The sequence below is a fragment of the Rhodoplanes sp. genome, from assembly GCF_013377085.1.
Taxonomy (GTDB): domain Bacteria; phylum Pseudomonadota; class Alphaproteobacteria; order Rhizobiales; family Xanthobacteraceae; genus Rhodoplanes.
Genome location: NZ_JACAAX010000011.1, coordinates 1 through 56563 on the forward strand (window position 1 = coordinate 1; position 56563 = coordinate 56563).

The window sequence follows — 56563 nt, forward strand, 5'->3', positions numbered from 1 at the left end:
CGGCAGGACCACCGGGCTGCGGCACCACGCCCGGCGCAGGCGGCGCGATGCCGGCACCGCCGGTCTGCGGCACGAAGCCGCCGCCCGGTCGCCCGACCGGCGTGGTGACGCTGACCGTCTGGGCCGCCTGGTTGATCACCACGGTGTTGTGGATGTTCTGATAGATGACGTTGTTGGGCGGCGGCGGCGCCACATAGACGGGCGGCCGGGCCCAGAACGGGATCGGCCGGTAGATCGGCGCCGGCAGCACGAACAGCCCGACCGGCGGCGGCGGCGGCGGCAGCATCACGTAGTCGGGCGGCGGCGGCGGCAGCAGGAAGATGGGCGGCGGCGGCGGCGGCGCGAAGGCCAGCACCGGGTCGTCGAAGGCCAGCACGGGCCGGTCGACAAACATGACCTCCTCGGGTGGCGGCGGCGGCTCGTCATAGGCGAAGGCCGCAAAGCTGGGCGGCGGCTCCAGGACGGCGGAGAGCCGCGACAGCCGGCGGCGCGCATCATAGGCGTGCGGGCCGTGCGGATAGCGCCGCAGATACGACCAGTAGGCGGGCGGCGTGTCGGCCTCGAAGGTGCGGCGCCAAACGATCGCCTCGCGCCGCGCCGCGACGATGGCGCGCACCCGCCGGGCCATGGGATCGCCCGGATAGGCGGCGAGGAACTCCTCGTAAGCCGAGATGGTGTCGCGGTCGAGCGCGGCCGCATAGGCGTCCTCGGCCGGCAGCGCGCGGATCGGCCGGGCGCGGGACACGGCCGGATCGACCGCGGCGACCGGCGGCGGCGCGTCGGGCCCGCGCTCGAAGAACACGAAGGAGGTCTGGATCTGCGCGACGCTCCAGGGCACCTCGGCGCCCTTGGTCAGCTCGTTGACCCGCAGCCGGACGCGATCGAACATCTCGCCGACCGGCAGCCCGGGCTCGCGGAGCATCTCGGCGAGCGCCTGCGCATAGGCCCCGTAGGCGCCCTGCCCTTCCGGCGCGATGGTGCCGGGGGCGGCGTTGAAGGCGATCAGCATGCCGGGCGCCGGGTCCATCAAGGCGAGGCCGCCGGCGAGCGGCTGGCCGGAGCGCACGAACGGGTTGGCGCGGGCCGCGTCGAGCACGATCATGCGCGCCTTGAGCGGCAGCGCCGCCAGCGGCCGGACCAGGAAGTCATAAAGCCGCAGGCCGCGGATCGGCACATCGGTGTCGCGCTCGATCCGCGCGTCGACCGGGATCAGGTAGTTCTCGCCTTCGAGCTGCAGCCCGTAGCCGGCGAAATAGACGAAGGCCACCGCATCGGGCCCGGCCGCCGTCACCTTGTCGACGAAGTCGCGCACCGTGTGGCGCAGCGAATCCTCGTCGAGGTCGCGGGCGCCGACCACGTCGAAGCCGGCCGCCTCGAGCGTCTGGGCGATCAGGCCGGCATCGTTCGCCGGCGTCGCCAGCGCCCCGGCCTGATAGGCGCCGTTGCCGATCACCAGCCCGATCCGCCGCTCGACGCTTTGCGCGCTCGCCACCGAGATTAGCACCGACAGGCAGAGCCAGGTCGCGATCGCCCCGAGCAGTCTCGACGCACTCATTGCAGAACTCCTGGTTGGGCTGGAGCCCGGGCCTCGACGACGATCGCGGCACCGGCTCGAGCCCGACATGAACGAATCCTGGCGACCATCGGTCCTGGAGACGGCGCGGCCACGCCGACCGGCAGGACGGCCGTAACGTTGCTGCGACATTTCAGCCCTTTTGCGGCTTTTGCGCCGTGGGGCGATCCTGCGCAACGAAATTTTAACGATGACGACGGCCGACCCATCCGTTTGCCTGCGCCGAGGCCGAGCCCGGCACCTTCGACGTCAAATCGTCGCTAATCTGCCATCACGACTAACGAGCGCCTAAGCCTGAATTTAAGGATTTTGTCGGACTCTCGGGGCGAACGCCGAGCCGCAGCAGCCCGCATGCCCTTTGCCGCCACCGATCCGCCCCTCCCGCCCTCGGTCGACAGGACCGAGGCCGCGCGCCGTCGTCTGGCCGCCCAGCGGGTGCGCGAGGCCCGCGACCGGCTGACCTCGACGACCGGCACGCGGCCCGCCTTCGATGCCGAGCTGCTGCGCCAATACGCCCAGAACCGCCTCTCGGGCTCGCTCGTGATCCTGATGCTGATCGTCTCGATCGGCTTCCTGGCGGGGGTGTGGGGCGACCCGCTCGCGGCCGGCGCCTGGACGGCCGCCATGCTGGTGATCCACCTGGTCATCGTGGTGAAGTGCCGGAAATTTTTGGCCGAGCCCGCCAATGCCGTGAACGGCCGGGCGTGGCGGCTGCGCTTCGTCCTGCTCGACCTGTTCTTCGGCCTGGCCTGGATGTTCCAGCTCACCCAGCCGGTCGGCGTCCACGAGAGCGCCGCGACCTTCAACCTGTTCGTGATGCTGCTGGTGGTCGCCATCTCCAGCATGCTGGCCTCGAGCCTGCCGGTCGCGGTCTTGGCCGGCACCACGCCCGTGACGATCGCGGTCGCCCTCAACTTCGTCCTGGCCGGCACCGTGCAGGGCTGGATTCTCGCCGCCATGGCGCTGACGGCGCAAATCTACTTCGTGCTGCTGTCGTTCCGCATCTACAGCTCGAACCTCGCCACCCTGGAGGCCCGCGCCGAGAAGGACGCGCTGATCGGCGAGCTCGAGCAGGCCAAGGCCAAGTCCGACGAGGCGCGCCGCCGCGCCGAGGGCGCCAACATCGCCAAGTCCCGCTTCCTGGCGCAGATGAGCCACGAGCTGCGCACGCCGCTCAACGCCATCCTGGGCTTCTCCGAGGTGATGAAGAACGAGATCTTCGGCACCCACAATGTCGCGGTCTACAAGGACTACTCCAACGACATCCACAATTCCGGCGTCCACCTGCTCGGCCTGATCAACGAGATCCTCGACCTCTCGCGCATCGAGGCGGGACGCTACGAGCTCAACGAGGAGCTGGTCGGCCTCGCCCAGACGGCCGAGGAGTGCCACCACCTGCTCAAGCTGCGGGCCAAGAACCGCGGCATCACCATCTACGAGAGCTTCGAGCCGGACATGCCGAAGCTGTGGGCGGACGAGCGCGCGGTCCGGCAAATCTGTCTCAACCTCCTCTCCAACGCCATCAAGTTCACCCCGCAGGGCGGCGAGGTGTGGCTGAAGGTCGGCTGGACGCAAGCCGGCGGCCAGTATCTCAGCGTGCGCGACAACGGCTCCGGCATCTCGGAGGACGAGATCCCGATCGTGCTCGACTCCTTCGGCCAGGGCTCCAACGCCATCAAGTCCGCCGAGCAGGGGGCGGGCCTCGGGCTCCCCATCGTCAAGAGCATCATCGACCTGCACGGCGGCACCTTCACGCTGCGCTCGAAGCTGCGCGAGGGCACCGAGGTGGTGGTGACGTTCCCGCCCGAGCGGGTGATGACGGCGCTGGAGCCGATCGCCGAGCAGGGTCCGATGGTGCCGTCCGACACGCCGCCGCCGCCGGCCGGCGGCCAGGACGGCGGGATGTCGCTGCGCCGCCGGCTCCGCCTGTTCAAGCTGGAGAATTGAGCCGGTGCCGTCACGGATTCTTCACGCGACGCCGATGGCTGCCGCAGAGGTTGTTTTCCCGGAGCGGGGCCGTATGGTCGCCCCGTCCTGCCCGGGACGAATCGAGGTGCTTTGGACGTGCTGACGATGCGCCGCTCCGCCGTGTGGGTTCTTCTGCTGGGCGCCATCGCGGGCCTCGCTTTGCTCGTGGCGCGGCGGCCGGGCGAGAGCGGCCTGTCGGACGGCGACATCGCCTCGCTGCTGGTCAAGCTCGGCTTCATCGCGCTGCTCAGCGGCTTCGTGCTGACCCTGTTCCGCGACCGCTTCGCCCAGGCCGTGCAATGGGCCCTGATCTGGGCCGCGATCGCCCTCGCGCTCGTCGCCGGCTACACTTATCGGTTCGAGCTCAAGGACGCCGGCGAGCGCGTGATGGCCGAGCTGGTGCCCGGCCGCGCCGCCAGCCGCGGCAAGACCGTCGAGGTGGCGCGCGGCAAGGCCGGCGATTTTCAGATCAGCGCCAAGGTGAACGGCGCAACCGTCGCCATGGTCTTGGACACCGGCGCCAGTGCCGTGGTGCTGACCCACGAGGCCGCCAAGGCGGCCGGCCTGCCGCTCGACTTCATCAAGTACAACGTCAACGTCGACACCGCCAACGGCCGCGCCCAGGCCGCCGCCGTGACGCTCGACCGCATCACGGTCGGCGGCATCGTCGAGCGCGCGGTGCCGGCCCTGATCGCCCCGCCCGGCCAGCTCAAGGTCAGCCTGCTCGGCATGAGCTTCCTGAACCGCCTGGAAAGCTGGGAAGTCCGCGGCGCCAAGCTGTCGATGCGGACGTTTTAGAGGGCGGTTTTGGGCGGGCTCGTCGCCCGTAGGGCGCAATGAGCGCAGCGAATTGCGCCGGCGCAAGCACGATGTCCTGAGCGAGGGGACCGCATTCTCTTGGCGCAATTCGCTGCGCTCATTGCACCCTACGGCGCTGAGCCCCCTCACCCCTTCGCGATCGCCTGCAGTGCCTGGATCACGGTCGGCCCGAACGTGCCGTCGATGGGGCCGCGGTAGCTGCCGCGGCCGGCGAGCAGGCGCTGGATGGCGCGGCGCGTCTCCAGCGTGATCACCTTGCCGCGCTCGTCGATCAGCCGGTTGTGGCAGACGATCTGGCCGAGCCGCAGGCATTCGAGCAGCAGGCTCGCCGCCTCCGCCGGGTCGTAGGAGGCGCCGTGCCCCCGGTCGATCATCAGGGCGACGTTCATGATGCCGTTGGCGTTGTTGGCGCGGCGGAACCAGGCGATCGCCTGCGCGTCGTCGCGCGGCGCGCCCCGCCCGCCGGCCAGCATGGCGCCGACATTGGTCATGGCGTCGGGATGGCCGAGTTCGGCGCCACGCCGATAGAGCGCCAGGGCCCGCGCATCGTCCTTCGGCACGCCCATGCCGGTCGCGTACATGTTCCCGAGATTGTTTGCCGCGTGCGAGCTGCCGAGCTTTTGGCCGCGCTCGAACATCTCGGCGGCCAGGCGCAGATTGCGGGGCGTGCCGGTGCCGTTGAAGTAGAGCGAGCCGAGATTGTTGGCGGCCTCGCCCGCGTAGGGACCGTCCGGATAGTCGCGCAGGAAGCTGGCGAGATGCTCCGGATTGGTGCTGTTGGCGAATCGCACCCAGCGCTCGCGCTCGGCCGCCGCCGGATCGGGCCGCCCTGGGGCCTGCGGCTCGCTCGGCGCCCGCGCCTGCACGTCCGGCACCGGCGTGCGCCGCAGCGCCTCGATCCGCTGGCGTGCCTGGCGGGCATAGAGGCCGTCCGGGAAGCCTTTCAGGTAGGTCTCGAAATCCTGCGGATCGGTCGACCCTTGCGCCGCGATCCACGCCATCATGTCGGGCAGGCGCGGATCGGCCGGCGGTTGCGCGCCGACGGACGGGGCTCCGCCCTGCGGCGTCACCGTGATGGTGCCCTCGATCTTGAACGAGAACCGCCCGGTCAGCGACGAGGAGTCCCACGGCACCTGCTTGCCGCGGGTCTCGCCGATCACCTCGTTGCGCACCTCGATGATCATGTCGGAGATCGACAGCGGCTGATCGATATGGCGCAGCAGCGATCCGGTGAACGGGCTGTTCCGCCCTTCGCCGTCCTGCGCCACGTTGTCGGGCTGGGTGGCGTAGACGATGAACGTGCCCGAGACGGTCTGGACGCGGCCGAGGCCGCGGCCGAGCGCGTCGATGGAGCGCGTCCCCATGGTGCGCGACAGATCCTTGGCGAACGGGTTGTCGCGGCAGGCGTCCAGGATGGCGATCTTGACCCGGGCGCTGCGGTTGAGCTGCCGCATCACCTCGTCGAACGGCACCAGCACCAGGCTCAGCTCCGGCTCGTACTCGACCTTGGCGTCGGTCGGGACGAGGTAGTTCTGGCCGTTCACCTGGATGCCGTGCCCGGCATAGAAGACCAGCGCCACATCGGCGTTCTCGGAGGCACGGCCGAACGCCTGCATGGCCGAAACGAAGGCGGCGCGGTCGAAATCGTCGCCGCCGAACACCTCGAAGCCGAGCGAGACGAGCTTGGCGCGCATGTCGGTCGCGTCGTTGCGCGGGTTCTTCAGGGTCGGCGCATGCTGATAGGCACTGTTGCCGACGATGAAGGCGACCCGCTTCTCGGCGCTGTCGGCGGGACCTGCGGCCATGAGCAGGACGAGGGCGGCGACGACGGCGAGCATGAGCTGGCGCATTTTGCGGCTCCTGAGAAAAGTCAGCACACCGCGATACCGCGACCGGAGCCTTGACCGGGGTCAAAGGCCGGCTCGCGCGGCCACGTATTCACACCGCCAATCACGTAACTTATCGGTTGCATGACTGCACGCAGAGGGCTACGGTGGAACGATGGATCTCGACCTGCTGTTCCGGGCGTTGTCCGATCCGACGCGGCGGCGACTGGTCGACGAGCTGGCCGAACGCGACGGGCAGACCCTGTTCGAGCTGCATGTCCGCCTGATCACCTGGCACGGCGCCAGCCTGTCGCGGCAGGCTCTCTCAAAACACCTACAGATGCTGGAAGAGGCCGGGCTGGTGCGTACCGAATGGCAGTGGCGCAGCAAGCACCACTTCCTCGACCGCGCGCCGATCCGGCAGGCCTGGACGCTCTGGCTCGGCCGCCATGCCGGACACGATCGAGCCGAACCAATCGAAGAGTCGGCCGTCACCCTTCGAGGGCCGCGCACCGCGCGGCCACCTCGGCGTGACGGGGTGAAAGACAGAGACAACAAAAGGAGAGACCTCCGATGAGGATCGTTCTGACCAGCGTGCTGGTGGATGACCAGGAGAAGGCGCAGCGCTTCTACACCGACGTGTTGGGCTTCGTGCCGCGGGCCGACGTGCCGATGGGCGAGCATCGCTGGCTGACGCTGGTGTCGGACGACGATCCGGACGGCGTGCAGCTCCTGCTCGAGCCCGACGCGCATCCGGCCGCCAAGCCCTACAAGGCGGCCCTGGTGCGGGACGGCATCCCGTGCACCTCGTTCGCCGTCGACGACGTGCAGGCGGAATACAAGCGTCTGCGCGGCCATGGCGTGCGCTTCACCCAGCCGCCCGTCACCATGGGGCCCGTCACCATCGCGGTGTTCGACGACACCTGCGGCAACCTCGTGCAGATCGCCCAGCAGCACTGACGTTCGCCGCTCCCCGCAGCGACGAACGGCAGCGGTGCCGCACCGTGGTACTTCGTCGTTGCAAAGTACCATGTCGCCGGCTACGCTTTCCCAACAACGACAAGACGATCCGGGGGGATCATGATCGGCCGCCCTGCCGAGAGCATCGTCACGCGCCACGGCGCCGCGGGCGCCGTCGACGGCCACGTCCATGTCTTCGACCCGCGCTTCCCCTTCGCCGAGGCCCGCAGCTACACGCCTCCTGCCGCGACGGTCGACGACCTGCGGGCGCATCTGGCCAGCCTCGGGGTCGACCGCGCCGTTCTGGTGCAGCCGAGCGTCTACGGCGACGACAACCGCGCCCTGCTCGATACCCTCGAACAGCTCGGGCCGACGACGGCGCGCGGCATCGCCGTGATCGACCCGGCCACCGTCACGGATGATCAGCTCCGAACGCTGCGCGACGCCGGGGTGGTCGGCGTACGGGTCAATCTGCACACCAAGGGCGAGGACCGCGCGCAGGCCGTGGTCGCCGCAGTGGCGCAGACGGCCCAGCGCGTCGCGCCGTTCGACATGGTGGTGCAGATCTATGCCGACCTCGCTCTGGTGGCGGCCCTGGAAGACACCATCGCGGCCTCGCCCGTGCCCGTCGTGCTCGATCATTTCGCCGGCGCCCGGGTCGAGCCCGGTCGCTCGGAATCGAACCGCGCGCCGCCCGGCCACGCCGCCCTCATCCGCCTGCTCGGCGACGGCCGCGTCTGGATCAAGCTGTCGGCGCCCTATCGGGCGGCCCGGCAGGCGCCCGATTATCCCGAGCTGGCGCCGCTCGCCCGCACCCTGATCACGACCAATCCGGACCGGCTGGTCTGGGCGTCCGACTGGCCCCACACCGGCGGCGGGGACGAGCGGCAAGGCCGCAAGCCGACCGACATCGAGCCGTTCCGGCAGGTCGACGATGCGCGTACGCTGGCGCTGCTCGCCGCCTGGGCCGGTGACGACGCCACCCGCACGAAAATCCTGGTCGACAACCCGGCCCGCCTGTTCCGCTTCTGACGACGAACCAACCCGCGCGCGACCTCGCCGATCGGCACGCCACGCGCACCCCGCCTCGAGGCCAACGGAGATTTCGCGAAATGCGCCGACAGCTCCTGCGTTCCGGATCAGCCGCTCTCGGACTGGCCGCTCTCGGCCTCGCCGCACTGGCAGGCCCGGCATCGGCCCAGACCTTCCCGTCCCACACCGTCACGCTGGTGGTCGCCTACGCGCCCGGCGGCACCGGCGACGTGGTCGCCCGGCTGATCGCCACGAGGCTCGGGCCGGCGCTCGGCCAGAACGTCGTGGTCGAGAACCGGCCGGGCGCGAGCGGTGGCATCGGCGCCCAGAGCGTCGCCCGCGCGACGCCGGACGGCCACACCATCCTGGTCGGGCAGAGCGCCGAGATCTCCATCAACCAGCATCTGCTCAAGAACATCGGCTACGATCCGGAGAACGACCTGTTGCCGGTGGCGCTCGGTACCGACGTGCCGCTGGCGCTTGCGATCCCGCCAAAGGCGCCCTACCAGACCATCGACGAGCTGTTGGCCACCGCGCGGTCGCGGCCGAACGGACTGTCCTTCGCATCGTCCGGCACCGGCACGCCCGGCCACTTCGCCGGCGAGCTTTTGAAGGCGCGCAGCAAGACCAACCTGGTCCACGTTCCCTACAAGGGCGCCGGTCCGGCCCTCAACGACCTGCTCGGCGCCCATGTCGACCTCTACTTCTCCGGCTTCCCGGCCGTGATGCCGCATGTGAAGTCGGGCAGCCTGAAGGTGCTCGCGGTGTCGTCGAAGAAACGCGCCACCGGCGCCCCCGACGTGCCGACCGTGGCCGAGGTCACCGGCATCAAGGAGTTCGACCTGACGCTGTGGCAGGGGTTCTTCGTGCCGCGCGGCACGCCCAAGGCGGTGGTCACCCGCCTCAACACCGAGATCAACGCGATCCTGGCGCAGCCCGACATCAAGACCACCCTGATCGAGGCCGGCGCCGAGGTGAACCCGATGTCGGTCGACGAGTTCACCGCCTTCGTGAAGGAGCAGACCCAGCGTTACCAGGCGCTCATCAAGGAAATGGGCATCGCCCTGGAATAGCCTGCCCAATGCCACGACCGGCGGCGGAACGTCACGAAACGTGACTCGCCGTTCTTGTTCCAGGTCAATGAGGGCCGCCGTCGCCCGGCCTCTATGAGTCGACATGTCCCTGCGTGCCGCACGAGGCGCGGCCGGCGCTGCGCCCGGTCACTGAAAGGGCGTACCGACCATGGACCGCGACGACACACTCCAGGCAGGGTCGACCCCGTCATCGGCAATCGAGGACGGCGCCGGTATCGAGGCCTTCCGGGCGCTCGACCGCACCCGTCTCGCCCTGATGGCGCAGGCGACCGGCGGCCTCTCCCCGGCGGCGCTGACGCTCGCCTTCCTCGACTGGTGGATCCACCTCTCCACGGCGCCGGGCAAGTGCATGGAGCTCGCCTGGGTGGCCGGCCGGCGCGCCTCTCGCTTCGGCGCGCAGCTCGCCGCCTCCAGCATCGGGCGGGACCCGCCGCCCCATATCCCCGCGCCGCCCGGCGACACCCGCTTCTCGGCCGAAGCCTGGCGCAGCGAGCCCTACAGCCTGTGGGCCCAGATGTTCCTGCTCCAGCAGCAGTGGTGGCACGATCTCACCCACGACGTGCCCGGCGTCGCCCCGCACCACGAGGACGTGGTGGCGTTCACGATGCACCAGCTCCTCGACATGGTCTCGCCCTCGAATTCCCCCTTCACCAATCCCGAGGTCATCGACAAGACCCGCGAATCGCTCGGGACCAATCTGATTCACGGCTTCCAGAACTGGACCGAGGACGTCAGCCGCACGGCGACCGGCCGTCCGCCGGTCGGAACCGAGAGCTACGTGGTCGGACGCGACGTCGCGATCACGCCCGGCAAGGTGGTTTTCCGCAACGCTCTGATCGAACTGATCCAGTACGCACCGGCGACCGACACCGTGGCGGCCGAGCCGATCCTGATCGTGCCGGCCTGGATCATGAAGTACTACATCCTCGATCTGTCGCCGAAGAACTCGATGGTGCGCTGGCTGGTCGGCCAGGGCCACACGGTGTTCTGCATCTCCTGGCGCAATCCCGGCCCGGAGGATCGCGACCTCGCCTTCGACGACTACCGACGGCTCGGCGTCATGGACGCGCTCGACGCCATCAGCGCGATCCTGCCTGGGCGGAAGATCCACGCCACCGGCTACTGCATCGGCGGCACCCTGCTGGCGATCGCCGCCGCCGCCATGGCCCGCATCGGCGACGCACGGCTCGCCTCGGTGACGCTGCTCGCCGCGCAGATGGATTTTTCCGAGCCCGGCGAGCTCGCACTGTTCATCGATCACAGCCAGCTCCACGTGCTCGACAGCATGATGTGGAACCGCGGCTATCTGTCCGCCGACCAGATGGCGGGCGCCTTCCAGCTCCTGCGTACCGCCGACCTCGTCTGGTCGCGCCACATCCACGACTATCTGATGGGCGAGCGCAGCCGGATCAACGACCTGATGGCGTGGAACGCCGACTCGACCCGCATGCCCTACCGCATGCATGGCGAGTATCTGAAGCGGCTCTATCTGGACAACGAGCTCGCCGCCGGCCGCTTCCTGGTCGACGGCCGGCCGGCCGTGATCCGGAACATCCACGCACCGATCTTCGTCGTCTCGACCGAACGCGATCACGTCGCGCCATGGCACTCGGTCTACAAGATCCATTATCTCAGCGACGCCGACGTGACCTTCGTGCTGACCAGCGGCGGCCACAATGCCGGGATCGTCAGCGAGCCGGACCGCCCGCACCGGCGCTATCGCATCGCGCTCAAGCGCCCCGACGACTGCTGCATCAGCCCGGAGGAGTGGGTCGCCGCGACGGCCCCGAAGGCCGGATCATGGTGGGTGGACTGGGCCGCGTGGCTCGACGCCCACTCGGCGCCGGAGCGCGTCGCGTGTCCGGCCATGGGCGCGCCGAGCAAAGGCTACGCGCCGCTCGCCGACGCGCCGGGGACGTACGTGCATCAGCGTTAGCGCGATCTCCGACGACGCGAGAAACGGTTCGCCGTCGACGACGCGACGACGTCGATGTCGCGCGCGTTCTCCGACCCCGCCGAAGCGAACCACACATCGAGACGACACGTCTCGTACCGCGTCCCGGCAGCCCCTTTTGGAGCAGCGCGACGGCGCCTGCAAAACTGCGCCGGCGTCCGCGACCGCGTCGCCCGATCCGTCTAGTCCGCCATCTTCGATGGCCCGCGTCACCCGTGCTCTCGGACCGACACGCATCGCAGCATCGTATCGCGCAGCGCAACAGATATCGGGAGAAGCCCTGACGACAGAATTACAGCTTGCAAAGCCCGAGGCGGCTTCGACATACTTAGAAGCGTTCCGATGTAACTGATCCGTGCACCACACGCCGCCAACGACACCCGTCGTCGGTGCTTGTTGAATCACGTCGCGATCGAGCACTCCCGCAGGCCCGATCGGCGCGCTCACGAATCAGCTCGACCCGGTGACCGCCATCGGCTGTTCCGTGCCCATCCTCGTCTCGATCGCGCTCGCCCGAAAGGCTCGTTCACCGATCATGCAGAAGCGTCGCCGCTGGCTCGCCATCGCATTCGGCCTGATCGTCGCGTCGATGCTGTCGGCCAGCGCCGCGGACGCTCAGAGCACCGCCGCGCTCGATCCCGCCAAGCTCGCCGAGATCCGCGACCAGAACGCCAAGTGCTTCGCCTGCCATTCGCCCGAGGGGCTGAAGTCGCCGCCGCGGCAGGACATGGATCTCGACAAGCTCAAGACCATGCTGCACGACCCGGCACTGTACGAGACGTCCAGCCACGGCCGCGTCGAGTGCCGCACCTGCCACGGCGTCGGCGCCACCACGTTCCCGCACGGCGCCAATCTCAAGGCGCAGGTCAGCCCCTGTTCGGAATGCCACGCCGCCAAGGTCTTCCGCATCGAGACGCAGTTCGACGCGAGCGTCCACGCCAAGACCCAGAAGGACAAGTTCACCTGCTGGTCGTGCCACGACGGGCACGTCTACAACATCGCGGCCAAGATCGGAGCTCCGCACAAGATCATCGCGCAGGACAACGCGATGTGCCTCGACTGCCACAACTCCGATCTGCAGTTCTCGAAATTCGCGCCGGTCGACAAACGCCGTCCCCTCATCGGGCGCATCCACGAATGGCTGCCTAACACCCAACTTCACTGGGCGGCGGTGCGCTGCGTCGAGTGCCACACGCCGGCGGGGCGCGGCTTCTCCCACGAAATCCTCGACAAGAGCAAGGCCGAGAAGAACTGCGTGTCCTGTCATTCGCGCGACTCGTCGCTGCGCACCCGTCTTTACCGGCATCTGCTCGCCGAGGAGGAGGAGACGCTCGGCTTCGTCAACAGCGTGATTCTGCCGCACGCCTACATCATCGGCGCCACCCGCAATCCATGGATCGACGGTGCCGTGGGAGCGGTCGCCGCACTCCTGATCGTCGGGATGCTGGTGCATACGGTGCTCCGCCTCGGCGCGGCGCTATGGCGACGGCGAGGGAGGAGGCCGGCATGAAGACGCGCATCTACCTGCTGCCGCTGTGGCTGCGCCTGTGGCACTGGAGCAATGCGGTGCTGATCGTCATCCTGACCGTGACCGGCGCAAGCCTGCACTTCTCGGATACCCATCTCACGATGGTGTCGTTCGCGCGCGCCGCGCAGATTCACGACATCGCCGGGATGACCATCGTGGCGCTGTACGTCTTCTTCTTGACCGCCAATGCGGTGACCGGGAACTGGTGGCAGTACATTCCCAAGCCCCCGGGCATCATGGCGCGCTCCCTGCGGGTGATGCGCTATTACGCGTTCGGAATCATGCGCGGCGAGCGGGATCCGCACGAGCCGACCCCGGACAGCAATTTCAACGACATGCAGGCGTCCGCCTATTTCGCCATCATGTATCTGGTAATGCCGGTCGTGATGATCACCGGGCTGATATTCCTGTTCCCGCTGACTGCGCCCGATCGGCTGTTCGGCCTGGACGGGCTGTTCCCGGTCGCGGTGGTGCACTACATGGCCGGCGCAGCCGTGGTGCTGTTCGCCATTCTCCACGTCTATCTGGGGACGCTCGGACACACGGCGACGAGCCAGTACAAGACCATGATCACCGGCTGGCACGAGGGCGATCTGCCCTCGGGCCGGACTTCATCACGACGCGCTCGATAACGACAGGAGGGAAAGCCATGAGACGTTCGACCGTGCTGACGTCTTTAGCCATCGTATCCGCGTTCGCGCTGGGCGCGCCGCTGGTGCTCGCCCAGGAGAAGCCGGTGGCGATGCGGCCGGTCCCGATCAAGGCCGCGAAGGCGACGGCGGCACCGACGCTCGACGCGGATGCGAGCGACCCGGTGTGGAAGCAGGCGCAGCCCGTCGCCGTCGAGGCCGTCAAGGGCGTTCACTTCAAGGACAACGCCGGCAACACCAACGCCACCGTGCAGGCGGCCTATTTCGGCGACACGCTCTACATGCTGGTGACCTGGGAGGATCCGACCCTCTCGGTGCGGCGCTTCCCGTACCAGAAGCAGGCCGACGGCTCGTGGAAGAAGCTGGTCGATCCCGAGGACAAGGGTGGCGACGACAACGTCTACTACGAGGACAAGTTCGCAATGATCTGGAACATCGGCAAGTCGATGTTCGGCTTCGACGAGCGTTTCGGCTGCCAAGTGAGCTGCCATGCCGGCGAGCCCGGAAAGCCGTACGGCAACAAGTACACCAGCGAGGAGGGTGAGACCGGCGACATCTGGCACATGAAGTACGTGCGCGGCGGCTTCCTCGGCCAGATCGACGACCAGTGGCTCGACCACACCCGCTTCGACCCGCAGAAATCGCCCGAGGCCGGCCGCAAGTCCGACGCCAACACGGGCGGCGGCTACCAGGACGTCAAGCTGGTCGGCGGCAAGCCGGAGTTCATGAGCAAGGACGCCAAGCCCGCCAACAAGGGCGGCACCTACTGGATCAAGGCCGAGGACAAGGTGCCGTTCGACGACTCGAAGTTCGTGGCCGGCGACGAGGTCGCCTCGATCGTGGTGGCGCCGTTCACGGGCGACCGCGGCGACATCAAGGCGGCGCTCGCCTGGAAGGACGGCAAGTGGACGGCCGAGCTGTCGCGCAAGCTCGTCACCGGCTCGAAGACCGACGTGCAGTTCGACGACCTGTCGAAGAGCTACGGCTTCGGCATCGCCTTCTTCGACAACGCCCAGGTGCGCCACGCCTACGGCCAGGCGCCGCTGATCCTGAGCTTCGACAAGTAAGGACACGCCGCGAGGCGGGAGAACCGGCGGCCTCGGCCGCCGGTATCTTTGTCGACCCCACGCCGGTTTGCCGGGGTGGCTACCCGACCATGCTGAGCAGGATGCGGCTCGCGGTCAGGATCAGGAACAGGCCGAAGGCGATCTCGAGATGCCGGCGCGGCATGCGGTGCGCCAGCACGGCGCCGAAGCGCGCCGTATAGGTCGAGATCGGTGCCATCAGGGCGAAGCCGACCAGCGACACGAAGCCGATCGACAACGGCGGCAGCTCGCCCATATGCGGGATGCCGGCCAGCATGTAGCCGATCGTGCCGGTGACGGCGATCGGCACGCCGATCCCGGCCGAGGTGGCGACCGCCTTGTGGATCGACTGACCGTAGAAGGTCAGCACCATGCTGGCCATGGCGCCGCCGCCGACCCCCATCAGCGACGACAGAAGGCCGATGACGGCCCCATAGACCCGCAAGACCCAAGGCCCCGGCAGCTTCGGGGCGATGACGAAGCGATCGCCGAGGAACAGGAGCTTGCACGCCGTGAGCAGCACCGTGCAGCCGAACACGATCTTGAACACCACCGCGGGCGCCACCACGGCGACGGCGGAGCCGAGGATCACGCCGATCACCACCGGCACGGTCCACAGCTTCACCACGTCCTGCAGGGCGGCGCCCCTGGCCTTGTGGCTGCGGTAGGAGCGGAAGGCGGTCGGCGCGATGACGGCGAGCGAGGTGCCGATGCAGAGCTGCATGCGGACGTCGTCGGGCACGCCGATGAGACGGAAGACCTCGAACAGGACCGGCATCAGCACGGCGCCGCCGCCGATGCCGAACAGCCCGGCGAGGATCCCCGTCACCACGCCACCGCCCATGATGCCCACGGCGAGAATCACGAGTTCGCCGGTGGGCACGTTCATCATCGCGGGCAACTCCGTTCCGCAGCCTTGCGCGAAGCTTCGATCCGGTGCTGCGCCGCGCAGCGCCGTCCCGTGGCCGTCGCGAGCGGGCTGGCCGCCGCCCTACATCACCAGGCTGGACAGGATGCGGGCCGCGGTGGCGACCAGGAACAGGCCGAAGGCGATCTCGAGGTGCCGACGCGCCATGCGGTGCGCGAGTATGGCGCCGAAGCGCGCCGTCCAGGTCGAGATCGGCGCCATCAGCGCGAAGCCGACCAGCGACACGAAGCCGACCGACAGCGGCGGCAGCTCGCCCATATGCGGAATGCCGGCCAGCATGTAGCCGATCGTGCCGGTGACGGCGATCGGCACGCCGAGGCCGGCCGAGGTGGCGACGGCGTTGTGGATCGGCCGCTTGTAGAGGGTGAGGAGCATGGTGGAGAGCGAGCCGCCGCCGACCCCCATCAGGGCGGAGAGCAGGCCGATGACGGTGCCGTAGATCCGCATGGTCACGGGTCCGGGCAGCTCCGGCGCGATCGAGAAGCGGTCGCCGACGACCAGCATCTTGGCCGCGATGGTCATCTGGATGAAGGCGAAGACCAGCTTGAACACCGCCGCCGGCGCAACCACGGCGAGCGCGGAGCCGATGACGACGCCGATCACCACCGGCACGGTCCACAGCTTCACCACGTCCTGCAGGGCCATGCCCTTCGCCTTGTGGGTACGGTAGGAGCGGAACGCGGTCGGCACGATGATGGCGAGCGAGGTGCCGATGCAGAGCTGCATGCGCACGTCGTCGGGAACGCCGATCAGGCGGAAGATCTCGAACAGCACCGGCACCAGCACGGCGCCTCCGCCGATGCCGAACAGGCCGGCCAGAATGCCCGTGACCACGCCGCCCCCGGCGATCGCCACGGCGAGGACAACGAGCTCGCCGACCGGCACGTCCATCATGGTGTAAATCTCCGTTCAGGCACTGTTTCGCATCGTTTGCGACATCCGCCAAGGCGCGCATTTGCGCGGCGGGACGTGCAATTCCGCATGCATCGACAGGGGTTGGCGGTCAGGCGGGAGCGGCCGTCATGCCGCGTCGGCGCGCGACGGGGCCGTGCGGACCAGGTCGAGCGCCGTCGTGAGCACATCGATCCCGGCGCCCGGCCTGACGGCTTCGGTGGCGAGATGACGCCGATAGGCGCGCGCCCCCGGCACGCCCTGGAACAGGCCGAGCATATGGCGCACCATGGCATAGAGCCGCTCACCGGCGGCGAGCTCGCACGCCATGTAAGGAATGAATCGCTCTACCGCCTCGCGGGCCGAGCCGGCGGGCGCCGCCTCGCCGAACAGCAGCGGATCGACTGCGAGCAGGCGCCACGGCTCCTGATAGGCGGCACGCCCCATCATCACGCCGTCGACATGGGCGAGCTGGTCGGCCGCCGCCTCGATCGAGGCGAAGCCGCCATTGATCGCCACCGGCACGTGCGGCAGCCGCGCCTTGAGCCGGTGGACGCGGCCGTAGTCGAGCGGCGGCACGTCGCGGTTTTCCCGCGGCGACAGACCCTGCAGCCACGCCTTGCGGGCGTGCACGATCAGGGCGTCGGCGCCGGCCGCGACCACGGTGTCGGCGAGGATGTCGAGCGCCTGTTCCGGGTCCTGGTCGTCGATGCCGATGCGGCACTTGACCGTGACGGGCACGGCGACGGCCGCCTTCATGGCGGCGACGCAGTCGCCTACCAGCGCCGGCTCCGCCATCAGGCAGGCGCCGAAGCGGCCCTCCTGCACTCGGTCGGACGGGCAGCCGACATTGAGGTTGATCTCGTCGTAGCCCATCTCGGCGCAGATGCGGGCCGCCTGCGCGAGCGCCGCCGGATCGCTGCCGCCGAGTTGCACGGCGACCGGATGCTCGCAGGGATCGAAGCGCAGCAGGCGCACGCGGTCGCCGCGCAGCACCGCGCCGGTCGTCACCATCTCTGTATAAAGCCGCGCTTTTCGCGTGAGACAGCGATGGAACGCCCGGCAATGCCGGTCGGTCCAATCCATCATGGGTGCAACGGAGAAGCGCACGGCGTCCGTCGCCAAAGTGTGCTGCATGCTGTTCATCGCGGCGCACGATAGCACGCCGCACAGGCTTTGCCCGCCCTCGGCCCCGGACCGCCGGCGACGGGCCCGCACGCGGCCGGTCGCCCGGCAGACCAGCGGATCAATAGCCCTCGAAGAGCTTCCTCTCCTTGATCACGTCGCCGAACAGCTCCTCGTCGGTCGGCACCTTGTAGTTCTTGATCTCGCGCGCCACCCAGGTGGTGTTGAGATGGTGCTTCCAGGTGATGTTCTCGGACGTGATGTTCTTGCCCCAGGTGCCGCAACCGAGCGTGATGGTGAACGGCATGCCGTTGTTCCAGTTGCCGGCGTTGGACTTGTTCTGCGGCATGCGGACCGCGACCCGGCTGGTCTTGGTCTCCATCGCAAACTTGAGGATGTGGTCCTCGTCGAAGGAGTGGATGCCGCACGAATGGCCGGCGCCCGAATAGGCCTGGATGCCGTTGACCAGCGCGATCGCGTCCTCGAAGCGATCATACTTGTAGAGCGTGACGACGACCGAGAGCTTCTCGCCGGAGAACGGGAAGTCGGACCCGAAGCCGGTCTCCTCGACCAGGATCCAGGTGCGGTCCGCCGGCATGTCGATGCCGGCCTTCCGGGCGATGAAGGCCGCCGGCCGCACGATCACGTCGCCGTTGAGATGGCCGTCCTTCCACAGCGTCGCCTGCAGCTTGGCCTTGTCGGCCGGCGTGCACAGATACGCTCCCTCGGCGATCATCGCCTTCACGGTGGCGTCGTAGATGCTCGCCTGGATGACGGCCGCGTTCTCGGTCGAGCAGCCGCTCGCCTGATCGTTGATCTGGCTCTCCATGATCTTGTGGGCGACATCCTTGATGTCCGCCGTCTCGTCTATCACCGTCACCACGTTGCCGGCCCCGACCCCGTAGGCCGGCGTGCCCGACGAATAGGCGGCCTTGACCAGGCCGGCGCCGCCGGTGGCGATGATGAGGTCGCACTGGCGCATCAGCTCGTCGGTCTTGTCGAGAGTCGGCTTCTCGATGCAGATCACCAGATCCTCGGGCAGTCCCATGGTCCGGAGCAGCCGGCGGATGTCGCCGGCGACCAGATTGGTGATCTTGTCGGCGCGCGGATGCGGCGCCAGCACGATGGCGTTGCGGCAGATCAGCGCGTTCATCGCCTTGATGAAGACGACGCCCTCCGGCACCGTGGTCGGCACGATGCCGCCGATGACGCCGACCGGCTTGGCGATCTTCATGAGCTGCTTGGCCTCGTCGACATCGACGATGCCGACCGTCTTGGCCTCGTTGAGGTCGCGCATCAGGCCCTTGGCGCGGGCGATCGTGCGGGCGACCTTGCTCGGCACGTCGCCCATCTTGATCTCGTCGAAGCTCGCCTGCCCCCACGCCTCGGCACGCTGGACCGCGAGCCAGCCGATCGCGGCCGCGACGCGGCGGGCCTCGTCCTGGGTCCAGCGCTCGGCGACGGCCTGGGCCTTGCGGGCCCGCGCGATCAATCCGGCGATGTAGTCTCTTGCCTGTTCCATCGTGGTACCTTCTTCTGTCGAGCTTAGTTTGTCGCGGGCGCGCGACCGCCGGCGATCCGGTCGGCCTTGTCCAGGAGCTTGCGGGCCCGTTCCGCGACGGGTGGATCGATCATCTTGCCGTCGAGCGAGCAGGCGCCCTTGCCGGCCGCCGTCGCCTCGGCGAAGGCCGCGACGACGCGGCGCGCCTGCGCCACCTCGTCGTCGGTCGGCGTGAACACCGCATTCACGGCGGCGACCTGGTTCGGGTGGATGCAGGTCTTGCCGGTCATGCCGAGCCCCTTGACGCGCTCGGTCTCGGCCACCAGCGCGGCCGGGTCGGCGTGATGCACGAACGGCGTGTCGATGATCGAGATGCCCCGCGCCCGCCCGGCGAAGACCAACGTGCTGCGGGCATGATGCAGCTCGTCGCCGACCGTCGTGCGGGCGATGCCGAGCTCCTTGGTCAGGTCCTCGGCGCCGAACTGCAGGCCGGTGACGCGCGACGCCGCCGCGACGATGGCGGCGGCGTCGACGATCGAGGCCGCCGTCTCCATCAGCGGCACGAGGCCGATGGTGCCCGGCGGAAGGCCGAGCTCCTGCTCGAGCGCGCCGATCACCACGTCGGCGGCCAGGATCGACACCGCGTCGGCCTTGGGCACCACGATGGTGTCGGGCCGCTTCGGCACGACGGCCAGGAGGTCGCGCAGCCCGAGCGGCGACGTCACGGCATTCACCCGAACCAGGATTTCCTTGCGGCCGTCGCGCGGTGCGTCCAGGGCAGTCGCCACGGCCGCTCGCGCGCACTCCTTCTCGGGCGGCGCGACCGCGTCCTCGAGATCGAAGATGATGCCGTCGGCCGGCACGTCGAACGCCCTGGCGATCATCTTGGGCGAGCTGCCGGGGACGTACAGCAGCGATCGTCTGAGCAACACGCGGTCCATGGCTCCGCCTCCTCCGCTCCCGGCGCCGCAGGCCGGTCGGTCATGTGGTCTGTTATTGACGTCGAGGATCGGTCGCAGGCGCTCCGGAGGCCGCGACCGCCGGTGCAGTCGTCAGCTCATCACGATCAGCGGCTTGATCTCCTCGAGCCGCTGCATGCGCGCGAGCGCGGTGTTGACCTCGTCGAGGGTGTAGCGCCCCGAGATCATCCTGCCGAACGGGATGTGATCCCCGTGGGTCGAGGCGAACTGCAGCGCTTTCCAGTACGACTTCACGTCACCCGAGAAGGAGCCGAGCACGCGAATGTTCTTCTTGACGATGGTCGACGGGCTGAACGTGGTCGTGCCGGTGCCGAGCTGGCCCACCGTGAGGTAGCGGCCGCCCTTGCGCACCAGATCGATGCCCTCGTTGAAGGCGCCCGGAAAGCCGGTGAACTCCATCACGATGTCGGGGCCGCGCCCGCTGGTGAGGACGCGCAGCGCCGCGGCGCGCTCGTCGTGGGTCGTGCCCTCGATCGTGAACGTGTGGGTCGCGCCGAACTCTTTGGCGAGCTCGAGCCTCGCATGGGGCGCGCCGATCACGCTGACGGTCCGGGCGCCCTCGACCCGCGCCACCGCGGACGCCAGGATCCCGAGCGGGCCGGCGCCCTGGATGGCGACATGCTCGGAGGGGTCGATCGGACCGAGATTATCGAAGGCGTTCATCACCGAGCGGAACGCGCAACTGCACAGGCTGGCGACGGCGTCCTCGACATTGTCGGGCACCCGCACGCGCCCCGACTGCGGCAGGACATAGCCGTATTCCGAGAAGCCGCCGAGCAGATAAGGCGGCTTCTCGATGTTCTCGTACATGTAGGCGCGGCGGTTCTCGCACAGCGTCGGCTGGCGCGCGACCGTGCACCAGTAGCAAGACCCGCACGCCGTGTGGGTCCACAGGATGCGGTCGCCGATCGACAGCGGCTGGCCGACGCTGTCGCGCTCGGCGCCCGCTCCGATGGCGACGATCTTGCCGACCATCTCGTGGCCGAGGATCACCGGCAGGTCGACCTTGAGGGCGAGATTGCCGCGCGCCAGATGCACGTCGGTGCCGCAGATCGAGCAGGCGGTGGTGCGCACGATCAGCGCCCCCGGCTCCGGACCCGACGGCACCGGAACGCATTCGATCTTCAACGGCTCGCCGAACCGCCGCACCACGGCGGCGCGCGAGAATTCAGGCAGGACCCGGAGATCCACGGTCTGCTTCTTGTTCGTCTTGGTCATCTCGAAACCTAGCGGTACCAGAGCGTGAGGAAGGGGACGTAGGTGATCAGCGCCTGCCCGACCAGGGCGGCCGTGAAGAAGAAGGCGAGGTAGTACATCATCTGCGGCAGCCGGACCTCGGCGGCGCGCGCGGCGACGTAGAGGTTGGCGGCCATCGGCGGGGTCAGCAGGCCGATCTCGAGATTGACGGCCGTGATGATGCCGAAATGCACCGGATCGATGCCGAACTTCGCCGCGGCCGGCGCGAGCAGCGGCCCCATCAGCAGAATGGAGGCGTTGGTCTCCATGAAGGTGCCGACGAGCAGCAGGACGACGTTGACGACCAGCAGGAACATGATCGGGTTGTCGATGTAGGTGGCGACCCAGATCGCGATGTCCTGCGGCACCTGGTTGAGCACCATGGCGCGGTTGAACACGCCTGTCATGGCGATGATGACCAGGATGCCGGAGCCGGTGACGACGGCGTGGCGCACCGACTGCAGCAGCTTCGTGCGGTCGAGCATGCGGCGCACCAGTGCCGCGCTGACCGCATAGATGCAGCCGATCGCCGCCGCCTCGGTCGGCGTCATGATGCCCCCGTAGATGCCGCCGAGGATCAGCACCGGCAGCAGCAGCGCGGAGGTCGCCTTGAGAACGATGCGGGTCGGCTTCTCCGTCACGAGGTTCAACGACTCGCCCTTGATCTCCCGCCCGCCTTCGAGGAACCGCCGCGACAGGACGATATGGACGGCGAGGAACAGGGCCGCCATCAACAGCGCCGGCAGCAGGGTCGCGGTGAACAGTTGGGAGATCGACACGCCGACGGTCGCGCCATAGAGGATCAGCGGGATCGACGGCGGCACCAGCACGCCGAGCAGTCCGACCGAGGCCACCATCGCGGCGATGTAGCCGCGTGGATAGCCGCGGCGCGCCATCTCCGGACTGACGATGCCGCCGACGGTCGCCACCGTCGCCACCGACGAGCCCGTGATCGCACCCATCATGGCGGACGAGACGATGGCGATGTAGCCGAACGCACCTTTCACGCGGTGGAGCATCAGGTCGGAGAGCTTGATCAGCTCGGCCGCCATGCCGCTGCGGTTCATCAGATCGCCCGTGAACATGAACAGCGGGATGGCGATCAGCGGATAGCTGGAGATCTCCTCGTAGGGGATGTTGCTCAGACCCACGATGGACAGGCCGTAGGTGCTCATCTGGAGGAAGATCACGAGGCCGAAGGCGACGGCCAGGGGCGCGCCGACCAGCAGGAACAGGGCCATCAGGCCGAACGTGAGGGTCAGTGCCATGGGTCGATACCGCCCGGCGCATGACCCGTGCAGGCCCGGATCACGTCGAGAACCGCGTGGATGGTCATCAGCACCGCCCCGGCCAGCATGAAGCCGACCGGAATGGCGATGGGCGTGCCGAGGTCGATCAGGCGCTCGCCCGAGTTCACTGCGTAGCTGAACAGGTCGGCGGCGAGGGCGACGAAATACAGCCCGAACACCACGAACAGCGCGGCCGCGATGCCTTCGAGGAAGCGCAGCAGCCGGCCCGGCGGCAGCGCCTCGACGATGTCGGCGGTGAGGTGGCGGTGCAGATGGCTGCACAGCGCCGCCCCGACGAAGGTCAGCGGCGACATCGCGACGATCGCCCACTCGCCGGTGTCGGGCAGCGGCAACGCGAACGCCCGGACGACCACCGAGGTGCCGATCGCCAATACCGCCACCCCCAACGCGGTTGACGCGACCAGGCTCTCCGCACGGCCGAGCAGCAGCTCGATCCGCATGAGGACACCGAGCACCGTCCGCCGCCCGGGGTCGTGGGTCTCCGGATCCGACATGATCAAGCCCGCCGCACTCGGTTGGTCCGAGCTCATGACCATGTCAGTGTCCGATCGACGCGGCGATTTCCCGTTTGAGCGCCTCGATGCGCTCCGCCCCGTAGATCGGCGCGAGCCGTTCCCAGCCGACCTGACCGACCTTGACGAACTCGGCCATCTCGGCCGGCGACAGGGTGGTGACGGCGACGCCCCCGGCCGCGATCTTGGCGAGGAAGTCCTTGTTGGCGGCGCGGCTCTTCTGCACCTCCTCGGCCGCCGCCTCGATGGCCGCCTGGGCGATGATGGCGCGGTGCTTGTCCGAGAGGGTCTTCCAGAACCGCGCGCTGACCGTGACGGCGCCCATCGCATAGACGTGGTTGGTCAGCGTCATGAAGCGCTGCGCTTCGAACAGGCGGGAGTTGTAGGTGATGCTCGCGCCGTTGTCCTGGCCGTCCACGGTGCGCTGCTGGAGGGCGACGAACAGGTTCGGCATCGGCATCGTCACGGTCTGGGCGCCGGCGATCTCGAAGAAGCTGCGGATCGACGCCGAGCCGGGAACCCGGATCTTGAGGCCCTTGAGATCGTCCGGCGTGCGGACCGCCTGCTTCGAGTTGGTGACCGAACGGAACTCGAGCTCGAAGAAGGCGAGAGCCACCATCCCGTATTTCTCCATCGTCGCCTTGAGGGTGCGCTGGAGGATTCCTTCGGGATTGTAGAAGATGCGGTCGACCCGATCGAAGCTGCTCGCGATATAAGGCAGGTAGTGGATGTCGAGCAGCGGATCGAGGCCGGTCAGCGAGCCGGGATTGAGGAAGCCGAACTCCAGCGAGCCGCGGCTGAGGTCGCGACCGAGCGCCTCGTCGCCGCCGAGCTGATTGTTCGGAAACACCGTGATGACGACCTCGCCATTGGTCCGCTCCTTGACCAACGCGGCGAAACGCTGGCTCGCGTCGTCGGCCGGCATCCCCATGGCGAAGACGTGGCCGAGACGCGCCTTGGTCTCAGCCTTCACGCCGTGCGGTGCGAGCACGAGCGCCAGCGCGCCGACGGCGGCGAGAAGAATGGATTTCATGATGTTCTCCCTACGCTTATATCTCGCCGTCGACGCCTTCGGGCTCTGTCGATCGGCTTTTGAATCGGATGATGGTCCGGGGGCGGGAGGCTGACAAACGTACTCTTTACATGAACTTGTGAACCTGATTCACAATTGCCATGATCCAGCATGTCCCGATCACGCTGCTTCGCGCCTTCGAGGCCGCCGGCCGGACCGGATCGTTCACGGCGGCGGCCGCGGAGCTGCTGCTGACGCCGAGCGCCGTCAGCCACGCCATCCGCAAGCTCGAGCAGTCGCTGGGGGCGACCCTGTTCGAACGGGCCGGACGCGCCGTCCGGCTCACCCCGGAAGGCGATGCGCTGATGCTGCATATCGGCCGCGGCTTCGAGGAGCTGCGCCGCGGCATGGAGGCGGTGTCGACCCATGCGCCCGGGCTTCTGCGCCTGCATTGCGCGCCGAGCTTCGCGGCGCAGTGGCTGGCGCCGCGCCTGTCCCGCTTTCTGGCGGACTGTCCCGGCATCGAGATCCAGCTCGCCGCCGGCACGGACTACCTGCAGTTCCAGAGCGACGAGTTCGACGCCGACATCGTCTACGGGGCTCCCCGCCAGGAGGGCCTGATCGTCCTGCCGCTCGGCGAGGAGATCATCACGCCACTCTGCACGCCGGCGCTCGCCGCGGCCATCCACGCGCCGGCCGACCTCCTCGGTCACCTGCTGATCGACGGCTACAACCGGACCGTTCGCTGGTCACGGTGGTTCGCGGGCAACGGACTGACGCCGCCGCCCTTCCGCGGCACCCGCTTCGATCGCAGCTTCCTGGCGATCGGCGCCGCCGTGGACGGGATCGGGGTGGCGCTCGATTCGACCCGGCTCGCCGAGCGCGAGCTCGCCGACGGGCGCCTGGTCGCACCACTGCTGGAGCGCGCGACCGACATCCGGCTGGTCGACCACCATCTGGTGTTCCCGCGCATCGCCCGGACGCGCCGGCCGCTGCGGCGCTTCATCGACTGGATCGGACACGAGCTCGCGCTGGACTTCGGGACCTATTGAGCCGGCCCGACGTCCGTCTCGGCGGCGACGCAGCACGGACACCGCCCTCGCGTCAGGCGCGCCGAAGGAGGCCGCCTCAACGGTTGTACACCGGCACCGGCCCACGGAACTCCTCCCACACGGCGTCGCAAGCCGCAACCGTCTCGGCCGAAAGCGGGCCCTCGCGGCAGTTGGCGAGATTCTGCTCGAGCTGCTCCAGCCGGGACGCGCCCAGCACCAAGCCGTCGGCCGCGGTGTGGTGTAAAACCCAGTTGAAGGCCAGGCCGATCAGCGAGCGGCCCGCCGCCGCGGCGATCGCCTTCAGGCTCTCGACGGCCGCAAAGCCGTCCGGAGAATCGCCCTACATCGAGCGACGGCCGCCGACCGGTGGGACACAGCGCCTTCACCGACGAGGCCGCACCACTCCCGCCCCGAGGAGGGAAGCCGACGTCTCGTCGAGCCCTCCGATACCTCATGTCGTTCGGCGCCATTCGCTCCGGTGCTGCATGAAGCGCCGGTAGGACATGCGCAGGTGGAGCTGCATGACCTGCCGGGCGAGCTCGCCGTCGCGCGCCTCGACCGCGATCGTGAGGTCCTGGTGATGGTGCAGGCTCTGCTCCAGCTCGTCACGCGTGAACAGGTAGAAGGCGCGGATGATCACCGGCATGTCGATCATCGTGTCGAGAATCGCGCGCAGGCGCGGCGAGCGCGCATGGTCGAGCAGAACGTGATGGAAGGTGCGGTTCGCCTCCTGGATTTTCACGATCGCGTCGGCCCCGCCCTTGGCGAGCGCGGATGCGATCTGCCGGTTGCTGGCGCGTAGGCTCTCGAGCAAAGCGTCGCCGCCGCGCTCGGCGGCGAGCCTCGCCGCATGGGGCTCGAGCAGCATGCGAAGCTGGAACGTCTCCTCGATGTCGTGCTCGCTCCACTCGGCGACATGGATGCCCTGGCCGGCATCGGCGGTGGCGAGCCCGTCCTCGACCAGCCGCTTGAGGGCGGCGCGCACCGGCGTGCGGCTGAGCCCGAACTCGCGCGCCAGCGGCTCCTCGCGCAGTTGCGTACCGGGCTGGTAGTGCCCGCCGACGAGACGCTGCCGCAATGTCTCGTAGGCCCTGTCCTGTCCGCGTCCCATCTCGCCCCGTTCCTGCCGCGCCGCTGCTGCGCAGCCGTGCGCCCCCGAACTTATGTCGAACCCACTCCGGCACCAAGGGGCGGCGGCGCTGGCGCGAGGCTCGAACTGTACTGTTTTTGTACTTTTATTCCGTCCACATACGTGGAATCACCACACCAATTGCGTGAAATGTATTTTTATTGTATTTTTCAAAAAAATTGGAGAGCCCCAAATGCACATCGCCATCATCGGACTCGGGGAAGTCGGGCGCTGTTACGCCGCGCCGCTGCACGCGGCCGGGCACGAGCTGAGCCTGTGCGAGGCGCGGCCGTCGGCGGCGGCCGAGGAACTGGCCGCGGCCTGCGGGCGGCCGATCCACACCCAGCCGGGCGTCTGGCTCGCCTCGGCCGAATGGATCCTGTCCTGCGTCACCGGTGCCCAGGCTCTGCCGGTGGTCGAGACCCTGCTGCCGAACCTGCCGTCCGGCGCCACCATCGCCGACTTGACCACCGCCGCGCCGGACACCAAGCGGCGCGCCGCCAGGGAGGCCGCCGCGCGCCACGTGCGCTACGTCGACACCGCCATCATGGGGGCCATCTCGCTCAACCGCGTGCGCACGCCGCTGCTCGCCTCCGGCGACGGCGCCGCCGAGCTGCAGGCGCTGCTCGGCAAGGCCGGCGGCCGCGTCCAGGTGATCGAGGGGGGCGTCGCGGGCGACGCCATTTCGCTGAAGATTCTGCGCAGCGTGTTCACCAAGGGCATGGAGGCGCTCGCGGTCGAGCTTCTGACCAGCGCCGAGCAGCAGGGCGTGCGGACGCAGCTCTACGAGCAACTCCGCGACATCGACGAGACGCCGCTGCGGAACTTCCTCGACATGCTGGTGCGCACCCATGTGGTGCACGCCAGGCGCCGACTGCACGAGGTGCGGGACGCCGCGGCCGAGCTCGCCGCGCAGGGCCTGCCCTCGCTCGTGCTGACCGGCGTCGCCGAGCGCTTCCAGAGCACGGTCGACCGCCTCGACCGCCACCCGCTGCAGACCGTCGAGCCGACCGTCGAGGCCGCGCTCGGCTGGCTTCTGTCCGGTCCCGACCACACCTGATCCCGCTTCAACCCGAGCCCGAGGACGACCCGATGGCATCTCCCGAGCAGATCGTTCAGCTGCGCGATCTCGGCGCCGCGACCGTGTACGAGGCACAGGGCGCCAAGGGGGCGCTCGACAACAGCCTGAAGCCGATCGACCCGGCTTCGCGCCTGGCCGGACCGGCCCTCACGGTCGACACCCGCCCGGCCGACAACCTGATGCTCCACTATGCGCTGCTCAAGGCGAAGCCGGGCGACGTGCTGGTGGTCGACGCCAAGGGCTTCATGGAGGCCGGCCCGTGGGGCGACGTGCTGACCGTGCAGGCCATGAAAGCAGGCGTCGCCGGCCTCGTGATCAACGGCTGCGTGCGGGACGCCGGAACCATCATCGGGCTGGGATTCCCGGTGTTCTGCCGCGGTCTCTCGATCAAGAGCACGACCAAGGTTCAGGCCGGCAAGCTCGACGTTCCGGTCGACATCGGCGGCGTCGTGATCAATCCGGGCGACATCGTCGTCGGCGACCGCGACGGGCTGGTGGTCGTGCCGCAAGCCGAGGTCGCATCCGCGATCGCGAGCAGCCTCGCCCGCGAGCACAAGGAAGACCAAATGCGCCAGGCGATCGCCCAAGGCGCGTCAACAGCCGAGTTGCTCGGCCTCACCGACACGCTGACGCGCCTCGGTCTGGTCTGATCCGTCGAACAGCACAACGGAGGAAACAGAAGCGATGTTCACTCCCATCCGATTCTTCGCCGCCTTGTGCGCCGGTCTGCTGCTGGCGGCGCCGTCCGCGTTCGCCGCCGATCCCTATCCATCGCGGCCGATCCGGATGATCGTCGCCTTCGCGGCCGGCGGCTCCGCCGACATCAATGCCCGCGTCGTCGCCCAGCAGCTCGCCAAGGAGCTGGGCGGCACCATCATCATCGAGAACAAGGGCGGCGCCGGCGGAAACCTCGGTGCCGTCGAGGTGAAGCGCTCGGCGCCCGACGGCTACACGATCTTCTACGCCACCTCGGCCGCGGTCCTGGCCCCCGCGCTCTACAGCAAGCCGGGATTCGACCCCTACACGGATTTCGTCCCGATCTCGCTGACCGCGACGATCCCGCTGGTGCTGGTCGTCAATCCGGCCGTCCCGGCCAAGACGGTCGCCGATCTCGCCGCCTGGAGCAAGGAGAAGCGGGGCGAAGTGAACTATGGGTCGTCCGGGGCCGGCGCGATCCTGCATCTCGGTGGCGCCTTGTTCCTCAAGGAGACCGGCGTACAGGCCGCGCACGTGCCTTACAAAGGCAGCGCAGGCGCAGTCTCCGATCTGCTCGGCGGATCCGTGCAGTTCATGTTCCTGCCGATCAACGAGGCGTTTCCGCACATCGACAGCGGCGGATTCCGTCCGCTCGCGGTCGCACACGACCAACGCCTCCCATTGGTGCCGAACGTACCGACGCTGCGCGAGGCGACCGGCCTCTCCACCATGGACATGGGCGCCTGGCAGGGCCTGATGGTGCCGAAGGGCACGCCGAGCGAGATCACCGACAAGCTGACGGCCGCGATCGGCCGCGTGCTGAACGACCGGGACGTGCGCAAGCGCCTCGAGGGCCAGGGCTCGATCGTGCTCGGCGGCACCGCGAAAGACTTTGCCGACTACATGAAGGTCGAGGGCGAGCGCTGGACCCGGATCGTCCGCGAGACCGGCGCGAAGGCCGACTAGGGACTAGGGGCAGGTTCCGCTGGGCCATGGCGCATCATCGAGCCATCGCGGTTCGCAATGCGCCGTGGCGCCCCGGTCGTCACGACCTGCAAGGAGATGTGAGCTCGCGCTGCGGTCGAGCCGATTGGGCAAATCGAGCCGATCGGAACGAAGCCGAGGAGCTCGCCCGATTGCGGGCCGCCTCACCGGTTGTACACCGGCACCGGCCCACGGAACTCCTCCCACACGGCGTCGCAAGCCGCGACCGTCTCGGCCGACAGCGGGCCCTCGCGGCAGGTGGCGAGATTCTGCTCGAGCTGCTCCAGCCGGGACGCGCCCAGCACCAGGCCGTCGGCCGCGGTGTGGTGCAACACCCAGTTGAAGGCCAGGCTGATCAGCGAGCGGCCCGCCGCCGCGGCAATCGCCTTCAGGCTCTCGACGGCCTCGAACGTGCGCGGATGCCAGTAGCGGTCCGCATAGAGCGACTTGCCCCAGAAGGCGGGATCGAAGCGGCCGCCCGCCGTGACGGACTTGGCGTCGTGCTTGCCGGTCAACAGTCCGCCGGCGAGCGGATTGTAGACGAAGGTCGAGACCCCGAGCCGCTTCGCCATCGGCAGGTACTCCGACTCGATGCCGCGCGCTACCAGGCTGTACATCGGCTGCGAGACGGCGGGCGGACGCCAACCGTTCCTTTCCGAGATCCAGAACATCTCGCAGACCTGCCAGGCGGCGTAGTTCGAGGTGGCGACGAAGCGCACCTTGCCGGTGCGCACCAGCGTGTCCATCGCCTCGAGGCTCTCCTCGATCGGCACGGAGGGATCCGGCTGGTGCAGGTAGTAGAGGTCGATCCAGTCGGTCTGCAGCCGCTTCAGGCTCTCCTCGACCTGGCGCAGGATCGCGCGCTTCGACAGGCCGGACTCGTCCGCCCCCTCGCCCATCTTGTGCTGGACCTTGGTCGCCAGCACCACGTCCTTCCGCCTGTCGCGCAACGCATTGCCGAGCATCGTCTCGGCGCCGCCGAGCTGATAGGCGTTGGCGGTGTCGAAGAAGTCGATCCCCTCCTCCAGGCAGCGCGCCACCATCCGGTCGGCGGTCGCCTGGTCGACCGGCTTGCCGAACGTCATGGTGCCGAAGCACAGCCGCGAGACGGTGAGATCGGTGTGAGCAAGTTTTCGGCGGTCCATGGCGCTGCCTTTCCGGGTCGCCCTGTCTTGCCGCCGACGGCGGGCGAACACAACCGCCGCGACGGCATCCGAGGCCCGCGCCGATCGCCCGGTCTGGAACGGGCGCCGCGACCGCGCTAAGGAATCGGCCCGTTCCTGAACACCCGAGTCTCGCCGTGCCCTCCTCCGCCACCTCCTCCCCGGTCCCCACCACGCCCCTTCCCTCCGGCGAACCCGTCCCGGTGCTCGGGCTCGGCACCTGGGGGATGGGCGAGAACCTGCGTCCCGCCGCCCAGGAGGTCGCAGCGCTGCGGCTCGGCCTCGATCTCGGCATGACGCTGATCGACACCGCCGAGATGTATGCCGACGGCGGCGCCGAGGAGATCGTCGGCGAGGCGATCGCGGGACGGCGCGACGAGGTGTTCCTGGTCGACAAGGTGCTGCCCTCTCACGCGACGCGCGCCGGCACCATCGCGGCCTGCGAGGCGAGCCTGAAGCGCCTCGCCACCGATCGCATCGATCTCTATCTGCTGCACTGGCGCGGCCGCGTGCCGTTCGCCGCGACGCTGGAGGGATTCGCGGCCCTGCAGGCGGCCGGAAAGATCCGCCGGTGGGGCGTCAGCAATCTCGACACCGACGACATGAAGGAGCTGGTCGCGCTCACCGGCGGCGACGCGGTCGCGACGAATCAGGTGCTCTACAATCCGACTCGCCGCGGCATCGAATTCGACCTCCTGCCCTGGTGCGCAGCCCGCCGGCTGCCCGTGATGGCCTACTCGCCGATCGAGCAGGGCCGCATCCTGAAGAACCGCACGCTCCTCGCCATCGCGCAGCGCCACGCCGCGACGCCGGCCCAGGTCGCGCTCGCCTTCTCGCTCCGCCGCGACGGCACCATCGCCATCCCGCGGGCCGGCCACCTCGCGCATGTGCGGGAGAATCGCGGCGCCCTCGCGGTCCGGCTCGACGCCGACGACCTCGCCGCGATCGACCGCGCCTTTGCGCCGCCGCACCGCAAGGTTCCCCTCGAGATGCTGTAGAAATTGGTGGCATGCGCGCGTTGCGGCACGTTCGTGCCGCATTTGGCGGCGACAGATCCGCGGGGCGGCCGCCCCACCCGGCCGCGGCAGCGTCGTCTCATACCGAGGTCCCAAACGACGCCCTCGCGACCGGGTGGCGGCGGCCGCCGTGAAATCCCGCAGGCGATCGGCTATCCTGGCGAGCGCAATCGGACCGTGAGCCGACGGACCATCACCCGTCGCAGGCGGCGACCGTTCGGGCCGGGTCTCGTCCACCGGGGCGATGGGCGAGGGTGCGCGCACGTGCCGACAGGGAACGACAGACGATGCTGAGCAAGAAAGAGCGGGTGGCCGCCGTGTCGGTGGTCGCGAGCGGTTCGCTCGCCTGCGCCAAGTTCGTGATCGGCGTGTCGATCGGCAGCCTGGCGCTGATTTCCGACGCCCTGCACAGCCTGATCGATCTCGGCGCCACCCTGGTGACCTGGTACGCCGTGCGGGTCTCCGACCGGCCGCCCGACGCCGAGCACCACTACGGACACGGCAAGGTGGAAAGCCTCGCGGCGCTCGCCGAGACGGCCCTGCTGTTCCTGATCGCCGGCGGCGTCGGCGTGGAGGGCGTGCAGCGCCTGCTCGCCGGCGGAACGACGCCGACCTTCTCGCTCCTGCCGTTCGCCGTGCTGGCGATCGAGATGGTGATCAACGGCTGGCGCGCCCATGTGCTGCGCAAGACCGCGCGCGAGACCGGCAGCCAGGCGCTCGAAGCCGATTCGCTTCACTTCGCCTCCGACATGTACGGCTCGGTCGCCGTCATCATCGGCCTCATCCTGGCCGCCTATGGGCAGGCCTGGGGGGACCCGGCCGCCGCCCTGGTGGTCGCCGTCATCATCGCCGGCCTCGGCGTGCGCATGAGCCGCCGCACCATCGAGGCCCTGATGGACACGGCGCCGCCCGGCGTGCGCGACCGCGTCGCCCGCCTGATCATGGCCGTGCCCGGCGTGGTGCGCATCGAGCGGCTGCGGGTGCGCACCGTCGGCCCGCGCCAGTTCGTCGACGCCGCCATCGCGGTGCCGCGCACCCTGCCGCTCGACCGCGTCGCCTCGCTCAAGGCGACGCTGCAGGCTGCCGTGGAGAAGACGCTCGGCGACACCGATCTCACGGTCAGCACCACACCGGTCGCGCTCGACGACGAGTCCGTGCAGGAGCGCATCATGGTGATCGCCCGCAACCGCGCCCTCGCGGTGCATCACCTCACGGTTCAGACCATCGGCGATCGGCTGGCGGTGGCACTCGACATCGAGGTCGACGGCGACATGCCGATGGGCACGGCGCACGAGATCGCCAGCGGCCTCGAGGATGCGGTCGCGGCCGAGCTCGGACCGTCAGTCGAGGTGGAAACCCACATCGAGCCCCTGCAGGCGCCGAAGCTGCCTGGTCGCGAGGCGGCACCCGTGCGGGTCGCCGCTCTGGTGGAGTCGCTCACCGAGCTCGCGAAGAATCACCCGGCGCTGCGCAACGTGCACGACGTGCGGGTGCGCGAGACGCCGGCCGGCGAGCTGGTGTTCTTCCATTGCCACATCGATCCGGCCCGCAGCGTCATCGACGTGCACGAGGCGGTCGACGAGCTCGAGCGCGACCTGCGCCGGCGTTATCCCGAGATCAAGCGCGCCATCGGCCATGCCGAGCCGCGCCAGGCCGACGCCTCCGTGACGGTGCCGACGCCGAGCGAGGTGCCGACCGCCTAGGCGTCCCACACGGGTGGTGGACATTTAGGCGCCGGCGCGCTCTCTTCGGCCGGCCCGAACGAAGCGGAGTCGATCCCGAGAATGAGCGAGAAGAAGCAAGCCGACGTCGCCATGCTGACGTTCGAGCGCGCGCTCGAGGAGCTGGAGAGCATCGTCGACCGCCTGGAAAGCGGCAACGTGCCGCTTGAGGAATCGGTCGCCATCTACGAGCGCGGCGAGGCGCTGAAGCGCCGCTGCGAGGAGCTTTTGAGCCAGGCCGAGGCGCGCGTGCAGAAGATCACGCTCGATGCGGCCGGCAAGCCGAAGGGCACGGAGCCGCTCGACGTCGGCTGAGCCGGCCGGACCTCACCCCCGAAAATCCCCCGGAGGCCCGCATGAGCTTTTTCCCTGCGAAAGATCCGGCGCCCGGCGACGCCTTCGCGTGCGACGCCATCGCCCAACTGATCGTGCCGCGCACCAGCGATATCGGCGGGCTCGAGGTGCGCCGCGCCCTGCCCTCGGCGCGCCGTCGCATGGTCGGCCCCTTCGTGTTCCTCGACGAGATGGGCCCGGCCGAGTTCCACGCCGGGCAGGGCCTCGACGTGCGGCCGCATCCGCATATCGGGCTCGCCACCGTGACGTATCTGTTCGACGGCGAGATTTTTCACCGCGACAGCCTCGGCACCGCGCAGGCGATCCGCCCCGGCGCCGTCAACTGGATGAGCGCGGGGCGCGGCATCGCCCATTCGGAGCGCACCGCGCCGGACCATCGCCGCGCCGGCGAGCCGCTGCACGGCCTGCAGTGCTGGGTGGCGCTGCCGGCCGCGATCGAGGAGAGCGCGCCCGCCTTCATGCATCACGACGCCGACGCACTGCCGATCGAGACCGCCGAGGGCAAGACCGTGCGGATCGTCGCCGGCTCGCTGTTCGGCCGAACCTCGCCGCTGAAAACCGCGTCCGAGACGCTGTTCGCCGACGTGGCGCTCGTGCCCGGCGCGCGGCTGCCGCTCGACGCCGTCGCCGAGGAGCGCGCCCTCTATCTGGTGTCGGGCGAGATCGAGATCGCCGGCGACCGCTTCGCGAGCGGTCAGCTTCTGGTGTTCCGCCCCGGCGACCGCATCACCGTGACGGCGCTGACGCCGACACGGCTGGCGATCCTGGGCGGCACCGCCATGGACGGTCCGCGCTACATCTGGTGGAACTTCGTCTCCTCGCGAAAAGACCGCATCGAGGCGGCGAAGGCCGACTGGACGGCTGGCCGCTTCGATCCGGTGCCGGGCGAGAGCGAGCCGATGCCGCTGCCGGCGTGAAGACCGGGCGCGGATCGCCACGAGGACACGACATGAGCTTTCGCGACGACGGGGCGATCGCGATCGAGGCGCTGGACGCGTTCGCCGCGAATGCGCGCGGCCGTGGCGGGCCGGTCATCCGCCAGCCGGCGCTGGGCGACCTCGATCGGCGACTCGGGCTCGAGCGGCTGATCGCCGAGGGCGGCCTCACTGGCGATGCGCTTCGAAATTTCCTGACAGATTATCTTGCCGCGTCGACCCGACTGCACCATCCAGGCTACATGGCCCATCAGGTGGCCGTGCCGTTGCCGCACAGCGCCATCGCGGCGCTGGTGGACGCCTTCTGCAACAATGCCATGGCCATCTACGAGATGGGGCCGGCGGCCGCGACGGTCGAGTTCGCCGTGGTGAACTGGATGCTGGACAAGGTGGGTTGGCGCCCGTCACCGCCGCCTGATGCCGCGCGTACGGGCGAACGTCATGGTGGCGGCGTGCTGACCCATGGCGGCTCGCTCGCCAATCTCACGGCGCTTCTGGCCGCCCGCGGCAGGGTCACGCCGCGAGCTTGGGAGGACGGAACGCCCAAAAACCTCGTGATCGTCGCCTCGCCGGCCAGCCACTACTCGATCGCCCGCGCGGCGGGAATCATCGGCCTCGGCCAGAAGGCGATCCGGCATGCGCCGACCGATGCGATGGGCCGGCTCGATCCGGCGTGTCTGGGCGGCTTTCTGGCGGATCTGCGGAAGGACGGTGCGGAGCCGCTCGCCGTCATCGCCAATGCGTGCGGAACGGCGCTGGGGCTCTACGATCCGCTGCGCGACATCGCCGAAAGATGCCGCGAGCACGGCGCGTGGCTGCATGTCGACGGCGCGCACGGGGCGTCGGCGCTGCTGTCTGGTCGTCTGCGCTCACTGCTGGACGGCATCGAACTCGCCGATTCGGTCGTCTGGGACGCCCACAAGATGCTCGGATGCTCCACCTTGTGCGCGGCCGTGCTGGTGCGGGATCACGCGGATCTCGATCACGCGTTCCGCGAGGAGGCGAGCTATCTGTTTCACGAGAAGGATCAGCCCGGCTTCGACTTCATCCATCGGACCGTCGAATGTACCAAGGCAGCGCTCGGCCTGAAGATGTTCTTCGCCCTCGCGGTCCAGGGCGAGCAGGCGATCGCCGCCACGATCGAGCGGCAGACCGACCTTGCCAGGACCGCAGCAGCCATCCTGCGCGCCGAGCGGGGCATCGAGTTGGCGGTCGAGCCCGAGAGCAACATCGTCTGCTTCCGGCTCGATGGCTCCGACGACCTGCAGATCGCGCTGCGCCGGCGCCTGACGGAGAAAGGCGACTTCTACATCTCGACGACCGAGGCACTCGGGCGCCGCTGGCTCCGCCTCGCGCTGATGAATCCAGCGACCGAGCCGAGCGACATCGAGGGCTTGATCATGGAACTGCGCGGGCTGCGGGCCGCGGTCCTGCTGGAAATGTCCTGAAGCTGGCGGGAGCCGAACGAATAGCTCCGCCCTCGCCCTGAGGAGCCGCCGAAGGCGGCGTCTCGAAGCGCGAGGGCGGCCACCGAAATCCGGCTCGCTCGATTTAGACTATTCACGATGTTTAGGTCGGCTGGAGCCGACCTTCGGGTGACGGCCCCATGGTTCGAGACGCGATCCTTCGGATCGCTCCTCACCATGAGGCCGAGAGAGCCGGTGCAACGTCGCAACGAGATGACACGTGTGAAGCGAGGCCCCCGGCCCCGCCCTCGCGTCACATCACGCCGTGACGGTCTCGCCCACGAAGGCCGGGATGAACCTCTCGCCGAACGCCTCCCTCAGCCGCGCCATCATGGCGAAGCCGGTGCAGTGATTGGCGGCGACGAACTCCGGCTCCCAGGCGACGAGCTGCGCGATCGTCTTGTCCTGCTGGTCCTTCGAGACCGGGCCCAGATGCGTGCCGCCGACCCAGCCCTGGAGCTTGTCGAGCCCGGTCACGGCGAAGCCGTAGCGGACGATGTTGACCAGCCCCGAATGGCTGCAGCCGCCGATCACGATCAGGCCGCGCTCGCCCTCGCAGAACAGCACGGCGTCGTCGTCGATCGGATCCTGCACGTCGCCGTCCTCGCCCCGCAGCACCAGCCAAGCGTCGCCGAACTCGAAATCGGTGACGCGCGGCACCGAGCCGGAGAACCACAGATGCGGCGTCAGCCGGCGCGGGGTGTCGCGCAGATCCCACACGCCGCCGAGCGAGCGCAGATAGTCCTCTGGAAACGGAACACCGATCGGCCGCCGCTTGCCGCCGGCGACCGACCAGCGGTCGCCGAACGCCTTCGCGTGCATGATCACCTCGACGTCCTTACGGGCCTCCTGGAGGACACGGACGAGGCCGCCGACATGGTCGTAGTGGCCGTGGCTGATCACCACCATGTCGAGCGTCGCCGGGTGCTTGCCGAGCAGCGCGATGTTGCCGGTGACGGCGCCGGTCTGGCCGGTGTCGTAGAGGATGGTCTTGCCGTCGATCTCGATCAGGAAGGCGGCGCCGTGCTCGGCCGTGAGCGGCAGCGGCGCGCTGATCGGGATGTTGTTGTCCATCGCGACGGTGACTTTCATCTGCCTTGCTCCTCTCAGGCGCCGATCACGAGACGGAACGCCATCAGGGTGGCCAGTCCGACAAATGCGGCGATGATGGTGGACGCCGTGTAGGTCTTGAACATGTCGGGCATCGAGAGCCCGAAATACTCCTTCACGAACCAGAAGCCCGGATCGTTGACGTGCGAGAAGCCGATCGTTCCGATGCCGATCGCGACCGCCACCAGGGCCGGGTCGACGCCCGGATAGAGCGGCAGGATCGGCAGGATCAGGCCGACCGTGGTCAGCATCGCGATGGTCGCGCCGCCGATGGCGATGTGCATGATCAGCGCCGTGCCCCAGGACAGCAGATAGGGATCGATCTGCCACGCGGTCAGCACGACCTTGAGGGCCGCGCCGATCCCGGAATCCATCAGCACCTTGTTGAAGGCGCCGCTCGCCCCGATGATCACCAGGATGGCCGCCATCGGGCCGATCGCCGACTCGCTGAAGCTCCGCAGCGAGGTCATGTCGCGGCCGCGGGCGAGGCCGAGCGTGAAGTAGGCGAGGATCGCGGCGATGAACAGCGCCGTGATCGGCTGGCCGATGAAATTGATCACCGGCATGATCGGGTGGTTCGCTCCGAGCGCCATCTCGAACACCGTCTTGCTGATCATCAGGACCAACGGACAGAGGATGGTGATCAGCGTGACGTCGAGGCGCGGGAGCTGATCGTCCGGCAGAGCGGCGATCTGCAAAAGGTGCTCGGGCGGCTGCAGGGTGAACTTGTCGCCGATCATCTTGCCGATGATCGGGCCGGCGATGGCCGCGGCCGGCAGGCCGACGATCAGGCCGTACAGGATCACCTTGCCGAGATCGGCGTGCAGGGCGACCGCCACGGCGGTGGCGGCCGGATGCGGCGGCACCACGCAATGCACCGTGAACAGGCCGATGATCATCGGCAGGCCGACCATCACGAGCGACATGCCGGCGGCGCGCGCGACGCTGAACAAGAGCGGCATCAGCAGCACGATGCCGACCTGGAAGAACACCGGGATGCCGCAGATGTAGCCGACGATCATCATGGCCCAGTGGGTGTTTCGCCTGCCCAGCAGGCGAATGAGCGTGCGGGCCAGACGCTCGGCGCCACCCGAGACCTCCATCATCTTGCCGACGATGGCGCCGAGCACCAGGATCGGCGCCAGCATGCCGAGGAAGCCGCCGATGCCGCCCTCGATCGACTTGATGATTTGGTCGAGCGGCATGCCGGTGGCGAAGCCGACGAAGGCCGTGGTGCTGATCAGCGCCACGAACGGGTGCAGCTTGACCGCGATCGTGAGCACGAGAAGCAGGACGATGCTGGCGGCGAGGACCAGCAGATAGAGTTCCGTTGTCATGACGTCCTTCCAGCGGGACCGAGGCGGGACGACTGGCGCGGACGCGAACGGCAGCGCTCCACGCCCCGGATGGGGGCGCGGCGGGGAAGCGAGGCTCGATCTGCGCCGGTGAACGACGTGACGATAGGCAGGTCGGCGGCGGAAACGAACAGGAAGCTTGCTGCGAACCGGGAACCCCGCTATTGCGGTTTTGTGCAACCTGCACAAAGATCGGTGATCATGCAGATCAACACCGAGCTCGCCCAGCGCATCGTCGACATCATCATCCCGGTGGTCCACCGCAACGTGAACCTTATGGACCTGCGGGGCGTGATTATAGCGTCCGGCCATCCGCACCGGATAGGCACGGTGCACATGGGCGCCCGCATCGCCATCGAGAACGGCGAGACGATCGAGATCTTTCCCGACGAGCTGGCCCGCTATCCGGGCGCCCTGCAGGGCATCAACATGCCGATCGTCCGCGACGAGCGGCCGGTCGGCGTGGTCGGCGTGTTCGGCGATCCGCCGACCGTGCGCAGCACCGCCCAGCTCGTGAAGATGATCACCGAGCTGGTGCTCGAGCGCGAGACCCTGCAGCGCGAGTCGGGCGCCAACCGGCGGATGCGCGAGGAGTTCACACAGCTTCTCGTCCAACACGACGGCACCGAGTTGCCGGCCGCCGCCCGGCGCCTCGCTCGATCGGTCGGGTTCGACGTGGAGCCACCCCGGCTGGTGGCCCTGTTCCGGGCCACCGAGGACGTCGCCTCGGCGGCGGGCGCCGCCGTGTCGAGCCTCGCCCAGCTTCCGCTGGCGGAGATCGAGGCCCGGCTGCTCGCGGCCCGAACCCTGCGGGCAGGCGACTTCGTCGCCACGCTGGACGGCGCCGTGATCGTGCTGTTCCTCACGGCCGGCACCGCGGACGCCACGCTGCTCGCACGGGCGCGTTCACTTCGAAGCAACCTGGCCCACCTCTCCGGTCTGGTGGTCCGCGCCGGCGTCGGCGGCCGTGCCGCGCCCGGAGCGTTCCCCGCCTCCTTCCGGCAGGCCGTGTTCGCGCTGGCGCGGGCCGGCAACCGGCACCCGATCCGCGCGATTTCCGAGGAGCCGCTGCTCGCGGAGTATATGCGCTCGCGCCTGATGGCCGACGACGGCGGCATCGCGGCGCAGCCTGTGATCGGGCGCATCGAGGCCGCCTTCGTCAAGCGCGCCGTTCTGCGCGAGACCGTCGAAGCGCTGCTGCAGGAGAATCTCGACGGCACAGCGACCGCCTCGGCGCTCCGCGTTCATCGCAACACGCTGTCGTACCGGTTGAAACAGTTCGAGGAGATGACCGGCCTCGCGCCGGCCCGCCGGTTCGCCGACGCCATCGTGTGCTGGATCGCGCTCGGCGCGAGGCCGACTGCACCGCACGGTCCCTGAACGAACCGACGCCCCCTGAGCGACCCATCGCGAGGCGGCCGGGAGGGCCGCCCGGCGCTGCCGCGCTCAAGGAGCGGGTCCAGGCACGGCCCGGCAAATTCGTTCACCCCAGGTTTGCGTCGGTTGAAAATTAGAAAATGGAATTTCCATTTTTGGGGGACCAAAGTCCTCTGCCAGAACGTAAGGAATACTGGTCGGCGGCGCGGTGCCGGTCTCCCGGTCCCCCATCCGCAATCGCCGACAGGCGAGCGAGAGTGCCGTGATGTCGCGGCTCGACCGAACGTCTCCCGCTCGGTCGTCCATTCACGTCCCTCCGGCTTGCGCGACGACACGACGACTGCCCGACCCGGATCCCGATCCCGGGCGAACGGCCGAGGACCACAACCGACCAGATATCCGTCCAAAGGACACATGGTGCTGCGATGCTCGTTGCTCTGAGCGTGGCGATGTTCGCCTGCTTCATCTATCTCCTGATGAGCGGACGCCTGACCGCGACCAACACCCTCATTCTGGTTCCCACCGTCTTCGCGCTCATCGGCGGCTTCGGCTTCGGCATCGGCGACATGGTGATCAAGGGCATCCGGACGGTCTCCCCGACCGGCGTGCTGCTGATCTTCGCCATGGCCTACTTCATGCTGATGACCGACGCCGGGATGTTCGATCCGATCGTGCGGCGGATCGTCCGCGCGGTCCGGGGCGATCCGGTGAAGGTTTTTCTCGGCACGGTGGCGCTGGGCTATCTGGTGGCGCTCGACGGCGACGGGGCGACCGTCTACGTGATTGTCCTGTCGGCGTTCCTGCCGATCTACAAGCGGCTCGGCCTGTCGCTGCCGATGGTCGCCTGCCTGCTCCTGCAATGCACCGGCATCGGCAACATCCTGCCCTGGGGCGGACCGACGGCGCGCGCCGCGGCGGCCATGCATGTCGACTTGAACGACATGTTCGTGCCGATGGTGATCCCGCTGCTCGCCTGCGTCGCCTGGGCCTTCTTCATGGCCTGGCTGTTCGGCACCTGGGAGCGCAAGCGCGTCGGCGTGATCGACATTCGGTTCGGCGACGACACCGAGGCCGGGGCCAACGGTTGGCGGTTCTACTTCAACTGGACGCTCACGACGCTCCTGATGCTCGGGCTGGTGATGAGCTGGCTGCCGCTCGCCTACATGTTCATGATCGCGACCGCCATCGCCCTGGTGGTCAACTTCCCGACCCACAAGCTCCAGCAGGAGCGGATGGCCGAGCATGCGCCGGCGATCCTCTCGGTCGCCATGATGCTGTTCTCGGCCAGCGTCTTCATCGGCATCCTGTCGGAGACCGGCATGGCGTCGGCGATCGCCAAGGCGATCGTGACGGCGATCCCGGCCTCGGTCGGGCATTCGATGGCCGTGGTGACGGCGCTGATCAGCATCCCGATGACCTGGATGGTGTCGAACGACGTCTTCTATTTCGGGATGCTGCCGATCCTGTCCGAGGCGGCGTCCCATTACGGCATCACCTCGATCGAGATGGCCCGCGCCTCGCTGGTCGGACAGCCGGTCCACATCCTGAGCCCGCTCGTCGCCTCCACCTATCTGCTCGTCAGCATGCTCGATGTCGACTACGGCGGCACCCAGAAGTTCACCATCAAGTGGTCGGTCGCCTCGTCCCTGATCATGCTCGCGGTGTCGCTGCTCCTCGGCCTCATCCCGCTCTACCGGTAGCGCCCGGCGCGCCACGACGCGACCGGCAGCGCGACGCCCCCGAGACATCGCCGCGCCGGGCCGGAGCAGACATTCATCGACAGCACGAAGGAGAGGACTCCATGCGCCACCACGAGATCACGCGACGCGGGATGCTGCAGGCGGCCGCGGGTCTGGGCCTCGCCGCCGGCCTGGGCGTCGCGCCCGGCCGGGCCGCCGAGGCGGTGCCGTTCTCGGCCGGGACCGAGTTGCCGAAGCTGAAGGTGCCGCCGCACTCCTGCGACTGCCACCATCACATCTACGATCCTCGCTTCGCCTATCTGCCCAACGCGGCCCTGAAGCCGCCGCCCGCGACGGTCGCCGACTATCGGCTGCTGCAGAAGCGGCTCGGCACCACCCGCAACGTCGTCGTCACGCCGTCGACCTACGGCATCGACAATTCCTGCACGCTCGACGCGATCAGGCAGCTCGGCCCCGACGCCCGCGGCGTCGCTGTGGTGGATACGAGCGTCACCGACGCGGAGCTGAAGCGGCTCGACGCCGGCGGCATCCGCGGCATCCGGTTCAACATCTCGCGGGGCGCTGCCGCGTCGATCGAGATGATCGAACCGCTGTCGCGCCGGATCGCGCCGCTCGGCTGGCACATCCAGGTGCACATGGCGGGCGCCGACCTGCCGGGCATCGCCGACGTCCTGAACAAGGTCGCCTCGCCGATCGTGTTCGACCACCTCGGCCGCGTCCCGGAGCCGGCCGGCCGCGATCACCCGGCCTTCGCCGTGATCGCCCGCCTGATCGAGCGCGGCCGCACCTGGGTCAAGCTGTCCGAGGCCGACCGCGATTCCAAGTCGGGGCCGCCGCGCTACGAGGACACCGCCAGGCTGGTCGCCGCCTACATCGCGCTCGCCCCCGAGCGGCTGGTGTGGGGCAGCGACTGGCCGCATCCGGCCGCCACCGCCGGCGAGCTGGCGCTGCAGGACGATGCCGCGCTGCTCGACCTGATGCTGGACTGGGCGCCGAGCGAAGCCCTGCGCCGCCGCATCCTGGTCGACAATCCGGCCGCGCTCTACGGCTTCCCGGCGGCCTGAGCGCGCGCCCGGCCGCCGCTCGCCCCCCGGGCCGGCGGTCGGGTCCTTCGGGCGGCCGCGGCCTTCGGCTGCGGCCCGGCCGGTGGGTTCCCGGCCGACCGCTGGGCGATGTCCCGCACGATCTCCAAAAGCCGCACCAGAGCCGGAGACGGATGCGTCTCCTTGCGATGGAGCACGCCGATCTGCCGGCGCATGGTGATCGCCTCGAGCGGCAGCTCGACCAGCGAGGCGGCGATGCGTCCGGGGCCGAGATTGCTGCGCGGCGTGAAGCCGAGAAAGTCGGTGCGCTCGATCAGGATCGGCAGGAGCTGCAGCGACGTCGTCTCCACCAGGACCTCCGGCGTCCGCAGGCCCTGCGACGTGAACGCCCAGTCGAGCCACTGCCGCGACGCGACCGACCGGTTCGGCAGCACCCACTTGTAGCGGAGCAGATCCGCCACCGTGAACGGACGCCCGTGCAGCTCGTGGCGCGAGCTGGCGACGACGACGATCTCGTCGCTGGCGACGTGCTGAACCGCGAACTCGCCGGTGTCGTTCGGCAGGATCGTGCTGATGATCATGTCGACCCGGTTCTCGAGCAGCTCGGTCCGGAGCATGTTGCCCTGATCGACGACGATCTCCGTGGTCAGGCGCGGCAGCTCGGCCAGGATGCGCTCGAACAGATCCGGGAGGATGTACTCCGCGACCGTCGGCCCGGTGCCGATCCGGACATGGCCGGCCGACCCGTCGACGAAGCTGCCGATCTCGGCGACCGCCTCGTCCATCGACGCCCGCATCTGCCGCGCCTTGCGCTGCAGGACCGCGCCGACCGCGGTGAGCACGATGCGCCGCCCCTCGCGCCGGAACAACGGCGCCCCGATCGACGCCTCCAGGCGGCGGATGCATTTGGTCAGCGCCGGCTTGGTCCGGTGCAACGTTTCTGCGGCGTGCCCGAGATGCCCGAGGTCGGCGATCGCCTCGAAATAGGCCAGGTCGCGGAGGTCCATTTGTTATCCAGAAGTTTCTTACAGTTGAATATTAGAAAATAGATTTCAACGGCCGTCGCCGTCAATATGCAGATGACCCGAGCGTCCACGGGCGGCCCGCCAATCCACGGCGCGCCCGCACCGGACAAGCAGGACGATGCCGGACCGCGGGCCGCGGTCGTCACGGGTCGCCGGTCCGGACGTTCCCCGTCGTCCCGACGGTCCACCGGCCCGCTCCCGGCCGGGACGAACGGATCATTCCCATGCGTGCAGCAACCGTCTTGATCTCCGTTCCCAAGCTCGCCGACGAGGGCATGGCCCGCCTCGCCGAAGCCGGGGTGCGCACGATCTTCATGAAACAGGGCGCGAGCGACGCCGACCTCGCGGCGACGCTGGCGGCCGAGCCGGTCGACGCCCTCGTGCTGCGCACCCTCGGACTCGACGGCGATGCGATCCGCGCCTGCCCCACCCTCAAGGTGATCTCGCGCCACGGCTCCGGCTACAACGGCGTCGACATCGCCGCGGCGAGCGCGCGCCGCATTCCCGTCTTCATCGCGCCGGCCGCCAACAGCCAATCGGTCGCCGAGCTCGCCGTCGGCCTGATGCTGGCGGTGGCCCGGACCATTCCGGCCCACGACGCCGCCTTCCGCCGCGGCGAGTGGCATCGCTCCACGGTCGGCACCCAGCTCGGCGGCCGCACCCTCGGCCTGATCGGGATCGGCGCGATCGGCAGCCGCGTGGCCGCCGCCGCGCGGGCGCTCGGCATGACCGTGGTCGCGTTCGACCGCTTCGTCACGCCCGACAAGGTCCCGGCCGGCATCACCTTGGTTCCGACGCTCGACGCGATGCTGCCGCGCGCCGACGTGCTCTCCATCCATTGTCCGCTGACGCCGGAGACCACCGGCCTCGTCGGGCGCGACGCCTTGGCGCGCCTGCCATACGGCGCCATCCTGATCAACACGGCGCGCGGCCCGCTCGTCGACGAGACGGCGCTGATGGACGCTCTGGCGAGCGGCCAACTCGGCGGCGCCGGGCTCGACACCCTGGTCGACGAGCCGCCGCCGGCCGACTCCCCGTTCAGGTCCATGCCGAACGTCGTGATCACGCCGCATGTCGGCGGCAACACGCGGGCCGCGCTCGGCGCCGTCGCCGCGGTCGCGGTCGACAACGCGCTCCGCGTCCTGCGGGGCGACGCCGTCGACCGCCGGCTTTGCGTCAATCCCGACGTTCTCGACGGAAAGGACAAGTGACATGACGAACGCCACCGTGTGGCCGGCCGGGTTCCGGATCAACGAACGCGCCGAAGGTCCTTCGCCAGAGTGGCTGGCGAAGTTCAAGGACATCCCGACCTCGTGGGTGAGCGACAGCCTCGGCCGCTCGGTCGGCACCATGGGCCTTCGCGCCTATCACAACCGGATCGACCTGTTGATCGCCGCGCCGGCCGTCACGGTGCGGGTCCGGCCCGGTGACAATCTCATGATCCACAAGGCGATGGAGATCGCCCGTCCGGGTGACGTCATCGTCGTCGACGGCGGCGGCGACCTCGCCCAGGCCTTGATCGGCGGCAACATGCAGACCACCGCCATCCAGAAACGCCTCGCCGGCTTCGTCATCGACGGCGCGATCCGCGACCTGGTCGACTGGGCGAACGGCAAGATGCCGATCTGGGCCCGCGGACACACCCATCGCGGCCCCAGCAAGGACGGTCCGGGCGAGATCAACGTGCCGGTCACGGTCGGCGGCATGGTCGTCCAGCCGGGGGACCTCGTGCTCGGCGATGCCGACGGCCTGCTGGCGCTGCCGCCGTCGCAGCTCCCCGAGGTCTGGCCGCACGTCGAGGCGCAGAAGAAGAAGGAGGCGGAGCTCCGCGCCGCCGGTGCGGCCGGCACCGCCGATCCGGAGCGCTTCAACAAGATCCTGCGCGCGAAGGGCTGCCCGGTCTGAGCGGGCCATCATTGTCGCACGCCGTTCGACCCGGCGTGCCCGCCTGCCCTCTGCCGTGACCTCACGTCCCCGGATTTCTCTGCCTCACTGTGCCGATCTCTGCCCAGGGGTCGGCCTGCAGGCGCTCGAGGCGATCGGTCAGGTTCAGCACGGTCCAGCGCGCCGGCGACAGCTTCGCCGGCACCTCGCTCCAGGCGACCGAGGTCGACACCGGAGCGCCGGGACGCGCACGCGGCGAACAGGCGACGAGCGCGGTGGCACCTCGGCCCTTACGCAGATGGTCGACGACTATTTTCCCTCGCGCGCGCTCTTCGCCATCCTGGCGAGACCCTTCTGCGGCGAGTCCGCCGACATTTGTCCGGTGATGCGCTTGGGGAACGCCTTCGACGTCGTCCAGCCGACCTCGTCGGATTGCAGGAACGCCTCGATGTCCAGCCTATGGATGCTCTCCGAGGCGACCTAGCCGAGCTACTCGTCATCGCTCTCCACATAGGATTCGTCGGCCGGGTAGTAGCCTTTGACCGGGTCCTCCGCGGCAACCGGCGCGCCGGTCGCGGAATCGACGATCTCGTTGCGAACCCGATGGCCGTTCGAGCGACTAAGGATATTGAGGCGAACCCGATGGACGGTCGAGCCGGCCGGAAAAGGGCGACGGCACATGACAGGAGCGAGAGCTTCAGGTAACCCTTCTAGTTCGAGCGTGTCGCCATCGACCCCCTGAAATATGTCAAGTAGAGTTGACAAGTGCCTGAGTAAGAACGCTGAATAGAGGGTTCCAGTTCCGCGCGGCAGCCGCTCCGGCGCCTGCCGGTGTCCGGGACAGTTGTTTTGTCAGGGTCCGCCTATCTGGTGTAAGCCCCTGATAGGAATTCGTTGTCGACCCCCTGAGGGAGGTGCTGCTTTGCCCCAGTCATCGAACACTCCGCTGCTCGATCGCGTGATCGTCCCCGAGGATCTGCGACGCCTGCAGGAGAGCGAGCTGCGCCAGGTGGCCGACGAGCTTCGTCAGGAGATGATCGCGGCCGTCTCCCAGACCGGTGGCCATCTCGGCTCGAGCCTCGGCGTCGTCGAGCTCACGGTGGCGTTGCACTACGTGTTCAACACGCCGGAGGACCGGCTGATCTGGGACGTCGGCCACCAGGCCTACCCGCACAAGATCCTCACCGGCCGGCGCGACCGCATCCGCACGCTGCGCCAGGGCGGCGGCCTCTCCGGCTTCACCAAGCGCTCGGAGAGCAAGTACGACCCGTTCGGCGCCGCCCACTCCTCGACCTCGATCTCGGCCGGGCTCGGCATGGCGGTCGCCCGCGATCTCGACGGGACGAAGCACAACCACGTGGTCGCGGTGATCGGCGACGGCTCGATGTCGGCCGGCATGGCCTACGAGGCGCTCAACAACGCCGGCGGCATGGATTCCAACCTGATCGTGGTGCTGAACGACAACGACATGTCGATCGCGCCTCCGGTCGGGGCGCTGTCGGCCTATCTGGCGCGGCTGATGTCGGGCAGGCCGTATCTGTCGCTGCGCGAGATCGGCAAGCAGCTCGCCCAACACCTCCCGCGGCGCCTGCACGAGCAGGCGGTGCGCGCCGAAGAGTTTGCACGCAACATGATCACCCATGGCGGCACGCTGTTCGAGGAGCTCGGCTTCTACTATGTCGGCCCGATCGACGGGCACAATCTCGACCACCTGCTGCCGGTCCTGAAGAACGTCCGCGAGGCCAAGCGCAAGGGTCCGATCCTGGTCCATTGCGTCACCCAGAAGGGCAAGGGCTACCCGCCGGCCGAGACCTCGGCCGACAAGTATCACGGCGTCGTCAAGTTCGACGTCGCCACCGGCGCCCAGGTGAAGTCCAACGCCAAGACGCCCTCCTACACCAAGGTGTTCGCCGAGGCGCTGGTGCAGGAGGCCAGGAAGGACACCAAGATCGTCGCCATCACGGCAGCGATGCCGTCCGGCACCGGCCTCGACCTGTTCGGCAACCTGTTCCCGGATCGCTGCTTCGACGTCGGCATCGCCGAGCAGCACGCCGTGACGTTCGCGGCGGGGCTGGCGACCGAGGGCTACAAGCCGTTCGTCGCCGTCTACTCGACCTTCCTGCAGCGCGCCTACGACCAGGTCGTGCACGACGTCGCCCTACAGAAGCTGCCGGTGCGCTTCGCCATGGACCGCGCCGGCCTGGTCGGCGCCGACGGCCCGACCCACGCCGGCTCGTTCGACGTCGCCTATCTCGGCTGCATCCCCAACATGATCCTGATGGCGGCGGCCGACGAGGCCGAGCTGGTCCACATGGTGGCGACCCAGGTGGCCGTGAACGACTGCCCGACCGCGCTGCGCTATCCGCGCGGCGAGGGCATGGGCGTGCCGATGCCGCTCGAGGGCATGCCGCTCGAGATCGGCAAGGGCCGCATCGTGCGCGAGGGCCACAAGGTCGCCCTCTTCTCCTACGGCACCCGCCTCGCCGAATGCCTGCAGGCGGCCGACGAGCTGGCCGCGCTCGGCCTGTCCACCACGGTGGCCGACGCGCGCTTCGCCAAGCCGCTCGACGTCGCGCTGCTCGGCCGGCTCGCGCGCGAGCACGAGGTGCTGATCACCATCGAGGAAGGCTCGGTCGGCGGCTTCGGCAGCTATTGTCTGCAGGCGCTCTCCGATGCCGGGCTGCTCGACCGCGGCCTGCGGGTCCGCTCCATGGTGCTGCCCGACACCTATATCGACCACGACTCCCAGACGGCCATGTACGCCGTCGCCGGGCTCGACCGCCGCGGCATCGTCACCAAGGTGTTCGAGGCGCTCGGCAAGGACGCCACCAAGGAGACCATCCGGCTGGCGTGAGCCGGCGCGCCGACGCGCCGACCAGAGCACCCCTTCGAAACGGCCGGGCTCGCCCGGCCGTTTCCGTTTGCACGACCACGATGCCGCGGCTATCTGCCTCGGCCGAGGGCTTCAGGAGACGCGGCGCGCGACACGCAGCCCGAGACGACATCGATTTCGGCCTTCGTTCGAGACCGACACGATCACGGCCAAAATCGCCTGTAGTATGGGTGTGGGGGACGATCATCCGCCGAGGCTCGGGCCCGCGAGCCGGCTATGGCCGGCGCGCCGGTCGATCGTGTCGATCTCGGGCCGGTCCGGGATCGCGTCCTTGCGCCTGGGAATGACGGTCGTGAATTCGGGACACTGCCCATGACGCCTCGCCTGCGCGCCGATCGCCTGCTGGTCGATCGCGGCATCTTCGAAAGCCGCGCCAAGGCGCAGGCGGCGATCGCTGCCGGCCTGGTGACGGCCGACGGCGTACGGGTGAGCAAGCCCTCCGACACGCTGCGCCCCGATGCCGTGATCGAGGCGACGCCGGCGCATCCGTTCGTCTCGCGCGGCGCCCTCAAGCTCGAAGCGGCGCTCGATGCCGGCCCGATCGACCCGGCCGGCCGGGTGTGCCTCGACGTCGGCGCCTCGACGGGCGGCTTCACCGAGCTGCTGCTCGCCCGCGGCGCCAGAAAAGTCTATGCGGTCGATGTCGGCCGCGACCAGCTCCACCCGCGGCTGCGCGCGCATCCGCGGGTCGTCTCGCTGGAGGCGACCGACATCCGCAGCCTTCTGCCGGCCGCCATGGACGAGCCGCCGTCGCTGGTCGTCATCGACGTCAGCTTCATCCCGCTCGCCCTGGTGCTGCCGGCGGCGCTGACGCTGGCGACGAGCCCCTGCGACCTCGTCGTATTGATCAAGCCGCAGTTCGAGGCCGGTCGCGAGCACGTCAAGAAGGGTTTCGTGCGCGACCCGGCCGTGCATGACGCGGTGTGCGGAAACATCACGATCCTGGCCCGCTCGCTCGGCTGCGAGGTGCGCGCGGTGCTGCCCTCGCCGATCACCGGCGGCGACGGCAACCGCGAGTTCCTGCTGGTCGCCCGACGGTCGAACTGATCGATTGCGCATCGCCACCGTCCCGAGACCCGACATGCTCGCGGCAATCGGACCCTGCCGTCCGCCAAGCTCGACGAGCTCGAGCTGGAAGCCTTCATCGCAAAAGACGATTTGTCGAACCTGAAGCGCGGACTGTCGGGATTCGAGTTGCCACCGGGCTGAGGGACAGCCATGGTTCCGCATGACCGAGCGCCTCGCCATCACGCATCTCGGCCGGCGCGGCGACGGTGTCGCCGACGGCCCCGAGGGTGCCATCTACGTCGCCTATGCTCTGCCCGGCGAGACCGTCGAGGTCGAGCCGGTGCACGGCCATCCGGACCGGCGGCGTCTGGTGCATGTCGACACGCCGGGTCCCGACCGGATCGCACCGATTTGCCCGCATTTCGGCGTCTGCGGCGGCTGCGCCACCCAGCATGTCGGCTGGGATCTCTACCGCGCCTGGAAGCGCGACCTGGTCGTCGAGGCGCTGCGCAGCGCCGGCCTCGAGGCGTCGGTCGATGATCTGGTCGACGCCCATGGCGAAGGCCGCCGCCGCATCGTGCTGCATGCGCGACGCGGCTCCCACGACATCCTGCAGGTCGGTTTCTCGGCGCAGCGCGCCCACGACATCGTGCCGATCGACCACTGCCCCGTCACGGCGCCCGGGCTGAAGGGCGCCATCGAGGCCGCCTGGGCGATCGCCGAGGCGCTGCATCCCTTGCGAAAGCCGCTCGACATCCAGGTGACCGCGACCGACGTCGGCCTCGATATCGACGTGCGCGGCTCCGGCCCGCTGAAAACGGATCGCGCCAGGGCGCTGGCGGCGCTGGCCGAAGAGCGACGCCTCGCCCGCCTCACCCGTCACGGCGAGCTGGTCGTGCAGCGTGTCGTGCCGACCGTCACGATCGGCCGCGCCACCGTGGCGCTGCCGGCAGGACCGTTCCTGCAGGCGACCGCCGAGGGCGAGGCGCAGCTCGCCCGCCTGGTCGACCGCCATGTCGCTGGCGCCAAGAGCGTCGTCGATCTCTTCGCCGGGATCGGACCGTTCGCGCTGCGGCTCGCCGAGCGCGCCCGCGTGCGCGCCCTCGAGCTCGACGCCGCCGCGGTCGCGGCCCTCATGCAGGCGGCGGCCAACACGTCGGGGCTGAAGCCGGTGACGGCCGAGGCGCGCGACCTGTTCCGCCGCCCGGTGATCGCCCACGAGCTCGGCAAGGTCGACGCCGTGGTGTTCGATCCGCCCCGCCAGGGCGCCGAGGCGCAGGCCCACGCCCTCGCCGAGAGCAAGGTGCCGGTCGTCGTCGCGGTGTCGTGCAGCAGCGCGACGTTCGCACGCGACGCCGCAATCCTCGTCGGCGGCGGCTACAAGCTCACCGACGTCACGCCGGTCGACCAGTTCCGCTGGTCTTGTCACGTCGAGATCGTCGCGCGCTTCGAGCGGTGATCGCGGCGGTGCGAGAGGCGATGCCGGCGATGACGGCTCGTCGTTCCGCGGCACAGCCCCGCATCAGCACGCCCTGTCGATCTCCCGGCGCAGCGACCCGCCGAGATGCAGCAGGTCCGGTCCGAGCTCGTCGAGACCGTTGATGCCGAGCAGGCCCATGTCGGCGCGGATCTCCGCCGAGAGCATTGCGATCGCGTGCCTGACCCCGGCCTCGCCGCCGATCGCCGCCGCATAGTTGAACGGCCGTCCGATGAAGACGTATTGCGCCCCCAGCGCGAGCGCCTTCAGGATGTCGGTGCCGCGCCGGAAGCCGCTGTCGATCATCACGGTCATGTCGCCGGCCACCGCCTTGACGGCCGGCAGCATGCGCATCGGCGACACCGCCCCGTCGAGCTGACGGCCGCCATGGTTGGAGACGATGATGCCGTCGACACCGTGCTCCCGCGCGATCTGCGCGTCCTGGGGACGAAGGATGCCCTTGAGGACCAGATTGCCGGTCCATTGCCGCCGGATGCGGGCGATGTCGCCCCAGTCCAGATGCTCGCGTCCGGCAAAGTCCCGGTCGACCTTGCGGGACACCAGAGGTTCGCCCCGCTCGGCGAAATTGTTCTCGAAATGCGGCATCCCATGCACAAGGAGGGTCCGCAGGAACGTGCTCGTCACCCAGGCCGGGTGGGTCAGCCCTTCCCACAGCAGCCGGAAGCTGGGCTGGAGCGGCGTCTTGAAGCCGACCCGAAGGTTGTTTTCGCGGTTCTGGACGACCGCCGTGTCGACGGTCACGACCAGGGTGCCGAAGCCGGCCTTGGCGACGCGGTCGACCAGCGCCGCGATCCGCTGCGGCTCGTTCGGCAGATAGGCCTGAAACCAGGTGTTGGGCGCCACCTGCACGACCTCCTCGAGCCGGATCAGCGACGATCCGCTCATGATGTCGACGAGGTTCGCCTGCGCCGCCGCCTGCGCCAGCGCGAGGTCGCCGCGATAGGCGGTCAGCGCCGTGACACCCATCGGGGCAATGCCGAAGGGCTGCGCCCAGCGTCGTCCGAACAGGGTCGTCTCCTGGCTGCGCCTGGAGACATCGGTCAGCACCCGGGGCAGGAACTGGATCTCGTCGAACACCGCCCGGTTGTCGCGGAACGAGGCGCGGGTTTCGGTTGCCGCCGCGACATAGCCGAACAGGGGCTTCGGAAGATGGCGGCGGGCCGCATCTTCGAAATCGGCGAGCGCATACACCCGGCGCAACCGGCGCGGCACCCGGGCGGCGGGACCGGCAGGAGCCGGCACCGCGGGCGGCGCGCCCGTGCCTTGCGGCGCCGAGCCGCCCGCCCGACCAATGGGGTCCCGGCCGGTCGCCTCCGGTTTCGACATTGCTCGCTCTCCCATGTCGCCCGCCCCCATGCCGGCCTCGATGAGCCGAATGAATGCGGATCGTGCCCGACCAATCCATTCCTGAAATGACAGTAAGGCGGCGGTCGACTAAGATAAAACGACGAATTCTCCGCATATTGATGAGCTTTCTGAATGAGCGACCGTCGTCTGACTCCCTCGATGCCGATGCTGCTGGCGTTCGAGGCCGCCGCCCGGCACCAGAACTTCACCCAGGCCGGTGTGGAGCTTTCGCTGACCCAGAGCGCCGTCAGCCGGCACATTCTGGGATTGGAGGAGCTGCTGGAGGTCGAGCTGTTCCGCCGCTCGGGCCGGCACGTCACCCTGACCGAGGTCGGGTGCATTTATGCCCGCGACATCGCGCCGGCTCTCGCCCGCATCCGCGGGGCGAGCTCACGGATCACGGCCTATCGCATCGAAAGCCGAACGCTCCATCTCGCGGTCCTTCCCACCTTCGCGTCGCGATGGCTGCTGCCCCGCCTGGCCGAGTTCTACGGCCGGCATCCGGACATCGTCCTCCATCTGCACACGCGCATCGGCGAGTACGACCTCGCCGACAGCGGCCTCGACGCCGCCATCAATGTCGGCGTCGCACCGTGGCCCGGCCTCGTCTGCCACCGGCTGGAGGACGAGCACATGGTGGTCGTGGCGAGCCCGGCCCTGCTGGCCAGGCAGCCGATCAGGGAGCCGGCCGATGTCGCCGGGCACCTTCTTCTGCACGTCGCGGTTCGGGCCGAGGCCTGGAGCGAGTGGTTCACGCTGCACAGGCTGCCGGCGCGCGCGATGCGGCGAGGCCCGCAGTTCGAGTTCACGGCGCATCTGATCCAGTCCGCCGTCGCCGGCATCGGCATCGGCTTGGTGTCGCGATGCCTCGTCGAGGACGAGCTGCGCGACGGGACGCTGGTCGTGCCGCTCGCGCAAGGCCTGCCGGACAGCCGCGGCTACTACCTGCTCTACCCGCCGGAACGAGCGAATTTTCCAGCTCTGGAGGCGCTCCGGGATTGGCTGCTGCCGACCGGCGTCAATTGAAATCGCTGCCGCGGCCCCAGCGCTGCTGCCAAAGCCGCTCGCCGACCGTGCAGGAGACGCGTGGCGCCGCGGGCGGTGCCGCGCCCGGCCCCGGCCCTGCGGCTTGGTCCGGCTCTGCGGCCGGGATCACGCGCGGCGCGCGGCCGGCGACCTCCAACACCAGCTTGGTGCGGGTCGCCTCACGGAACTGCGAGCGGTCGCGGATCGGCACCATGAAGGCGGAGGGGCCGCCGATCACGCAGTCCTCGTAGTAGATGTCGAGCGCCTCGATATCCATGGTGGCGACCGAGGGCCGCTTGAGCATCAGCGGCAGGCCGTTGATGGTGATGCCCTTGGCGACCACCTCGTCGCGCGTGATGTCGACCGGCGCGCCCTGATTGTTGGCGCCGTCGCCGGAGACGTCGATGACGCGGCGGATGCCGCGCTGCCCGCTCTCCTGGAAAAGCTGCGACGAGAACTGCAGAGCGCCCGAGATCGAGGTGCGGTAGGCGCGGCGATACGGCGCCTCGGCGATGGCGGTGGCGAACGCCTCGGCGGTCGCCGGTCCGTCGATCAGGCGCCACGGCACGACGACGCGCTGGTCGGCCGCGCCCGCCCATTCCACATAGGTGGCGACGATCTTGCCGTGCATGCCCTGGCGCAGCGCGCCGAGAAACTCCGGCGAGGTGAGCGCCGTGACGTAGCCCTCGCGCTGCAGCGCCTGCTCGTCCGGGTCCATCGAGTAGGAGACGTCGACGGCCAGCACCAGCTCGACATCGACGGTCGAGCCCGCCTGTGAGGCCGGCAGATCGGCGAAACGCAGCGCCGGGGCGGCACCGAGGCCGGCGGCCGCCAGCACGGCCCCGAAACCCATCCCGGCCGCCGCCACCCGAATCCCTCTCCGCATATCCGTCTCCGCCGTCGCCAGAATCTTCATGCTCTCACAGGCGGCGCGGCGGCGGCATTCACGATCGCATTATCGCCAGCGCCTCCGCGACCGGCAGGCAGGGCAGATCGAGGGCGCGGGCGACGGCCGGATGGGTGATGCGCCCGTCATGCACGTTGAGGCCGGCGCGCAGGTGCACGTCCTCGGCGAGCGCCCGCGCCGTCCCCTTGTCGGCCAGCGCCAGCACGAAGGGCAGCGTCACATTGTTGATCGCGAAGGTCGCGGTGCGGGCGACCGCGCCCGGCATGTTGGTGACGCAATAATGGACGACGTCGTCGACCACATAGGTCGGCTGCGAATGCGTGGTCGGCCGCGAGGTCTCGCAGCAGCCGCCCTGGTCGATGGCGACGTCGACGATGACGGCACCGGCCTTCATGGCGCGCACCGTCTCGGCCGTGACGAGCCGCGGCGCGGTCGCACCCGGCACCAGCACGGCGCCGATGACGAGGTCGGCCCGCCGGCACATGGTGTCGATGGTGCCGCGGGTGGAGAACACCGTGCGGACCCGGCTGCCGAAGCGCGCCGCGATCCGGCGCAGCGCCTCCGGATTGCGGTCCAGCACCGTCACGTCGGCGCCCATGCCGGAGGCGATCAGGGCCGCATTGACGCCGACCACGCCGCCGCCCAGCACGACCACCTCGGCGGGTGGCACGCCGGCGACGCCGGCGAGCAGCACGCCGCGCCCGCCGTGAGGCCGCTCCAGGCACATGGCGCCGGCCTGCGGCGCCAGCCGGCCGGCGACCTCCGACATCGGCGTGAGCAGCGGCAGCGTGCCGTCCGGTGCCGTCACGGTCTCGTAGGCGATGGCGGTGACGCCGGAAGCGAGGAGCTCGCGCGCCTGCACCGGATCGGGGGCGAGATGCAGATAGGTGAACAGCGTCTGGCCGCGCCGCAGCTTTGCGCGCTCGACCGCCAGCGGCTCCTTGATCTTGACGATCAGGTCGGCGCCGGAAAACACCGCGTCGGCGCCGTCGACCAGTGTCGCACCGGCCTTCTCATAGGCGTCGTCGGAATGGCCGGCCCCGACACCGGCCCCGCGCTGAACCAGCACCGTGTGGCCGCGTTCGACAAGCTCGCGCACCGACTCGGGGATCAGGCCGACCCGGTCCTCGTGATCCTTGATCTCCTTGGGAACACCGACCCGCATGACACGCCTCCTGCGCATTCGCCTGCCCGCACCAGGACAGTTGTCATCGCGCAAGTCGGAGTCCATACCCTGCGTCGTCATGGCCGGGCTTGTCCCGGCCATCCACGTCTTGCTCGCTGCGGCGTCCGTGAGAACGTGGATGCCCGCGACGAGCGCGGGCATGACCAGTCGGAGACTGTGGATCAGCCCCTCAGTGCTCGGTCGACTCGGTGCCGACGATCTCGATGCCGAAGCCGGCGAGGCCGACATAGCGGTGCTCGGCCGCGGTGAGCAGGCGGATCGACGAGACGCCGAGGTCCTTCAGGATCTGCGCGCCGACGCCGATCTCGCGCCACTGCATCGTGCGCGCCGCCTCGGAGTCGGAGGGCCCGTCGCCGTTCTTCGGCAGATCGGCCGCCGGCACGCCGACGGTGCCGTCGCGCAGGAAGACGAGCACGCCCCGCCCCTCCTGCTTGAAGCGCCGCAGCGCCGCATGCACGGAGGGCGCGCCCCCGAACGTGTCGCGCAGCAGATTGTGGCGGTGCAGCCGGGTGAGGACGTTCTTGCCGTCGCCGATGTCGCCGACCACCAGGGCCATGTGGTGCACGGCCTCGAACGGCGTCACATAGGCGTAGCCCTTCAGCGGGCCGATCTCGGTCTGCACCGTGAAAGCGCTGATGCGCTCGACCAGCTTGTCGCGCACCTGGCGATAGGCGATCAGGTCGGCGACCGAGATGACGGTCAGCTTGTGCTGACCGGCGAAAGCGGCGACCTGCGGCCCGCGCATCACGGTGCCGTCGTCGTTCATCAGCTCGGCCAGCACACCGACCGGCGGCAGGCCGGCGAGCTTGCAGAGATCGACGCAGGCCTCGGTGTGGCCGGAGCGCATGAGCACGCCGCCCTCGCGCGCGACCAGCGGAAACACATGGCCGGGCCGCACGAAATCGGTCGCCGCCGTGTTGTGATTGGCGAGCGCCCGCACCGTGTTGGTGCGCTCCTCCGCCGAGATGCCGGTGACGAAGCCCAGCTTCACGTCCACCGACACCGTGAAGGCGGTGCCGAGCGGCGCGTCGTTCAGCGCCACCATCGGATCGAGCCGCAGACGCTTGGCCTCCTCGCCCGACAGCGGCGCGCAGACGATGCCCGAGGTGTGGCGGATGACGAAGGCCATCTTCTCGGGCGTGCACATCGACGCCGCGACGAAGAGATCACCCTCGTCCTCGCGATCGTTGTCGTCGGTGACGATGACCAGCTCGCCTCGCGCGAAGGCGGCGATCGCCGCCTCCACGCGCTTGTTGTTTTCGTTCGTCATTCACGGGCTTTCGTATGTGCGGCAGGCACCTGCTCGGCCGGCGTTCGAAGCCGGGCGAACGGCCAGGCCGGCGTCTCGCCGACCTGCCCGCGCTGGCGGAGATAGTGATCGGCGACCACGCACGCAACCATCGCTTCGGCGACCGGCACGGCGCGGATGCCGACGCAAGGGTCGTGGCGGCCTTTGGTGAGGATCTCGGTCTCCTCGCCGAAGCGGTCGACGGTCGCCCGCGGCGTCAGGATCGACGAGGTCGGCTTGACGGCAAGGCGGGCGATCAGCGGCTGGCCGGTCGAGATGCCGCCCAAAACGCCGCCGGCGTGGTTGGAGAGGAAGCGCGGCGCGCCGTCGTTGCC

At 69.1% G+C, this 56563-nt stretch carries 50 protein-coding genes and 1 pseudogene (1 of these 51 cut by a window edge); 28 read left to right on the plus strand and 23 right to left on the minus strand.

Annotated elements, in window-relative coordinates:
• Nucleotides 1-1555 (minus strand): caspase domain-containing protein (locus tag HXX10_RS10120; RefSeq protein WP_296522059.1); only part of this gene is annotated, 1555 nt, incomplete at its 3' end.
• 369 nt (nucleotides 1556-1924) lie between these two features.
• On the opposite strand from HXX10_RS10120, the gene HXX10_RS10125 reads away from it, so the two are divergent.
• Entirely contained in the window at nucleotides 1925-3520 is a 1596-nt protein-coding gene (locus tag HXX10_RS10125; RefSeq protein ID WP_296522060.1) for a HAMP domain-containing sensor histidine kinase, read from the plus strand.
• Nucleotides 3521-3646: 126 nt separating this feature from the next.
• A complete protein-coding gene (locus HXX10_RS10130; RefSeq protein ID WP_296522061.1) occupies nucleotides 3647-4339 on the plus strand; it encodes a TIGR02281 family clan AA aspartic protease in 693 nt (230 codons plus the stop codon).
• A 146-nt stretch (nucleotides 4340-4485) separates the two neighbouring features.
• Here HXX10_RS10130 and HXX10_RS10135 read toward each other — a convergent pair whose 3' ends face one another.
• Nucleotides 4486-6210 (minus strand): caspase family protein, encoded by a 1725-nt coding sequence (locus tag HXX10_RS10135; RefSeq protein WP_296522062.1) that lies wholly within the window; start codon nucleotides 6208-6210, stop codon nucleotides 4486-4488.
• Between the two features lie 151 nt (nucleotides 6211-6361).
• Here HXX10_RS10135 and HXX10_RS10140 point away from each other — a divergent pair, with 151 nt between their 5' ends.
• The 8 genes from HXX10_RS10140 (at nucleotide 6362) to HXX10_RS10175 (ending at nucleotide 14471) form a co-directional block, all read left to right on the plus strand.
• Nucleotides 6362-6763, plus strand: a complete 402-nt coding sequence (locus HXX10_RS10140; RefSeq protein WP_296522063.1) for a helix-turn-helix domain-containing protein — start codon at nucleotides 6362-6364, stop codon at nucleotides 6761-6763.
• A complete protein-coding gene (locus HXX10_RS10145) occupies nucleotides 6760-7146 on the plus strand; it encodes a VOC family protein (protein ID WP_296522064.1) in 387 nt (128 codons plus the stop codon). The genes HXX10_RS10140 and HXX10_RS10145 overlap by 4 nt, the downstream gene beginning before the upstream one ends.
• Nucleotides 7147-7266: 120 nt before the next feature.
• Nucleotides 7267-8178, plus strand: a complete 912-nt coding sequence (locus HXX10_RS10150) for an amidohydrolase (RefSeq protein ID WP_296522065.1) — start codon at nucleotides 7267-7269, stop codon at nucleotides 8176-8178.
• A gap of 80 nt (nucleotides 8179-8258) precedes the next feature.
• A complete protein-coding gene (locus HXX10_RS10155; RefSeq protein ID WP_296522066.1) occupies nucleotides 8259-9251 on the plus strand; it encodes a tripartite tricarboxylate transporter substrate binding protein in 993 nt (330 codons plus the stop codon).
• Nucleotides 9252-9420: 169 nt separating this feature from the next.
• Entirely contained in the window at nucleotides 9421-11208 is a 1788-nt protein-coding gene (locus HXX10_RS10160; protein ID WP_296522067.1) for an alpha/beta fold hydrolase, read from the plus strand.
• Nucleotides 11209-11761: 553 nt separating this feature from the next.
• Nucleotides 11762-12736: a cytochrome c3 family protein gene (locus tag HXX10_RS10165; RefSeq protein ID WP_296522068.1), complete on the plus strand. Its 975-nt coding sequence runs from the start codon at nucleotides 11762-11764 to the stop codon at nucleotides 12734-12736.
• Nucleotides 12733-13386: a cytochrome b/b6 domain-containing protein gene (locus HXX10_RS10170; protein ID WP_296522069.1), complete on the plus strand. Its 654-nt coding sequence runs from the start codon at nucleotides 12733-12735 to the stop codon at nucleotides 13384-13386. The genes HXX10_RS10165 and HXX10_RS10170 overlap by 4 nt, the downstream gene beginning before the upstream one ends.
• A 17-nt stretch (nucleotides 13387-13403) precedes the next feature.
• Nucleotides 13404-14471 carry an ethylbenzene dehydrogenase-related protein gene (locus tag HXX10_RS10175; protein ID WP_296522070.1) on the plus strand — a complete coding sequence of 356 codons (1068 nt, stop codon included), beginning with the start codon at nucleotides 13404-13406 and terminating at the stop codon, nucleotides 14469-14471.
• 79 nt (nucleotides 14472-14550) lie between these two features.
• Here the strand turns inward: HXX10_RS10175 and HXX10_RS10180 are convergent, their stop codons facing one another.
• From HXX10_RS10180 to HXX10_RS10220, 9 genes are all read right to left on the minus strand, one after another.
• Nucleotides 14551-15381, minus strand: coding sequence for a sulfite exporter TauE/SafE family protein (locus tag HXX10_RS10180; protein WP_296522071.1), 831 nt, complete (start codon nucleotides 15379-15381; stop codon nucleotides 14551-14553).
• A gap of 99 nt (nucleotides 15382-15480) precedes the next feature.
• Complete coding sequence (locus tag HXX10_RS10185) at nucleotides 15481-16311, minus strand: sulfite exporter TauE/SafE family protein (protein ID WP_296522072.1); 831 nt, start codon at nucleotides 16309-16311, stop codon at nucleotides 15481-15483.
• Nucleotides 16312-16437: 126 nt separating this feature from the next.
• Nucleotides 16438-17445, minus strand: a complete 1008-nt coding sequence (dusA, locus tag HXX10_RS10190; protein WP_296522073.1) for a tRNA dihydrouridine(20/20a) synthase DusA — start codon at nucleotides 17443-17445, stop codon at nucleotides 16438-16440.
• Nucleotides 17446-17554: 109 nt separating this feature from the next.
• On the minus strand, nucleotides 17555-18955 hold the full coding sequence (locus tag HXX10_RS10195; protein WP_296522074.1) for an aldehyde dehydrogenase family protein: 1401 nt from the start codon (nucleotides 18953-18955) through the stop codon (nucleotides 17555-17557).
• Nucleotides 18956-18978: 23 nt separating this feature from the next.
• Nucleotides 18979-19875, minus strand: coding sequence for a CoA ester lyase (locus HXX10_RS10200; RefSeq protein ID WP_296522075.1), 897 nt, complete (start codon nucleotides 19873-19875; stop codon nucleotides 18979-18981).
• A gap of 111 nt (nucleotides 19876-19986) precedes the next feature.
• Nucleotides 19987-21132 (minus strand): zinc-binding dehydrogenase, encoded by a 1146-nt coding sequence (locus HXX10_RS10205; protein ID WP_296522076.1) that lies wholly within the window; start codon nucleotides 21130-21132, stop codon nucleotides 19987-19989.
• 8 nt (nucleotides 21133-21140) lie between these two features.
• Nucleotides 21141-22418: a TRAP transporter large permease gene (locus HXX10_RS10210; RefSeq protein WP_296522077.1), complete on the minus strand. Its 1278-nt coding sequence runs from the start codon at nucleotides 22416-22418 to the stop codon at nucleotides 21141-21143.
• A complete protein-coding gene (locus HXX10_RS10215; protein ID WP_296522078.1) occupies nucleotides 22409-22990 on the minus strand; it encodes a TRAP transporter small permease in 582 nt (193 codons plus the stop codon). Before HXX10_RS10215 ends, HXX10_RS10210 begins: the two co-directional genes overlap by 10 nt.
• A 7-nt stretch (nucleotides 22991-22997) precedes the next feature.
• On the minus strand, nucleotides 22998-24005 hold the full coding sequence (locus tag HXX10_RS10220; protein WP_296522079.1) for a TRAP transporter substrate-binding protein: 1008 nt from the start codon (nucleotides 24003-24005) through the stop codon (nucleotides 22998-23000).
• Between the two features lie 140 nt (nucleotides 24006-24145).
• Between HXX10_RS10220 and HXX10_RS10225 the strand changes: the two genes are divergently transcribed.
• Nucleotides 24146-25036, plus strand: coding sequence for a LysR substrate-binding domain-containing protein (locus tag HXX10_RS10225; protein ID WP_296522080.1), 891 nt, complete (start codon nucleotides 24146-24148; stop codon nucleotides 25034-25036).
• 76 nt (nucleotides 25037-25112) lie between these two features.
• Here the strand turns inward: HXX10_RS10225 and HXX10_RS10230 are convergent.
• Together HXX10_RS10230 and HXX10_RS10235 are read right to left on the minus strand one after the other, a co-directional pair.
• Nucleotides 25113-25346: pseudogene (locus HXX10_RS10230) on the minus strand (aldo/keto reductase); the annotation flags it as partial.
• Between the two features lie 141 nt (nucleotides 25347-25487).
• Complete coding sequence (locus tag HXX10_RS10235) at nucleotides 25488-26147, minus strand: GntR family transcriptional regulator (RefSeq protein ID WP_296522081.1); 660 nt, start codon at nucleotides 26145-26147, stop codon at nucleotides 25488-25490.
• A gap of 211 nt (nucleotides 26148-26358) precedes the next feature.
• On the opposite strand from HXX10_RS10235, the gene HXX10_RS10240 reads away from it, so the two are divergent.
• The 3 genes from HXX10_RS10240 to HXX10_RS10250 are packed head-to-tail and all read left to right on the plus strand — an operon-like array spanning nucleotide 26359 to nucleotide 28908.
• Nucleotides 26359-27225, plus strand: a complete 867-nt coding sequence (locus tag HXX10_RS10240; RefSeq protein ID WP_296522082.1) for an NAD(P)-binding domain-containing protein — start codon at nucleotides 26359-26361, stop codon at nucleotides 27223-27225.
• Nucleotides 27226-27257: 32 nt separating this feature from the next.
• Nucleotides 27258-27896 carry an RraA family protein gene (locus HXX10_RS10245; RefSeq protein WP_296522083.1) on the plus strand — a complete coding sequence of 213 codons (639 nt, stop codon included), beginning with the start codon at nucleotides 27258-27260 and terminating at the stop codon, nucleotides 27894-27896.
• Between the two features lie 34 nt (nucleotides 27897-27930).
• Nucleotides 27931-28908, plus strand: a complete 978-nt coding sequence (locus HXX10_RS10250) for a tripartite tricarboxylate transporter substrate binding protein (RefSeq protein WP_296522084.1) — start codon at nucleotides 27931-27933, stop codon at nucleotides 28906-28908.
• A gap of 182 nt (nucleotides 28909-29090) precedes the next feature.
• Here the strand turns inward: HXX10_RS10250 and HXX10_RS10255 are convergent, their stop codons facing one another.
• On the minus strand, nucleotides 29091-30071 hold the full coding sequence (locus tag HXX10_RS10255; RefSeq protein ID WP_296522085.1) for an aldo/keto reductase: 981 nt from the start codon (nucleotides 30069-30071) through the stop codon (nucleotides 29091-29093).
• 155 nt (nucleotides 30072-30226) lie between these two features.
• On the opposite strand from HXX10_RS10255, the gene HXX10_RS10260 reads away from it, so the two are divergent.
• From HXX10_RS10260 to HXX10_RS10280, 5 genes are all read left to right on the plus strand, one after another.
• Entirely contained in the window at nucleotides 30227-31087 is an 861-nt protein-coding gene (locus HXX10_RS10260; RefSeq protein WP_296522086.1) for an aldo/keto reductase, read from the plus strand.
• Nucleotides 31088-31392: 305 nt separating this feature from the next.
• On the plus strand, nucleotides 31393-32808 hold the full coding sequence (locus HXX10_RS10265; RefSeq protein ID WP_296522087.1) for a cation-efflux pump: 1416 nt from the start codon (nucleotides 31393-31395) through the stop codon (nucleotides 32806-32808).
• A gap of 81 nt (nucleotides 32809-32889) precedes the next feature.
• Nucleotides 32890-33141, plus strand: coding sequence for an exodeoxyribonuclease VII small subunit (locus HXX10_RS10270; RefSeq protein WP_296522088.1), 252 nt, complete (start codon nucleotides 32890-32892; stop codon nucleotides 33139-33141).
• A 41-nt stretch (nucleotides 33142-33182) separates the two neighbouring features.
• Nucleotides 33183-34097, plus strand: coding sequence for a pirin family protein (locus HXX10_RS10275; RefSeq protein ID WP_296522089.1), 915 nt, complete (start codon nucleotides 33183-33185; stop codon nucleotides 34095-34097).
• Between the two features lie 32 nt (nucleotides 34098-34129).
• On the plus strand, nucleotides 34130-35563 hold the full coding sequence (locus HXX10_RS10280) for a pyridoxal-dependent decarboxylase (RefSeq protein ID WP_296522090.1): 1434 nt from the start codon (nucleotides 34130-34132) through the stop codon (nucleotides 35561-35563).
• Nucleotides 35564-35839: 276 nt separating this feature from the next.
• On the opposite strand, the gene HXX10_RS10285 is transcribed toward HXX10_RS10280, so the two are convergent.
• Nucleotides 35840-36673 carry an MBL fold metallo-hydrolase gene (locus HXX10_RS10285; protein ID WP_296522091.1) on the minus strand — a complete coding sequence of 278 codons (834 nt, stop codon included), beginning with the start codon at nucleotides 36671-36673 and terminating at the stop codon, nucleotides 35840-35842.
• Between the two features lie 14 nt (nucleotides 36674-36687).
• Nucleotides 36688-38028: a gluconate:H+ symporter gene (locus HXX10_RS10290; protein ID WP_296522092.1), complete on the minus strand. Its 1341-nt coding sequence runs from the start codon at nucleotides 38026-38028 to the stop codon at nucleotides 36688-36690.
• Nucleotides 38029-38247: 219 nt separating this feature from the next.
• Between HXX10_RS10290 and HXX10_RS10295 the strand changes: the two genes are divergently transcribed.
• The 3 genes from HXX10_RS10295 (at nucleotide 38248) to HXX10_RS10305 (ending at nucleotide 42187) form a co-directional block, all read left to right on the plus strand.
• Nucleotides 38248-39426: a sugar diacid recognition domain-containing protein gene (locus HXX10_RS10295; protein WP_296522093.1), complete on the plus strand. Its 1179-nt coding sequence runs from the start codon at nucleotides 38248-38250 to the stop codon at nucleotides 39424-39426.
• 422 nt (nucleotides 39427-39848) lie between these two features.
• Nucleotides 39849-41123 carry a citrate:proton symporter gene (locus tag HXX10_RS10300; RefSeq protein ID WP_296522094.1) on the plus strand — a complete coding sequence of 425 codons (1275 nt, stop codon included), beginning with the start codon at nucleotides 39849-39851 and terminating at the stop codon, nucleotides 41121-41123.
• 101 nt (nucleotides 41124-41224) lie between these two features.
• A complete protein-coding gene (locus tag HXX10_RS10305; RefSeq protein WP_296522095.1) occupies nucleotides 41225-42187 on the plus strand; it encodes an amidohydrolase in 963 nt (320 codons plus the stop codon).
• On the opposite strand, the gene HXX10_RS10310 is transcribed toward HXX10_RS10305, so the two are convergent.
• Nucleotides 42166-43173: a LysR substrate-binding domain-containing protein gene (locus HXX10_RS10310; protein ID WP_296522096.1), complete on the minus strand. Its 1008-nt coding sequence runs from the start codon at nucleotides 43171-43173 to the stop codon at nucleotides 42166-42168. The genes HXX10_RS10305 and HXX10_RS10310 overlap by 22 nt on opposite strands.
• Nucleotides 43174-43415: 242 nt before the next feature.
• On the opposite strand from HXX10_RS10310, the gene HXX10_RS10315 reads away from it, so the two are divergent.
• Complete coding sequence (locus tag HXX10_RS10315; protein ID WP_296522097.1) at nucleotides 43416-44402, plus strand: hydroxyacid dehydrogenase; 987 nt, start codon at nucleotides 43416-43418, stop codon at nucleotides 44400-44402.
• A 1-nt stretch (nucleotide 44403) separates the two neighbouring features.
• Entirely contained in the window at nucleotides 44404-45096 is a 693-nt protein-coding gene (locus HXX10_RS10320; protein WP_296522098.1) for an RraA family protein, read from the plus strand.
• 61 nt (nucleotides 45097-45157) lie between these two features.
• On the opposite strand, the gene HXX10_RS28950 is transcribed toward HXX10_RS10320, so the two are convergent.
• Nucleotides 45158-45508, minus strand: coding sequence for a hypothetical protein (locus tag HXX10_RS28950; protein ID WP_367141957.1), 351 nt, complete (start codon nucleotides 45506-45508; stop codon nucleotides 45158-45160).
• 489 nt (nucleotides 45509-45997) lie between these two features.
• Here HXX10_RS28950 and dxs point away from each other — a divergent pair, with 489 nt between their 5' ends.
• The 3 genes from dxs (at nucleotide 45998) to HXX10_RS10340 (ending at nucleotide 50435) form a co-directional block, all read left to right on the plus strand.
• The gene (gene dxs / locus HXX10_RS10330; protein WP_296522100.1) at nucleotides 45998-47929 is read left to right on the plus strand and encodes a 1-deoxy-D-xylulose-5-phosphate synthase; all 1932 of its coding nucleotides are present in this window, start codon (nucleotides 45998-46000) and stop codon (nucleotides 47927-47929) included.
• A 351-nt stretch (nucleotides 47930-48280) separates the two neighbouring features.
• Nucleotides 48281-49015 (plus strand): TlyA family RNA methyltransferase, encoded by a 735-nt coding sequence (locus tag HXX10_RS10335; RefSeq protein ID WP_296522101.1) that lies wholly within the window; start codon nucleotides 48281-48283, stop codon nucleotides 49013-49015.
• A gap of 181 nt (nucleotides 49016-49196) precedes the next feature.
• The gene (locus HXX10_RS10340) at nucleotides 49197-50435 is read left to right on the plus strand and encodes an RNA methyltransferase (protein ID WP_296522102.1); all 1239 of its coding nucleotides are present in this window, start codon (nucleotides 49197-49199) and stop codon (nucleotides 50433-50435) included.
• A gap of 63 nt (nucleotides 50436-50498) precedes the next feature.
• Here HXX10_RS10340 and HXX10_RS10345 read toward each other — a convergent pair whose 3' ends face one another.
• Complete coding sequence (locus HXX10_RS10345; protein ID WP_296522103.1) at nucleotides 50499-51800, minus strand: alpha-hydroxy acid oxidase; 1302 nt, start codon at nucleotides 51798-51800, stop codon at nucleotides 50499-50501.
• A gap of 153 nt (nucleotides 51801-51953) precedes the next feature.
• On the opposite strand from HXX10_RS10345, the gene HXX10_RS10350 reads away from it, so the two are divergent.
• Nucleotides 51954-52847, plus strand: coding sequence for a LysR substrate-binding domain-containing protein (locus tag HXX10_RS10350; protein ID WP_296522104.1), 894 nt, complete (start codon nucleotides 51954-51956; stop codon nucleotides 52845-52847).
• On the opposite strand, the gene HXX10_RS10355 is transcribed toward HXX10_RS10350, so the two are convergent.
• From HXX10_RS10355 to aroC, 4 genes are all read right to left on the minus strand, one after another.
• Complete coding sequence (locus HXX10_RS10355) at nucleotides 52840-53733, minus strand: DUF1194 domain-containing protein (RefSeq protein WP_296522105.1); 894 nt, start codon at nucleotides 53731-53733, stop codon at nucleotides 52840-52842. The genes HXX10_RS10350 and HXX10_RS10355 overlap by 8 nt on opposite strands.
• Nucleotides 53734-53791: 58 nt before the next feature.
• Complete coding sequence (ald, locus tag HXX10_RS10360) at nucleotides 53792-54919, minus strand: alanine dehydrogenase (protein ID WP_296522106.1); 1128 nt, start codon at nucleotides 54917-54919, stop codon at nucleotides 53792-53794.
• Between the two features lie 190 nt (nucleotides 54920-55109).
• On the minus strand, nucleotides 55110-56210 hold the full coding sequence (ribB, locus tag HXX10_RS10365; protein ID WP_296522107.1) for a 3,4-dihydroxy-2-butanone-4-phosphate synthase: 1101 nt from the start codon (nucleotides 56208-56210) through the stop codon (nucleotides 55110-55112).
• On the minus strand, nucleotides 56207-56563 hold the final stretch of the coding sequence (gene aroC / locus HXX10_RS10370; protein WP_296522108.1) for a chorismate synthase. The gene runs 810 nt beyond the window's last position; the window shows 357 of its 1167 coding nt (coding positions 811-1167); its start codon lies off the right edge, out of view — the gene reads right to left on this strand; it ends in the stop codon at nucleotides 56207-56209. Before aroC ends, ribB begins: the two co-directional genes overlap by 4 nt.

What these genes read in the sequence shown, in the direction of transcription:
- HXX10_RS10320 (WP_296522098.1), top strand. Translation starts at nt 44,404, where the DNA reads ATGACGAACGCCACCGTGTGGCCGGCCGGGTTCCGGATCAACGAACGC.
- HXX10_RS10250 (WP_296522084.1), top strand. Translation starts at nt 27,931, where the DNA reads ATGTTCACTCCCATCCGATTCTTCGCCGCCTTGTGCGCCGGTCTGCTG.
- HXX10_RS10165 (WP_296522068.1), top strand. Translation starts at nt 11,762, where the DNA reads ATGCAGAAGCGTCGCCGCTGGCTCGCCATCGCATTCGGCCTGATCGTC.
- HXX10_RS10265 (WP_296522087.1), top strand. Translation starts at nt 31,393, where the DNA reads ATGCTGAGCAAGAAAGAGCGGGTGGCCGCCGTGTCGGTGGTCGCGAGC.
- HXX10_RS10300 (WP_296522094.1), top strand. Translation starts at nt 39,849, where the DNA reads ATGCTCGTTGCTCTGAGCGTGGCGATGTTCGCCTGCTTCATCTATCTC.
- HXX10_RS10295 (WP_296522093.1), top strand. Translation starts at nt 38,248, where the DNA reads ATGCAGATCAACACCGAGCTCGCCCAGCGCATCGTCGACATCATCATC.
- HXX10_RS10345 (WP_296522103.1), bottom strand. Translation starts at nt 51,800, where the DNA reads ATGTCGAAACCGGAGGCGACCGGCCGGGACCCCATTGGTCGGGCGGGC.
- ald (WP_296522106.1), bottom strand. Translation starts at nt 54,919, where the DNA reads ATGCGGGTCGGTGTTCCCAAGGAGATCAAGGATCACGAGGACCGGGTC.
- HXX10_RS10135 (WP_296522062.1), bottom strand. Translation starts at nt 6,210, where the DNA reads ATGCGCCAGCTCATGCTCGCCGTCGTCGCCGCCCTCGTCCTGCTCATG.
- HXX10_RS10145 (WP_296522064.1), top strand. Translation starts at nt 6,760, where the DNA reads ATGAGGATCGTTCTGACCAGCGTGCTGGTGGATGACCAGGAGAAGGCG.
- HXX10_RS10220 (WP_296522079.1), bottom strand. Translation starts at nt 24,005, where the DNA reads ATGAAATCCATTCTTCTCGCCGCCGTCGGCGCGCTGGCGCTCGTGCTC.
- HXX10_RS10350 (WP_296522104.1), top strand. Translation starts at nt 51,954, where the DNA reads ATGAGCGACCGTCGTCTGACTCCCTCGATGCCGATGCTGCTGGCGTTC.
- dusA (WP_296522073.1), bottom strand. Translation starts at nt 17,445, where the DNA reads ATGCAGCACACTTTGGCGACGGACGCCGTGCGCTTCTCCGTTGCACCC.
- HXX10_RS10185 (WP_296522072.1), bottom strand. Translation starts at nt 16,311, where the DNA reads ATGATGGACGTGCCGGTCGGCGAGCTCGTTGTCCTCGCCGTGGCGATC.
- HXX10_RS10275 (WP_296522089.1), top strand. Translation starts at nt 33,183, where the DNA reads ATGAGCTTTTTCCCTGCGAAAGATCCGGCGCCCGGCGACGCCTTCGCG.
- HXX10_RS10290 (WP_296522092.1), bottom strand. Translation starts at nt 38,028, where the DNA reads ATGACAACGGAACTCTATCTGCTGGTCCTCGCCGCCAGCATCGTCCTG.
- HXX10_RS10340 (WP_296522102.1), top strand. Translation starts at nt 49,197, where the DNA reads ATGACCGAGCGCCTCGCCATCACGCATCTCGGCCGGCGCGGCGACGGT.
- ribB (WP_296522107.1), bottom strand. Translation starts at nt 56,210, where the DNA reads ATGACGAACGAAAACAACAAGCGCGTGGAGGCGGCGATCGCCGCCTTC.
- HXX10_RS10150 (WP_296522065.1), top strand. Translation starts at nt 7,267, where the DNA reads ATGATCGGCCGCCCTGCCGAGAGCATCGTCACGCGCCACGGCGCCGCG.
- HXX10_RS10200 (WP_296522075.1), bottom strand. Translation starts at nt 19,875, where the DNA reads ATGGACCGCGTGTTGCTCAGACGATCGCTGCTGTACGTCCCCGGCAGC.
- HXX10_RS10310 (WP_296522096.1), bottom strand. Translation starts at nt 43,173, where the DNA reads ATGGACCTCCGCGACCTGGCCTATTTCGAGGCGATCGCCGACCTCGGG.
- HXX10_RS10335 (WP_296522101.1), top strand. Translation starts at nt 48,281, where the DNA reads ATGACGCCTCGCCTGCGCGCCGATCGCCTGCTGGTCGATCGCGGCATC.
- HXX10_RS10280 (WP_296522090.1), top strand. Translation starts at nt 34,130, where the DNA reads ATGAGCTTTCGCGACGACGGGGCGATCGCGATCGAGGCGCTGGACGCG.
- HXX10_RS10140 (WP_296522063.1), top strand. Translation starts at nt 6,362, where the DNA reads ATGGATCTCGACCTGCTGTTCCGGGCGTTGTCCGATCCGACGCGGCGG.
- HXX10_RS10225 (WP_296522080.1), top strand. Translation starts at nt 24,146, where the DNA reads ATGATCCAGCATGTCCCGATCACGCTGCTTCGCGCCTTCGAGGCCGCC.
- HXX10_RS10175 (WP_296522070.1), top strand. Translation starts at nt 13,404, where the DNA reads ATGAGACGTTCGACCGTGCTGACGTCTTTAGCCATCGTATCCGCGTTC.
- HXX10_RS10235 (WP_296522081.1), bottom strand. Translation starts at nt 26,147, where the DNA reads ATGGGACGCGGACAGGACAGGGCCTACGAGACATTGCGGCAGCGTCTC.
- HXX10_RS10305 (WP_296522095.1), top strand. Translation starts at nt 41,225, where the DNA reads ATGCGCCACCACGAGATCACGCGACGCGGGATGCTGCAGGCGGCCGCG.
- HXX10_RS10160 (WP_296522067.1), top strand. Translation starts at nt 9,421, where the DNA reads ATGGACCGCGACGACACACTCCAGGCAGGGTCGACCCCGTCATCGGCA.
- HXX10_RS10195 (WP_296522074.1), bottom strand. Translation starts at nt 18,955, where the DNA reads ATGGAACAGGCAAGAGACTACATCGCCGGATTGATCGCGCGGGCCCGC.
- HXX10_RS10125 (WP_296522060.1), top strand. Translation starts at nt 1,925, where the DNA reads ATGCCCTTTGCCGCCACCGATCCGCCCCTCCCGCCCTCGGTCGACAGG.
- HXX10_RS10315 (WP_296522097.1), top strand. Translation starts at nt 43,416, where the DNA reads ATGCGTGCAGCAACCGTCTTGATCTCCGTTCCCAAGCTCGCCGACGAG.
- HXX10_RS10270 (WP_296522088.1), top strand. Translation starts at nt 32,890, where the DNA reads ATGAGCGAGAAGAAGCAAGCCGACGTCGCCATGCTGACGTTCGAGCGC.
- HXX10_RS10215 (WP_296522078.1), bottom strand. Translation starts at nt 22,990, where the DNA reads ATGAGCTCGGACCAACCGAGTGCGGCGGGCTTGATCATGTCGGATCCG.
- HXX10_RS10155 (WP_296522066.1), top strand. Translation starts at nt 8,259, where the DNA reads ATGCGCCGACAGCTCCTGCGTTCCGGATCAGCCGCTCTCGGACTGGCC.
- HXX10_RS10130 (WP_296522061.1), top strand. Translation starts at nt 3,647, where the DNA reads ATGCGCCGCTCCGCCGTGTGGGTTCTTCTGCTGGGCGCCATCGCGGGC.
- HXX10_RS10205 (WP_296522076.1), bottom strand. Translation starts at nt 21,132, where the DNA reads ATGACCAAGACGAACAAGAAGCAGACCGTGGATCTCCGGGTCCTGCCT.
- HXX10_RS10255 (WP_296522085.1), bottom strand. Translation starts at nt 30,071, where the DNA reads ATGGACCGCCGAAAACTTGCTCACACCGATCTCACCGTCTCGCGGCTG.
- HXX10_RS10245 (WP_296522083.1), top strand. Translation starts at nt 27,258, where the DNA reads ATGGCATCTCCCGAGCAGATCGTTCAGCTGCGCGATCTCGGCGCCGCG.
- HXX10_RS10355 (WP_296522105.1), bottom strand. Translation starts at nt 53,733, where the DNA reads ATGCGGAGAGGGATTCGGGTGGCGGCGGCCGGGATGGGTTTCGGGGCC.
- HXX10_RS10180 (WP_296522071.1), bottom strand. Translation starts at nt 15,381, where the DNA reads ATGATGAACGTGCCCACCGGCGAACTCGTGATTCTCGCCGTGGGCATC.
- HXX10_RS10285 (WP_296522091.1), bottom strand. Translation starts at nt 36,673, where the DNA reads ATGAAAGTCACCGTCGCGATGGACAACAACATCCCGATCAGCGCGCCG.
- HXX10_RS10170 (WP_296522069.1), top strand. Translation starts at nt 12,733, where the DNA reads ATGAAGACGCGCATCTACCTGCTGCCGCTGTGGCTGCGCCTGTGGCAC.
- HXX10_RS10240 (WP_296522082.1), top strand. Translation starts at nt 26,359, where the DNA reads ATGCACATCGCCATCATCGGACTCGGGGAAGTCGGGCGCTGTTACGCC.
- HXX10_RS10210 (WP_296522077.1), bottom strand. Translation starts at nt 22,418, where the DNA reads ATGGCACTGACCCTCACGTTCGGCCTGATGGCCCTGTTCCTGCTGGTC.